Source organism: Mangrovimicrobium sediminis, assembly GCF_004745945.1.
Taxonomy (GTDB): domain Bacteria; phylum Pseudomonadota; class Gammaproteobacteria; order Pseudomonadales; family Halieaceae; genus Mangrovimicrobium; species Mangrovimicrobium sediminis.
Map to the genome: position 1 here is coordinate 57,672 of NZ_SRLE01000008.1, position 56,225 is coordinate 113,896.

The following is a 56,225-nucleotide window of genomic DNA, read 5'->3' on the forward strand; positions in this document are numbered from 1 at the left end:
GGCAGCAGCCGGTCGCGATACTCGCGCAGCCTGCGCATGGCCCGGAATGGCAGGGTGTGTGGACGGGGCTGCGGAAAGATCGGCGTTACGGCATAGCCCGCGGCGCACAGCGCCTGGTAGGCCTTGTTCGGCGTACCGCTCATGGCGTTCGGGTCGAGCACGTCGTGCTGGGAGATCATGCCGATCCTGAGCTGTGGTTTTGCCGCTGAAACCTGTTCGCCTGCCATGTGTCCCCGTTGTGTGTGCGCCGGCCGCAGGTTTCGCGGGCCTGCGCTAGATCATAGGACCGGATCGCGGAACCCGCGCGGACCCACCCGAGCTAATCGCACCGGCGGTATCCCTGGCCCACGAGCCGCAATGCTGATTGCCCGGGGGCCGGATGCCTCAATGCCAATAATCGTAGTGCCCGACTGTTAATGTGAGCGCCGCCACTCCCAGGGTGGCACCGGGTCAGGCGCCTGCCACAGGCCCAGTTGCGCAGCGCGCGCCGCCTGTTGCGCTCGCTCCAGTCTATATTCGTCGTCGGCGTAGCGACGGTACCACCAGGCGGCGCCACTGCGCACCAGTTCCTCGTTGATGAACTTGTTGCCGCGGTAGACCCTGGCCACGGTCCGGCCGTAGTTGTCGATCTCCACCCGCGCGATCTCCACGTTGGCGCCCGCCACCAGGCGTTCGAGGAGGCGTTTGGCCTCCTCGCCATAGGGCTGCCCCCACTCCGGGGCATCGACGCCGTACAGGCGCACCTCCACCGTGCCCTGCTGGTTGCGGACCCGCAGCGAATCGCCGTCCAGTACCTTGACCACCCGGGCGAGGGTCGCGGCTTCCGGCGCGCCTGACCCGCCGGGCGGCGACCCGTTCTCCGGCGTGTCGTACTCGGGCACGCCGACGCTGCCGTCGAGTTTGCGGAAGGCGTCGCGGGCGATCTCCTCCACCTGCCTGAAGACCTCCGCCGGCCAGCTTATTCTGCCGTGGGTGGCATATTGCCAGGCGGAGATGGCCAGCAGGGCGAGCAGCAGGTTGCGAATGAACTTAAGGCGCTGGCGCGCGCGTCGGGAAAGGCCGGAGTTCTGGTCGGATGTCATGGGTCAGTCTCGCGAACGGCGCTTGCCAGATGACTGTTTTTCCAGGTAGTCCGCCACGTCGAAGTCGTGGAAATCCCAGTCGTAGGAAGCCCGCGAAGGGTGCCGGGGGTGGCCGTCCTTGCGCAGCTCGCCGTAGTGAACCCAGCGTCCGGGCAGGGCGTGACGACCCTGCGCCAGGGAGGCCAGCGCGGCAGACAGGTAGTCGCGGAGCACGATATCCCCGCCCCAGGCGGCCCAGAGCACCGGTTCGCATGCGGCACCCACCAGCGCGCGGATGCGTTGCAGGTTACTGCGTTGCAGCGCGCTGTCGGCCTGCCGCGGCAGGTCGCCCGGCAGCGTGTGCCGCGCCGGGTAGAGATTGAGCATGGCGAAACCGTCGAAACCCTGGCGCTGCGCGATGCGCTCGACGCGCGCCACGGTCATGTCCGGCTTGTCCCGGTTGGCGGTGCTCGGGTTGAGGCCGAGCACGCACAGCATGCGCTCGCCGCGGCGGCCCAGCACGTAGCGGGCGCTGTCGTCGCGATTGCACTGGTAGAGGTCGTAGCGATTGGTCATCGCGTGCGCTGCGGCTGTGTCAGCGGGGTCGTGTTAGCCGGATCAGGAGTCACGCAGCGAGGTGGCGAGTTGCATCGGCGGTGTAACTCCCGGAATGGGACTGCGGGGCGCGCCGGAGTGCAACTCCGGCGGCCCCGCCAGGGTCAGGCTTTCAGGCGGCGGTAGCCGGTCCAACCGAGCAGGCCGGCCAGCAGGCCAAGTGCGGTGAACGGCAGCGCCGGGACAGCTTCAACGACCGCGGCGGCTGTTGAGCCCGGGGCGAACACGACCTCCACGTTGGTCGTGCTATCCGAGAACTGGAAGGTGAACTCCTGGACACCCGTGCCGCTGTAGATGCCATTGGTACAACCGAAAAAGTTCATGTCGAAATCGAAGTCGGGGGCAAATTGCAGGTAGGGATCCGGGGTGCAATCGGCCTTGGTGAACGTAACCCCCGAGCCGGCAATGCCGCCGGTCAAGGTGATAGCGTAGTCGATCGTGTTGTCGGCACCGCCCGTGCTGACAGAGTCGCCATTGGCGACGACATTGTCGTCCCAGGTGAACCAGCCTGAACCGGTGATACCGCCAGGCCCTGACAGGGTAAAGTTGTGCTGCAGTATGGTGGCCGAGGCCGGGCCGGCTGCGCACAGCAGCCCCAGCGCGAGCAGGGTGTTTCTGGTTTTCATGGTAGTGTCCCCGGATGAAGTTCGGAATTACGCGGCAGTCGTCGGCACCTCTCAGGGTGTGTGTTGACGACACGTCCTTGCCCCTGGGGGAAGATGCTAACTTGGAACCACGGGTGCCGCCAGTGGAATCGTACCGTTTGCAGAGGCGCTGCTGGCCGATGCGGTTGGCGCGGTCAGGCGCCGCCGCTTGAGCTGGCGGGTCCCGCCGGACCTGACTGCCGGCGGGACCCGCGTGATGGTCAGGCTTTCAGGCGACGGTAGCCGGTCCAGCCGAGCAGGCCGGCGAGCAGGCCCAGGGCTGCGAAGGGCAGCGCCGGGACGTCCGCGGGCTCACCGGCAACCGTAGCGCCGGGGGCGAAGGTGACACTCACGGTGCTGGTAACGCCGTCAGAGAACTCGAAGGTAAAGAAGTCCTCACCGTTCCCGCTGAAACTGCCATTGACGCAGTTGAAGAAGTTGATATCCACCGTGAAATCCGGTGCATTGAACAGGGCGGGCGCCGAGCCGCAGGTGGCCTTGGTGAACGTGACACCCGTGCCGGCAATGCCACCGCTGAGGGTGAACGCGTAGTTGATCGTATTGTCGATATCGCCCGGCCCGTCGCCATTGTTGGCGACCGGGTCGCCATTGGGGACGACGCTGTCATCATAGGTGAAATAGCCCGAACCGGTGATGCCGCCGGGGCCGCTGGCGGTGAAATTGTGTTGTTGCACGGCGGCTGATGCCGGCAAGGCTGCGCACAGCAAGCCGAGTGCGAGCAGTGTGTTCCTGGTTTGCATGGTCTTTCCCCTGGATATTGTCGTTGGAATAACATCGTCTCCACGCGCCGCGGATGGTGCGTGCAAGCAGCAAGCTATTGACTTGGCTGGGAATACTATCGCGATTGCGGGCTGGTCGCCAGCGAAACGCGGTCCGTCTGCCGGCCTCCTGCCCTCCCTCAGCGGGGCCGTCGGGGCGTGGGTTCGGCGGCGTATGTCGAGCCTGTACCAGGGTATCTCGTTGCATGCAGCGATAGGGACCGGCGCCTCGCATTGCGAACGACTCAACCTTCTCCCGGTGTTCGCGTAAGCTGTGGCGCACCATCGTGACCGGTTAAATCCATGCACACACTCGACCGCATCGCCAGGCGGCTGCTGCGCGGTTTCTTCCTGATCTGGCGCAAACTCGGCCTGGCACCCCCGGAGCGGATCTTCCGCCACCTGCACCAGCGCGGACCGTTCCGCCTGGCGTTGCCGGGTGGCGGACACGTCACCCTGATGTCCTGGGGCAACCGCGTCGAGAACGAACTGTTCTGGCGCGGCTGGGCGGGCCACGAAGCCCTGGCCAGGCAGCGCTGGGCGGACATGCTCGCGCGCGGCGGTGACGTGCTGGATATCGGCGCGAATACCGGTACCTTCGCCTTCTTCGCCAAAGCGGTGGCACCGGATTCCCGGGTCATCGCCTTCGAGCCGCTGGCGCGGGTCGCCGGGATGCTCGAGGTGAACCGGGAAGTCTCCGGCCTCGACGTCGAAATCCAGCAGCTGGCCCTGTGGCGGGAAGCCGGCGAGGCGCTGCTGCACGACCCGGGCGGAGAAAACGCCTACAGCGCTTCGCTGGATGCGGATTTCCTGGACGCCGCGACCACCCCGGTGGCAGTGCCTACCCTCAGCATCGACGCCTTCTGCGCACGCGAGCAACTGCGCCCGAGGAGTATCAAGCTGGACGTGGAAGGCGTGGAAGGCGACGTACTGGTGGGGGCGCGCGAACTGCTGTCGCGCGGCGAATGCGTCATTCTCTGTGAGTGGCTGGGTACCTCCGCCGCGCACGGCGAGGCGCTGGCATTGCTGGAGGAGACGGGCTACCGGGCACTCGACCTGCGCGATCTCGCGGCGGTGGACCTCGGGCACTCGAGGCAGTTCGGCGAGCGCAATATCCTGCTCGTACCCGGCCCGCTGGTGGCCGATATCACCGCGAACTGGCCGCGGATCGACCACCCGGCGGATAGCGACTGAACCCGGGCCTCCTGGTCTGTTGTTAATAATTCTCATTTATATTAACGTTGGGCGCTGTTTATCCCGAGGAGTTTCCCATGAAAGCGTTGTTTGCCCTGATCCCCTGCGCCCTGTTCGCCTCCGTGGCCGTGGCCAGTCCCGACTGCCCGAAGTACCCGCAGGAAGAGTGGATGAACGTGCTGGACCTGCAGAAGAAAATCGTCAACGAGTACGGTTTCATCATCAAGCAGTTCAAGATCGACGACGAGTGCTACGAGATCTACGGCTGGGAGCGCGGCGGGGACGGTAAGCTGCGCAAGATCGAGGTCTACTTCGACGCCAAGACCGGCGCCATCGTGGAAAAGGAACTCGACTGACGCGTGGTCTGGGACCGTTTCGTCCGCGTCTTCCACTGGAGCCTGGTGCTGGGCATCGCGCTGAACTACTGGGTGCTCGAGGAGGGCGACCCGCCCCACGAATGGCTGGGCTACGGCCTGGGCGCGCTGGTGCTGGCGCGCATCGCCTGGGGCTTTATCGGACCGCGCAATGCGCGCTTCAGTGACTTTGTCGCCGGTCCGCGGCGGGTATTGCACAGCCTGCGCCACTTTGCCGAGGAGCACCGCGAACATCGCGGCCACACGCCCCCGGCCGGCTGGATGATACTCACCCTGCTCACGCTGGTGCTCGGCTTGGTGGTGACCGGCTGGATGCAGGGCCTGGATGCCTTCTGGGGCGAAGAGTGGCTGGAGGAGACCCACGAGTGGCTCGCCAATGCGCTGATCGGCGCCGCGGCGGTGCATGTGGCGGCGGTGTTCTTTATTCAGCACCGCTACCGCCTGCCGCTGCTGCGCAGCATGCTGTGGCGGCGCGACTGACGCCCGGTTGCTTCTACCGAGCGGTCGCTGTTACCCAACTCCAGGTTTAAAGCGGGAACAGCAGGTCCGTGCGAATAATGTACTTCACCCCGCGGGTGATCGGCTCCGAACTGTGCAGGCAGTGCAGCGGGTGCATACCGTGGGGAAAGCACAGCACGCCGCCGGCGGGTGTGCGCAGGTCGACAATCTTCACCCGGTCGCCGCGGCGCGCGGGCTGGCCCGGGTCGTCGGCGTTGACCAGGAAACGGGTGGCCCCGCCATCGAAATCCTCGTTGAGGAAAATTAGAAAAGTCATGCGGCTATAGCGGTCATCGAAACTGTTGGTCACCAGCTGCCCGTCGATGACCCGGCTGCCCGGCCAGTCGCCGTCGGTATGCGGCTGGAAGTAGTCGCCCTCGCCGTAGCGGTAGAAGCGAAAGCGCTGGTTCACGCCGACCCCGGCGTCGCCCCCGAACAGCCCTTCCTCGTCCCGGCAACAGTCGGCAACCCGCTGCCACAGCAGTGCGTGGGTGGTGTCGTCGGCGATCCACACCACGTTGTCGTTGTGGCGCACGTTGCGCGGCAGGGAGACCGCGGCATCGGGCAGGTAGCCGAGCGTCTCGCTGAGTTCGACCAGCCGCTGGCACTCCGCCGGCGCGAGCACGCCGTGCAACTGGAACGCACCGGGGACACCGGCGACGGGCACCCGCACCACGCTGCCCGGCGCGTGCGCGGCGAGCGCCGCAGGGTTTGCGCCGCGATTGGCCCAGGTCGGCAGCGCCGGGTGTTCGGCGCCGGGTTCGCGGGCGACGACATAGAATTCGCTGGCCGCTGCAGTATCATTGTGCATTGGGGGTCCGTCTGCTGTTGGCTGCCGTGTTGGCTGGAACCGCCGGTGCCACACGCCTGTCATATGCAGGGCTTACCGTGTAGCGGCCGAGCGCACACCTATTTTTGCTGAAAGTTCCCACGAGATGAAGAGACGACAACTGCTTCGCCACTCCCTGATGGCGGCCATCGCCAGCCCGCTGCTGTCCCCTGCACTGGCCGCCGCGAGGCGTGCTACGTCCGCCGCTGCCCTGGCGCCGCTGCTGGATGACACCTGGTTCGACGAAGTGCACCAGGCGGTCCTGCCGCGCGGCGCCTCCCTGCGCATCGTGGCGCGCAGCCGCCACAGCGCTGTGGACGGTGGCGCCTACGCCTGGCACGGCGCGCCGGACGGCGGCGCCTGTTTTGCCACTGAAGACGGTGGCTGGGTGTACGTTTCCAACAGCGAACTGCCCGATGCGCCGGGCGCCCCCGACGGTGGGGCTGGCGCACTGCGCTTTGGTGCGGACGGCAGCCTGGTGGACAGCTACCCGATTCTCGAGGACACAAGGCTCAACTGCGCCGGTGGGCGCACGCCCTGGCAGACCTGGTTGTCCTGCGAGGAGCACGCCACCGGCCTGGTCTACGAGTGCGACCCATTGGGCAAGCGGCCGGCGGTGGCGCGCCCGGCACTGGGCGCGTTCCGTCACGAAGCGGTGGCCATCGACCCGGGTACTGGTCTGGCCTACCTGACCGAGGACGAGCCGGACGGCTGCCTCTACCGCTTTGACCCCAAGCGCCGGGGAGACCTCTCCGCCGGGCTGCTGGAGGTCGCGGTTGCCGACGGCATGCAACTCGGCTGGCAACCGGTGTCCGACGTCGGCGCTGCGCGCAAGCCGCTGCGCTACCAGGTGCCGGAGGCAGCGCGCTTTCGCGGCGGCGAGGGCATCGTCTGGCACGACGGCCATGTCTATTTCACCACCAAGCACGACAACCGGGTCTGGAAGCTGCAGGTGGCCAGTGGCCGGCTCGCGGTCATCTACGACGCCAGCCTGGTGGATGAACCGGTGCTCAGCGGCGTCGACAACATCGAAGTCGCGCCGGGCGGCGAACTGCTGGTGGCGGAGGATGGCGGCGACATGCAGATCGTCGCCCTCACCGCGGACTACCAGCCGGTGCCGCTGCTCACTCTGCAGGGCCAGGACGATTCGGAGATTACCGGGCCCGCCTTCAGCCCCGACGGCAGCCGCCTGTATTTCTCTTCCCAGCGCGGAACCTCGGGCCGTTCCCGTGACGGCCTGACCTATGAATTGACGCTTCCCCCCGCAGTCCGGGCGGGCTGAGCAGCGTGCCCCTGCGCAACGTCGTCCTGCTGGCGTGGTTGTGCATCGCGCTCACCGCCTGTACCCAGGCCGGGATTGATAGCCGGTCCCCCGTCGACCGCCAGGCCACGCAGGACAACCAGCCCTCTACCGATAAGCCGGCGCCAGTCGCAGTGCCGGCGCAGTCTTCCGACGCTTCCGCCGTGCCGGGTTTCGAGTTCGTGGTGCTGGGTGATACCGCCTAAAACGTGCCGGACGACTACCCCGCCTACTACGCCCTGATCGACGCTATCAACGCCCTGCGGCCGGTGTTCAGCATTCACGTGGGCGACACCAAGGGCGGCGGCACCGATTGCGGCGACGCCGCCCAGCAGCGCATTCGCGAGGACTTCCGCCGCTTCAAGCAGCCCCTGGTGTACACACCCGGCGACAACGAGTGGACCGATTGCTGGACCCGCCATGCCGGCGGCTACGACCCGCAGGAGCGCCTGGCCGCAGTGCGCGAACTGTTCTTTACCGGCGACGGCAACCAGGGCGGTGGGCAACTGGCGCTGCAGCGGCAGGAGGACATGCCCGAGAACGCCTTGTGGTGGCGCGCCGGCGTGCTTTTTGCCAGCGCGCACATCGTCGGTTCCAACAATGGGTTGCGACCGGAAGCCGGTGAAGTGCATTTGGCCGCCTTCGCGGACCGTGAGGCAGCGGACGTTGCCTGGCTGCAGCACGCCTTCGCACAGGCAAACCAGCGACAGGCTGCGGCTGTAGTGCTGGCCTTCCACGCCAACATGTTCGTGCCCTCACCAGTGCCGGACGGCTTCGCCCGGCTGCGGCCGTTGATCGGCGAACTGGCGGCGGATTTCGGCGGGCCGGTGTTGTTGCTACAGGGGGATTACCACTTTTACATTCTCGACCGCCCCTATCCGCAGAGCGCGCCCAACGTCCAGCGCCTGCAGACCTATGGCGCGCCGATGCTCAACGCGGTACGCATCAGCGTTCAACCCGGTGCGGCGCAGCCCTTCCGGTTCGCGCCGGTCCTGCCCCTTTCCTGACCCGCACGTACCGCTGCGCGGGTCTCAGCCTGCGAGCACGGTCTTGCCCGGCGCGCCGGCAATCTCGCGCACCAGTTTCGGCACCAGGTAGCCGGGCAGGCGCGCACTCATCTCGCGGTGCAGGGTCCGCGCCTGCGACTCCCCGACCTCGAAGTGGGCCGCACCGCGCACGCGGTCCAGCAGGTGCAGGTAGTACGGCAGGGCGCCGGCGGCAAACAGCGCCTCGGAAAGCTCCACCAGGGCGTCCGCCGTGTCGTTGACGCCGGCCAGCAGGACCGACTGGTTGAGCACGGTAATCCCCGCCTGCCGCAGGCGCGTGTTGGCGGCGGCGACGTCGGCGTCGATCTCCCGGGCGTGGTTGGCGTGGATGACCATCACCGTGTCCAGGCCGGGTCGCGTGATCGCCTGAAGCAGTGCGTCGCTCACCCGGTCGGGAATGACCACGGGCAGCCGGCTGTGTACGCGCAGGCGCCGCACCCCGGGCATGCGCGCAATCGCATCCACCAGTTCGCCCAGCTGCCGGTCACCGGCGACCAGCGGATCGCCGCCGCTGAGGATGATCTCGTGAATATCCGGGTCGCGCGCCAGCGCCGCCAGCGCGTCGTCCCAGTCGCCGCGCGCCACGCGGTTGTCGGCATAGGGGAAATGGCGGCGGAAGCAGTAACGGCAATTGACGGCGCAGCCGCCGCTGACGATGAGCAGCGCGCGGCCGTGATATTTGCTGACCACCCCGGGGCGCTGGTTGGCGGCCCCGGTCTCGCCCACCGGGTCGTCGCCGAAACCGGGTACGGCGAGCATCTCCTCGCCACTGGCCAGTACCTGGCGTAGCAGCGGGTCGCGCGGGTCGCCGCGGCGCATGCGGCGCACGAAGGCGTGCGGCACTTTCAACGGGAAGTCGCGTGCCGCTGCGGTACTCAGGCCCACAGCGTCGGGTTGCAGGTCCAACAGGCGCAGCAGTTCTTCGCCACAGGTGACGACCTCGCGCAACTGGCTCTGCCAGCTGCCGGGGGTGGCGATCACTTGGGTCTGCGGGGTCATGTGCTGTGCGTCGGTGGCGGCGGGGCCGCTATTCTAGCAGTGAAGCCGGGCTCGCGGGATCAGGTCCAATAGCTCGTCGCCTGGGTCAGGCGCGGAAGATTCGCCGCAACAGGCCGTCCTGGTGCTGCAGGCGCTCGCGCTCGACCAGCAGGCGGGCAATCTCGCTCTCGATTTCGTCGGCCACCTGCTGGCGCAGTTTTTTCTGCTGTGCTTTCGCCGGTACCCGGCCCTTGTAGCGGGACAGGTCCAGCGGCTTGCCGAAACTGACCAGGCAGCGCTGCAGCTTGGGGAACAGCGAACTCAGCGCGCCCATGGGCAGGGGCGGCAGCAGGTCCGGCCGGGTGTTGTCGGTGAGAACGCCGAGGCGCCGCAGCAGCGAGCCGAGCTTTGTATCCGGCAGTTCCTCGCCGTCGTAGAGGTAGTCGTAGAATTCGTCCGGTCCGACCATGGCCACCGGCACGATGGTATAGCCGTGTTTCGCCGCCAGGCGGATGAAGCCGTAGCGCTCCTTCCACAGCAGCTGATAGCGGTCGCGCTCCGGCTTGACCGCCTCGTGGGCGCCGCCGGGGTAGAGCAAAATGTCCTGCCCCTCGCGCATCAGCGCCTCGCACACCGCCGGGTGGCCCATCACCAGGCCGCGCTTGAGCAGCGCGTCGCCGACCGGCCCGGCGTTGAAGAACAGCTTGTCCGCCATCGGCCGGGCAAAAATGTTCAGCTCCGCCTGCATCAGCGGCCACAAGACCAGGGTGTCGAGGGCGAACAGGGAATGGTTGCCGATATACAGGGCGGGGCTGGCGGGGAGGTTTTCCGCACCGAAGACCACCGGGCGGAACAGCTTCTTCAGGACCTGGTAGCCGAGTGAGCCGGTCCGGGTCGCGGCAGGCTCAATCGCCAGCGCGGTTTCGATATGTTGTGCCAGCCGGTCGCCGCTCAGCGGCTGGTTGTCTTTATCCAGTAGACCCGCCACCTTGCCTTCTCCATGTTTCAGCCGAGCTTGTCCCTCAGGCTGAAGAATAACATGCCGGCGACCAGGCCGGGCCAGCGCAGCAAGGTGCCGCCGGGGAAGCGCGGGGTGGGCACGCGGGCCATGACGTCGAAGCGCTCGGCGCTGCCGGAGACGGCCTCGGCGAGCAGCTTGCCGGCCAGGGTGGCGGTGGGTACGCCGTGGCCGGAAAAGCCCTGGGCGCAGAACACCTGCTGCGAGAGCCGGGCAAAGTCCGGCATGCGGTTCAGGGTGATCGCCAGGGTGCCGCCCCAGCCGTAGTCGATGCGCGTATCGGCCAGCTCGGGGTAGATGCGCAGCATGCGCTTGCGCACGAAGCTGCCGATGTCGGCGGGGAACTTGCGCGTGTAGGATTCGCCGCCGCCGAACAGCATGCGGTTGTCGGCGGAGAGCTTCCAGTAGTTGATGACGAACAGGCTGTCGGACATCGATACGTCGTCGCGGATCAGCCGTCGCGCCAGGGCCTCGTCCAGGGGCTCGGTGGCCAGCATGAAGTTGTTGATCGGCATGATGCGCCCGGCGGCGCGCGGCTCCAGCGACTCGAGGTAACCGTTGCAGGCCAGCACCAGGTATTGCGCGTCGACCTCGCCGTGCTCGGTGCGCACACTGACCCGTTCGCCCTCGCTGTAGGACAGCACGCGGCTCTCCTCATGCAGTTGCGCCCCGGCCTCTGCCGCCGCCCGGGCCAGGCCCAGTGCATAGTTGAGCGGGTGCAGGTGGCGCGCGCCCATGTCTAGCAGGCCGCCGTGGAAACCCTGGCCCGAGGTCATCTGCGCCAGTTCTTCCGGCGGCACGTAGCGCGCCTGGCTGTAGCCGTAGGTTTTTTCCAGGTGTTCCGCTTCTTCGGCCAGGCCCGCCCGCTCGCTGGCCTTGGCGGCCACGTGCAGGTTGCCCTGCTTGAGTTCGCAGTCTATGGCGTGGCGCTCGATCAGTTCGCAGACCAGCTCGACCGCCTCGAGTCCGAGGTCCCACAGCGCCCTGGCGTGCTCCAGGCCGACCATCTGCTCCAGGCTGGCCTGGTCCACCCGCTGGCCGGTACCCACGTGCCCGCCGTTGCGGCCGGAGGCGCCCCAGCCGATGCGATTGGCCTCCAGCAGGGTGACCTCGTAGCCACGCTGGCGCAGGTGCAGGGCCGCGGAGAGGCCGGTGTAACCGCCGCCGATGACACAGACATCGGTGCGCGCGCGGCCCCGCAGCCGGGGAAACTCCAGCTGCTGGTTGGCCGAGGCCGCGTACCAGGAATTCGGGTGGGTGCTGTCTTGATTGGGCGCTTGCATGGTCGAAATATACCGTTTCGCGCGCTGGCGCGTTCATAACACCAATGGGTTAAGGCGCAGGCGGGGCTCTTGAAGCGGCGCGGATTCGCCGCGATACTCAATCATCGCGGCAACACGAGTACTGTATGAGTACCGACACAAAAATCATCCAGGACTGGCTGAAGAAGCACCAGATCTCCGAAGTGGAGGTGCTGGTGCCGGATATGACGGGCAACGCCCGCGGCAAGTTCATCCCCGCCCACCAGTTCCTGACCATGGGCAAACCGAAACTCCCCGAAAGCATCCTCGTACAGAGCGTCACCGGCGAATACTGCGAAGATCACTGGGAACTGGTCGAGCCCACCGACGCCGACATGCTGCTCGAGCCCGATCCCAGCGCCATGCGCCTGGTGCCCTGGGCTCGCGAACCCACCGCGCAGATCATCCACGACTGCTACACCATGACGGGCGAGGCCCACCCGCTGTCCTGCCGCAACGTGTTGCGCAAGGTGCTGGACCTGTACGCCGAGGATGGCCTGGTACCGGTGATCGCACCGGAGGTCGAGTTTTACCTGGTGGCGCGCAACCTCGACCCGGACTACGTGCTGGAACCGCCCAGCGGTCGCTCCGGCCGCCGCGAGACCTCGCGCCTGTCCTACAGCATCGACGCCGTCGCCGAGTTCGAGGACTTCGTCGAGGACATGTACGACTACGCCGAGGCCCAGGAACTGGCGGTGGACACCCTGATCCACGAAAACGGCGCGGCGCAAATGGAGATCAACTTCGTCCATGGCGACGCGATGTCGCTGGCGGACCAGGTGTTTTCCTTCAAGCGCACGGTGCGCGAGACTGCGCACAAGCACGGCGTGTACGCCACGTTCATGGCCAAGCCGATGCAGAACGACGCGGGCAGCGCGCTGCACATCCACCAGAGTATTGTGCGTGCGGATACCGGCGAGAATATCTTCGCCGACGCCGAGGGCCGTCACACCGAGGCGTTCCTGTCCTATATCGCCGGTCTGCAGCATTACACCCCCGAGCTGATCTCCTTCTACGCGCCCAACGTGAATTCCTACCGCCGCCTGGCGCCGGACATCGCGGCGCCGATCAACGTCAACTGGGGCGTCGGCAACCGCACCACTGCGTTCCGCGTGCCGGAGTCCAGCCCGGCGGCCACCCGGGTGGAGAACCGCTTCCCCGGCGCGGACGCCAACCCCTACCTCGCGATTGCCGCGACCCTCGCCTCCGGCCTGCTCGGCATGCGCCGCGGCCTGCAGCCCAGTGCGCCGCACCAGGGCACCGCCAACGACGACGAGGTCGAGGTGGCGCGCTCCCTGGAGGAGGCCCTGCGCAACCTCGGCAACTCGCCGGAGGTGCGCGAGGTGTTCGGCGGCCTGTTCCTCAAGGCCTACGCGGCGGTCAAGCGCGACGAGTTCGAGAAATTCAACCGCGTGATTTCCTCCTGGGAGCGTGAGCACCTGCTGTTGCAGGTCTGAGCGCAGCCGGGGCGGGAAGGGCATGGTCGGGCAGGACAACTTTCTGGGCAGTGCCGCCCGCTACCGGCTGTTTACCGCGGTCAAATACCTCGTCTACCTGCTGCTGGCGCTCAACGTCTGGCTGTTCCTCGACGAGGAGTTGCGCGCGCTGGAGCACACCTTTGTCGACGGCTTCGCCTGGTCCGAGGCCATCCAGGTGTTCTCGGCGACCATCGACACCGCCGCCTGGCTGGTGCTGCTCATCCTGTTTGAACTGGAGACCTCGGTCCTCGACGACAGCCGCATCCACGGCCCGGTGAAATGGGCTCTGCACGGCATCCGGCTGGTCTGTTACGTGGCCGTGTTCTACGCCTTTACCGGCTACTACGCCGAACTGGCGGACCTGTACCGGGCGACGGCGTTATCCGGCTTCGACGCCTGCGCCCGGGCGGAAGGGTTATCCCTGCTGGTCGACCTGGATGAATACGTGCCGCTGGATGCCAGTAACTGCGCCGCCATCGGCGGCGAGGTCCTGCGCCTCGACGGCTTCCCCATCATCGCCGAACCCGACACCCTGCGCAGCGCGCGCTGGCTGGCCTGGACTGACGTGATCAACTCCGCCGCCTGGCTGCTGGTGGTGATCGTGCTCGAGGTGGAGGTGCGCATGCAGCTGCGCGGAGAGCTCTCCCCGCATACCCTGCGCCTGATGCGCGCGATCAAGTTCGTGGTCTACGCCACGCTGTTCCTGGCCGCCGCCTACTGGGGTGTCGACGGCGACTTCCTCGACTTCTGGGATGCGGCGCTGTGGCTGTTCGCGTTTATCTTCATCGAGATGAACGTGTTTGAATGGCAGTACGAGAGCGAGCACACGCGCGCGGCCGCCGGTCGGGCGCCGGCCTGAACCGGGGGGAAGCGATGGCCAACGACGAGGCACTGGCGAGCCTGCGCTGGAACGTGCGGGACGCCGCGGTGGAGATCATCGACCAGACCCTGCTGCCGCACACCCTGCACTGGCTGCGCCTGCACACCCTTGACGACTACTGCCACGCGATCAGCGCGATGCAGGTGCGCGGGGCGCCATTGATTGGCATTACCGCCGCCTTCGGTCTCGCTCATGCCCTGGCCTGCGACGCCTCGGATGCGGCGCTGGCCAGCGCCCGCGCGACCCTGCTGGCAACCCGGCCCACAGCGGTCAACCTGCGCTGGGCCCTGGATGTGGTGGCGCAGGCGGTTGCCCCGCTGCCGCCGGGGCAGCGTGCCGCGGCCGCGCTGGACAGCGCGATTGCGCTGCGCGAGGCGGAGATTGCCAGTTGCGCGAGCATCGGTGACCACGGCCTGGCCATTCTGCAGGAACTGGCCCGGGTGCTGGGCTGCAGCGCGCAGCGCCCGCTGCAGGTGATGACCCACTGCAACGCCGGCCGCCTCGCCACGGTGCACTGGGGCACGGCACTGGCGCCGGTGTACAAGGCCCATGCGGCGGGCCTGCCGCTGCACGTGTGGGCGTCCGAGACCCGCCCGCGCAACCAGGGCACCCACCTCACCGCATGGGAATTACAGCAGGCCGGCGTGCCGTGCACCGTGGTCGCCGACAACAGCTGCGGCCAGTTGATGCGCGCGGGGCAGGTGGATTGCGTGATCGTCGGCTCCGACCGCACCGCCGCCAACGGCGACGTGTGCAACAAGGTGGGCACCTACCTGAAGGCGCTGGCCGCCGCAGACAACGGCGTGCCGTTTTATGTCGCCCTGCCCGCCTCCACCGTCGACTGGGAGTGTGCCTGCGGTGCGGAAATCCCCATCGAGGAGCGCGATGCGCGCGAGGTGTTGTGGGCCAGCGGCGTGGATGCCAGCGGCGCGAACCAGTCGGTGCGCCTGGCCGCGGAGCCAACCCGCGCCGCCAACCCCGCCTTCGACGTCACCCCTGCACGGCTGGTGCAGGGCCTGATCACCGAGCACGGCGTATTCGCCGCCAGCCCGGAGGGGCTGGCGCGATTGCGTAAGGCGCTGGGGGCCGGGTAAACCCTAGATTTTCTCGTCGATACCGATGTGGTCGATGCGCGGGTAGGGGCGCCACTGGAAGGTCTGCTTGTGGTTGCAGATCATGCAGCTGTGCTCGATGTCCCCGGTTTGCGGGTCCATCGCCCCGGACTGGCTCATCATGCCCTGGCCGCAGGCGTCGCAGACGTAGTTCACTTCGATGGGACGCACTTCGCGTTTGACTTCAGGCATTACTACGGGCTCTCCGCTCGGGGTGTATGGGGAAATTGGGGATGTGCGAAGAGTTTACCGCCGGAATGCCCGGCGGCAACAGGTGAAATGTCGATCAGCTGCGGGACAACTTAAAAATCGCCCAGCTCCAGATCGTAGTAACCCAGCTCCTCGCGGAGCCGTTTTTGCTCCAGCCGCTGTTCGGCGCGACGACGCTTTTCCGCAAGCCGCTGCTTGTCGGAGACAACGGGTGTCATGTCGTCCATGTCCTCGTCGGACATGTCGCTGAAAATGGGCTCAAAGAAGTCGTCGAGATCCGACGATGATTCCTGGCTGCGCTCTCCCATAAATCACCTCCCGATGATTTATATCCAAGATAACCTCAGGCAGAAAATAGGCCTGCCATAGCGCGGAGTAAATCAAATATTGGGGATATTGGCGAATAGTTTTTGGGAGTCAATTTTGCACAAAATTGGGTGGCCCGCCGCCCTCCATGGCCATCCCGAAACGGTGTGCAACATCCGTGTTGCGCCCTTATATAAGGTCTTTGCGGCGGGCCACCCTGGGATGGGAATTGCAATCCGCGTGCCAGCGGGAAATCCTGGCAAATACCGCTTGTGACAGCGAGTTTGCAGATTTGTGACGCAGTTCACTGCGTGTCCGGACGCGTCCGCGGGGTGTTGGACAGCAGCTGCACGATACGCGCGGCGACATCCTCGGGCTGGCCTGAAGCGGCATCCACGGTCACGGTGAGGTCCGCATGGCGCTCGTACAGGGGCGTGCGCTCGGCGAAGACCTCCGCGTAGCCCTGGCCGGTATCGTTGGCGATACCCCGCGGCGGCGCACTGGCAACCCGGGCTTCGAGGGTGTCGAGGTCCGCGCGCAGGTAGACCACCGGACCCAGCGCGTGCAGGCGCGCCATCGCCGCCTCGCTATAGACCACGCTGCCGCCGGTGGCGATCACCGCCTGATTGAGGTCGATCTCCAGCAGCACCGCCTCCTCGACCTGGCGCAGGTAGCGGTAGCCCCTGCCCTGCAGGATGTCCTCCAGGCTTGCCCCCTCGCGCACCTGGATGTCCAGGTCCGTGTCCAGGAAGCGCAGGCCGGTGAGCTTGGCCAGCAGCACGCCGACGCTGCTTTTGCCCGCGCCGGGCATGCCGATCAGGCTGATACTGTCGCTGTACATGGCTTCTCCTCGTGCTTCGCGGCATTATCCGGCAGCCGGCGCGCGGCCGCCAGCGGGCGGGTTGCGGGCGCCGGTACCTGTGGGTAGAGTGGCGCTTTTTCCGCCCCCTGCCCTGGAGCGCCCATGGACCTGCTGACCACGCCCCTGCACGACCTGCACCTGGAACTGGGTGCCAAAATGGTGCCCTTCGCGGGCTACGACATGCCGGTGCAGTACCCCGCGGGAATCATCCGCGAGCACCAGCACACCCGCGAACAGGCGGGCCTGTTCGACGTCTCGCACATGGGCCAGGTGCTGGTGCGCGGTGCGGACGCCGCGGCGGCGCTCGAGCGCCTGGTCCCGGCGGACCTTGAAGGCCTCGGCGAGCACCGCCAGACCTACACCCTGTTTACCAACGAGACCGGCGGCGTGCTCGACGACCTGATCGTCACGCGCTGGTCGGACGACTGCTTCTTCCTCGTGGTCAACGCGGCCTGCAAGGCGCAGGACATCGCCCACCTGCAGGCCGGTCTCACCGGCTGCGAGGTCGAGGTACTGGCCGAGCGCGCATTGCTGGCGCTGCAGGGGCCAGGGGCCCGCGCGGTGATGGCCGAGCTGTGCCCCGCGGCCGCTGAACTGGTGTTCCTGCAGGGCTGCCACACGCGCATCGGCGACAGCGAGGTCTACATCACCTGCTCCGGTTACACCGGCGAGGACGGCTTCGAGATCTCCGCCGCCAATGCCGACGCCGAGGCCATCGCCCGGCGCCTGCTCGCCTGCGACGCCGTCGAACCCATCGGCCTCGGCGCCCGCGACTCCCTGCGCCTGGAGGCGGGCCTGTGTCTTTACGGCCACGAACTTAACACCGAGATCACCCCGGTCGAAGCGGGCCTGACCTGGGCGATCGCGAAATGCCGCCGCCCTGACGGCGCGCGCGCCGGTGGTTTCCCGGGCGCGGATGCGATCTTCGCCCATCTGGCGACGCCGCCCGCCCACCGCCGGGTCGGCCTCGCCGTCGACGGCAAGCGCCCGGTGCGCGAGGGGCAGGCGGTACTCAACGCGGATGGTGAGCGCATCGGCGAGGTCTGCTCCGCGGCCTTTGGCGCCAGCTTCGGCGGGCCTATCGCCATGGCCTATATCGAGCGTGAATTCGGGGGCATCGGCACTGCGCTGAGTGTCGACGTGCGCGGCAAGGCGGTGGCGGTGACTGTCACGAAGATGCCCTTCGTACCGCAGCGCTATTTCCGCGGCTGACCTTCCCGGGGGTCAGAGCCCTTTTTGGGCGCTTTTGATTTCCCTGGGGGACCAGGCGCGGAGGCTTTCGATACCCGCCGTCCGCTGGCGGCGTGCAGGCGCCGGCGAAACGGCCGCAAGCTCCGCCGTGTCAGCGGGCTGCTGCGGAACTCGACCATTTTTCGCTGCGCGAAAAATTGGGACTCGGACAGTCCTCGCAGAAAGCTCCCGCTGACACGGCTCCGCAAAAAGCGGCGGCCTGATTGTTTCGCCAGCGCCTGCACGCCACCAACGGACTCCATCGCGCAATCTCGGTACAGCCTTTCCAGTCGATTGCTCCCCAAACCACCGCGCAGAACCAGTTCGCGAAAACTCTCGTCATCGGCGAAGGTGAAAAGCGCATTCTCGGGGTCAGAGCCCTTTATGGGTGCTTTCGATGCCCGCCGTCCGCTGGCGGCGTGCAGGCGCCGGCGAAACGGCCGCAAGCTCCGCCGTGTCAGCGGGCTGCTGCGGAACTCGACCATTTTTCGCTGCGCGAAAAATTGGGACTCGGACAGTCCTCGCAGAAAGCTCCCGCTGACACGGCTCCGCAAAAAGCGGCGGCCTGATTGTTTCGCCAGCGCCTGCACGCCACCAACGGACTCCATCGCGCAATCTCGGTACAGCCTTTCCAGTCGATTGCTCCCCAAACCACCGCGCAGAACCAGTTCGCGAAAACTCTCGTCTTCCGCGAAGGTGAAAAGTGTCCCCGACCCAAGGCCTGGCTGGCGCCCACCCGCCCCGGTGAAACAATCAGGCCGCCGCTTTTGCGCCGCCGCGTTTTCAGGGGCTTTCTGCGAGGCCTGTCCGAGTCCCAAAAAAATCGCGCAGCGACTTTTGGTCGAGTTCCGCAGCAGCCTGAAAACGCGGCGGCGCATGCGGCCGTTTCACCGGGGCGGGTGGGCGGCAGTCAGGCCGTGCAGCCCACCCTCGTCACCACCTCGGAGCCCGGTAGCGAGGAAAGATCAACGGAGTCAGTGCGCCCAATCCCGCTTGGCGCGAAACTGCCGGGACAGGTACTGCATCTGGTCCGCTAGGATGCGGTCCTTGGCCAGGAAGTGCCACTCGAAGGGGTTGGGGCGGAAGGGCACCGCGAGGAGTGGCATGTGTGCCTCTTCCGGCGTCATGTTGTCCTTGGCCCAGTTGCAGCGGCGACAGGCTGCGACCACGTTTTCCCACTTGTCCGCGCCGCCGCGCGAGGTCGGCACCACGTGGTCGCGGGTCAGTTCACCGCGGGTGTATTGGTCGCCGCAGTACAGGCAGCGGTGGTCGTCGCGGCGGAACAGGGTGCGGTTGCACAGGGGAGGGGAGAAGTCGCAGACGATGCGGCCCGCGGTGGCGATGATCGGTTGCAGGTCGATGCGGGAGCGTTGGCCGGTGAGGCGCTGGGTGCCGCCGAAAATTGGGGGAAGCGTGTCCCCGATGCCATAAACGACATCGCCTTTCGCGTAGGCAGATACTGCCTCCTGAATGGTGATCCAGCCGCGTGGCTGGCCCGCCATATCCAGTCGGAGGATCAAGGCTGGGGACTCCCACTTGCAGGTTCCGCGAATACGCTACTGCAAAACCGTGACGACCACAATCGCCAATTGCAGGCCGCCGGGCGGTGCGGTTCAGCTCCCGGCGTCCGCCACCCAACTGGCCTGTGTCAGTAATTTGCCGCGCTGCAAGACGCGGCCGGTGAAAGTCTCGCCCGGGTTGACCGCGCCGACGCCGGCCGGGGTGCCGGTCATCACGATATCGCCGTCCTCCAGGGTGATGAACCCCGCCAGTTCCTCGAGGATGGTGGCTGGCGAGTACATCATCAGCGAGACGTCGCCGCGCTGGCGCGCCGCGCCATCCACGTCCAGTTCCACCGCGAGTTCCTCGGCGTCGTCGATGGCGGCGAAGGGGCTGAACAGGGCGGCGCCGTCGAAGGCCTTGGCGCGCTCCCAGGGCAGGCCCTTGTCCTTGAGTTTGGACTGCAGGCCGCGCTTGGTCAGGTCCAGACCGAAGCCCGCGGCCACCGCCGCGCCGTTCTCGATGAGCAGCGCGATCTCGCCCTCGTAGTGCAGTGGTTCGCCGCCGAGCGAGGCGTACAGGGTGTCGCCGATCGCCGAGTTGGGTTTGCCGAACACCACCATGGCGTCGGGCACTTCGTTGCCCAGTTCCGCGATGTGGGCGACATAGTTGCGCCCCACGCAGACGATCTTGGAAGGGGTGACCTTGCGGCCATCGACGCTCACGCTGTGCATGTGGTGGTTCTCCGGTTGGGCTTGGCGGTGTGCGGGGCTACTCCTGCATACCGTGGTAGAGCAGGCGCACCAGCAGCCGCGCGCCGTCGTTGTCCTTGAGTTCCGCGTAGCGCGGGCCGTCGCGCTTGCCGATGTCGCGGATGTCCGCCATCAGCTCCGGGTGGAACTGGCAGGTGAACGAGCGACGGATGGCGCGGGTCTCCCAGTCCTTGTAGTAGATGCAGGTGGTGGAGACCTCGGTCCAGTCGTCGCCGCCGACGCAGGTCTGCGACAGGATCTCGATGGCGTAGGGCAGGCTCAGCAGCCAGGCCAGCGGCGTCACCGCCACCTGGTAGCGCACCGGCACCAGGGTGTCGTGCAGCAGTTTGTAGGCCCAACTGGCGAACAGGGCCGCCTCCTCGTTGACCTCGTCGCCGTGGAACATGGAAATGTTCAGTGAGCGCTCGGAGCGCATCATGGTGTCGATCACACCCTCGAGGTCGTCCGCCACCAGCGCATGGGTGTCGTGCAGTTCCGCGGGGATGTGGTCGTTGCGGCCGTGGGCGCCGTAGGGCACCAGTTCGCGCTCGCCGATTTCCGCTTGTTCGTTGGGCGCGACGGCAAAGCAGCGGTCGCCCCAGCCGCGGGCGATTCCCCGCCCGCCCTTGATCACCACCAGGTTCTCGCCCATGTCGCGGATCAGGCTGGCCACGCGCTTGAGATTGGTGAGGATGCGCCCGTTGTTGTCCAGCGGCAGCTGCGCGGTGGCGAGAATCTCACCCACTGCGCGCCGCAACAGGCGGATGTGCGAGGTCGCCGCCAGCTGGTGGCCGAGGCAGATGAAGATGCCCGGGCCGCTGTCGGTGGAGCGGCGCAACAGCAGTTCGTCGACCAGCTCCAGCATATTGTCCAGGCTCGCCTGGGAGCCGGCGAAGCTGTCCGGGTCGTAGGCGGAGGGGTTGCCGCCCTGCACCACGGTGGCGATGCCGGCGCTCATGGTGTGGGCCATGCGGCGCGCGTTGAACACGCCGCTTTGCCACAGCGGGTAGAGGATGCTGTCGGCGTCCGCCACCTGCTGCAGGATGTAGGCGATGTTCTTGGACGCGCGCACCGCCTCGCCCTGCAGGTTGATGCCCACGTTCTGCCACGGCTCGACCACGTGCACGCTCTGCCGGTAGACCTCGGGCAGGCCGAGCAGCAGCTCCAGTTCGTCCGGCCCGTGGATGACTTTTTCCAGCGGCGGGGCCACACCCCAGTCGAACAGGCTGCCGTCCAGCAGCATGTCCCGGCCCGGGTAGGGCGAGGGCGAACCGCGGTCCCCCAGGTAGTAGCCGAGCAGGGCGTGAATGGTCTCTGGGGTCGCCGGGTGGTGGCCGAGAATGCCCGGCGTGGTGCGCCAGGCGAGTGATTCCAGGGTCGGTTTTCGGCGGGGCGGTGACGCGGTCATTGCGGTGACGGGTGGCTCCGTTGGCGGTGGATTGCGGGTGCTGCGGCGGTCTGTCCCGGGGAGGGGCCAGTCCGCGAAGCGGGTGCGGCAGTCGGTCAGTATCCGGTGAAATATCCTTGTGGTCCAGCCGCTGGCGGGCCAGCTTACCTGTTACCGGGACTCGAGCCCCGCCTCGATGCGCGCCAGACGCCGCGCGCGCAACAGGCGATACAGGGTGAGCCCGACGCTCGCCCCCAGCACCAGGCTGACACCGAGGATCTTGCGCGGGGTGAACGGTTCGTCCAGGAACACGGCGCTGCCGATCAGTGCGCCGGGCAGGTACAGGTAGTAGATCATGCTGGAGTACAGCGCCGGCAGCTCGGTGCTGGTCTTCACCCACAGGCCGTGGGCGAACAGCGTGCTGACCACGCCCAGGGTGATCAGCTTGTAGTAGTCCGGCGAGGCCAGATCCGACCAGTTGGCCTCGCCCAGCACCGGCAGGAAGATAATCAGCGCGAAGAAGAACTGACCCCAGGTGCGCTCCAGGGTGCCGACGCCGTGGGCGCGCTGGTGCAGCAGCGGCAGCGCCGCGTAGCACAGGGCGCTGCACAGGCCGATAGCGATGCCCAGGGAGACCTGGTTTTCCAGGCTGAACCCGGGCGATACCACCAGGCAGCCGGTGAAGCACAGGCCGATTGCCAGCCACTCGAAGGGCGCCACGCGCTCGCCGTTGAACAGCCAGGCGAGGATCAGGTACTGCACGCTGTAGGTGGTGATGGTGAGCGCGGCGATCGCCGCGGTGGCCAGCTTGATGCTGAAGAAGTACAGCAGCCAGTGCGCGCCAAAGGTGGCGCCGATGATTACCAGTTGCAGCCACTGCCGCCGGCTCAGCGCCAGCAGTCGCCCGCGCAGCAGTACCAGCGGGGTTATGCCGGCAATCGCCACCGCCAGGCGGAAGCAGCCGATGGCGAACTCGTTGGCCTCGGTGGACTTCACCAGCACCGGCACGGTGGACTGCATCAGCACCGAGATGATGGCGACGCCGAACAGCTGCTGGCGGGTCACGGCGTCAGCCTTCCGCCGGGGCCGCCAGGGCCGCGCGGATGCCGTCCGCGGCCTTCGCCACCGCCTTGCGCAGGGCGGCCTCGTCGATGGTCTGCACCTGGCGGTCGCGCATCAATACCTGCCCGGCGACCACCGTGGTCTGCACGTCGGTGCTGTCCAGCACGTAGACCAGGTGGGAGACGATGTCGTAGCGCGGCTGGTGGCGAGTCTTGCCCAGGTCGACCTGGATCAGGTCCGCCTGCATGCCGGGCTTGAGCTGGCCGATGTACTCGCCGAGGCCGATGGCCGCGGCGCCAGTGCGGGTGGCCATGGCCAGCGCCTCGGGGGCGGGCAGCGCGGTGGGGTCGCCGCTGGCGACCTTGTGCAGCAGCGCGGCGAGGCGGATCTCCTCCCACAGGTCGAGGTCGTTGTTGGAGGCCGCGCCGTCGGTACCCAGGCCCACGTTGATGCCCGCCGCGAGCATCGCCGGCACCGGCGAGATACCCGCGCCCAGCTTCATGTTCGAGGTGGGGTTGTGCACCGCCCCCACCGGTGCCGGTCCGGCCGCCACCAGGGCGATGTCCTCGGCGTCCAGCTGGATCATGTGCGCCCCGATCAGCGGCGTCTCGAACATGCCCAGGCCCTTGACGTGCTTGATCGGAGTGGTCTGGAAGTGCTCACTTACATAGGCGCTCTCCGCGGGCGCCTCGGCCAGGTGCATGGTGATGGGTGCCCCTGCCTTGCGCGCCGCCGCGACCGTGTCTTGCAGGTGCTCCGGCGAGACCGTGTAGGGCGCGTGGGGGGCGAAGGCGGGTGTGATGCGCGGGTCCTTGCCCTGCCAGCGGCCGACGAAGTCCCGCGCCGCGGCGAAGGAGTCGTCCCAGCCCTCGAAGCCCGGGCTGGGGTAATCGATGTGCGGTGCACCGATGACGGCGCGCAGGCCGCAGCGCTGCACCACGCCGGCGATCTCGTCCGGGTAGAAATACATGTCGACGAAGGTGGTGGTGCCGCCGCGGATCATCTCCCAGCAGGCCAGTTCGCTGCCGGTGCGCACGAACTCGGGGGTGACGAAGCGGCCCTCCATGGGGAACACGTACTGCTGCAGCCAGGTCATCAGGTCGAGGTCGTCGACCATGCCGCGGAACAGGGTCATGCTGGTGTGGGTGTGGCCGTTGACCAGGCCGGGCAGGATCACCCGGTCGGCACCGGGGATGCTGCGCGGCGCGCTGTATTCGGCGTCGATATCGGTGCGTGCACCGACAGCGACGATGCTGTCGCCGCGGATGGCGATAGCGGCATCTTCAAGCACCGCCTCGCCGGGCACCATGCTCAGCAGGTAGTCGCCGTAGACGATGAGGTCGACGTCGGCGGCGCGGGCCGATGCACCAAAACAGGTCGCCAGCACCAATAGAAGCACTCGATGGAATCGCAAGGGGGAATCTCCGCAGGAAGGCAATCCGGCCTAGCTTAGCACCGGCCGCCCTCCGGAATGAATTCCGGTAATTTTTGCCTTGCCGGGGTCGCAGGGGTTGGATTGGCACGGCGTGTGCCTATCCTTGGCATTTCCATACTTTTCCAACACTTTCCGCGTATCCCAGTACTGCAGAGCAGGGAGATTCCATGCAGCCCATTACCACCCCACGTCTCGTCATCGCCGCCGCCCTCGGTTCACTGCTGGGCACCGCCGTTCCGGCCCACGCCCAGCTCGAGGAAGTCATCGTTACCGCGCAGAAGCGCGAGCAGGGGCTGCTCGACGTGCCGATCTCCGTCGCCACCCTGTCGGGCGAGAACTTCACTCCGCTGTTCGAAGGTGGCGCCGACGTGCGCGCACTCTCCGCGCGGGTGCCAGGCCTGTACATCGAATCCTCCAATGGTCGCGTGGCGCCGCGTTTCTACATTCGCGGCCTGGGCAACATCGACTTCGACCTGGCCGCCTCGCAGCCGGTGTCCGTGGTCATGGACGAGGTGGTCAAGGAAAACGTGGTGCTGAAGAGCTTCCCGCTGTTCGACATCAAGCAGGTGGAAGTCCTGCGCGGCCCGCAGGGCTCACTGTTCGGCCGCAACACCACCGCGGGTATCGTCAAGTTTGATTCCAACCTGCCCACCTACGAGACCGAGGGCTACGCGCGTGTCGACGTCGGTACTCTGGGCACCACCAACTTCGAAGGCGCCATCGGCGGCGGCCTGGGAGAGAAGGTCGCCGGGCGCATCGCGGTGTTCTCGCAAAACCGCGAGGATTTCATCGACAACGATTTCACCGGCGAGAGCGACGCCACCGGCGGCTTCAACGAGAACGCGGTGAAAGGCTGGTTGCTGTTCGATCCCACCGACAGCCTGAGCATCCTGGCCGGCGCCCACTACCGCGACCTGGACGGCACCTCCGCCCTGTTCCGCGCCAATATCTTCGACCCGGGCAGCAACGACCTCAACCAGAACTACGACCGCGAGACGGTGTACTTCGACGAGGGCGACAACAACCCGCAGGAGTACGAGAACACCGGTTACAGCCTGCAGCTCGACTACGACTTCGGCGGCGTGACCCTGACCTCCATCACCGCCTACGAAGAGGCCGATGGCTACAGCCTGGGCGACATCGACGGCGGCTTCGGCGCCGTCTACCTGCCCTACATGGGACCGGGCTTCATCCCGTTCAACTCGCAGACCCAGGACTCCGCCGACGTCGAGCAGTTCACCCAGGAAGTGCGCCTGGCCAACAACGGCGGTGCCACCTTCAACTGGCAGGTGGGCGCGTTCTACTTCGATTCCACCCTGGACGTGGAGACCAACCCGTTCTTCGCCCCGGCGACCACGGTGACCCACGACAACACCAGCTGGGCGGTATTCGGCCAGGGTGATTACGCCCTCACCGATGCGCTGACCCTGACCGCCGGCCTGCGCTACACCGACGACGACAAGGACTTCACCGCGCCGGGCTACGACGAGGAGGCCTCCGACGAGCAGGTCAGCGGTGACATCGCCCTGTCCTACGCCTTCACCGACAGCTCACTGGCCTGGATCAAGGGCGGCTCCGGCTTCCGCGCCCCGACCATCCAGGGCCGCGACGTGGCCTTCGGTTCGCCGCCCTCCATCGCCGATTCCGAGACCATCACCTCCATCGAGGTGGGCTACAAGGCGCAGCTCGCCTCCAGCCTGCGCTACAACGCGGCGCTGTTCTACTACGAAGTGGAGGACATGCAGTTCACCGCGGTCGGCGGTACCAGCAACTCGATCCAGCTGATCAACGCCGACACCGGCATCGGCATGGGCGTGGAACTGGACGTCGAGTGGTCGCCCACCGAGAACCTGGTGCTGACCTTCGGCGCCTCCTACGCCGACACCGAGATCGACGACGACACCCTGCGCGTCGGCGGCTGCGGCAGCGGCGCCTGCACCATCACCAACCCGGTGGATGCGGACGGTTTCGTGCTGATCGACGGCAACCCGTTCCCCAACGCGCCGGAGACCACCTTCAACTTCACCCTGAGCTACACCCAGCCGATCAACGCGGAGAACGAGCTGTTCTTCTTCACCGACTGGGCCTATCAGGGTGAAACCCAGATCTTCCTCTACGAGGCCAAGGAGTTCGTCACCGACGACCAGTACGAGGGCGGCCTGCGCATGGGCTGGCGGCGTATCGACCTCGGGCTTGAAGTGGCGCTGTTCGGGCGTAACATCACCGATGAGGAAAATGTGCAGGGTGCCATCGACTTCAACAACCTGACCGGCTTCACCAACGAGCCGCGCGTCTACGGTATGTCGATCGGCATCCAGTTCTGATCCGGGGCCGGGCCATCGCCCGGCCACACCGAACGGGAAGACTGCCGATGAGACTATCCGCACTGGGGGCCGTGGTGGCCCTCGCCTTCGGCCTGGCGGCCTGCGCCGCCGGACCGCAAACCGGTTCCAGTGTCACTGCGACCGCCCCGGCCTCGCCGATGGAGGTCAAGGTGGTGGTGGTCACCATGTTCGAGACCGGCGAGGACACCGGCGACAAGGCCGGCGAGTTCCAGCGCTGGAAAGAGCGCCAGGACCTGGACACGGTGTACCCGGCGCCGCATATGCACCACGATATCCTGGCCAACCCGGACACCGGGGTGATCGGTATCGTCACCGGCATGGGCACCGCCAACGCCGCGGCCAGCGTCATGGCCCTGGGCCTGGACCCGCGCTTCGACCTGAGTCGCGCCTACTGGCTGGTGGCCGGCATCTCCGGCTTCGACCCGGCGGACGCCTCCCTCGGCTCGGTAGCCTGGGCGCGCTTCCTGGTGGACGGCGACCTGTCCCACGAGATCGACGCCCGGGAAAAACCCGCGGACTGGCCCGACGGCTACTTCCCGCTGTTCAGCCAGGGCCCGGATGATCCCGCGCGCCTGGAGTACAGCCTCGGTGAGGCCTTCGAACTCAATCCCGCACTGGTCGACTGGGCCTACCGCCTGACCGCGGACATGGACCTGCCCGACCACCCCTCCCTGGCCGCCACCCGCGACCTCTACGTCGATTACCCGGTGGCCCAGCGCGAACCTTTCGTGCTGGTCGGCGACCAGCTCGCGGCCATGACCTTCTGGCACGGCGAGATGCTCAACGACTGGGCCAATCGCTGGGTGGACTACTGGACCCGCGGTGAGGGCGAGTTCGTGAGTTCCGCGATGGAGGACACCGGCACCTACCAGTCGCTCACCTACCTGGACGCGGCGGGCAAGGTCGACAAGGATCGCGTGCTGGTGCTGCGCACTGCCTCCAACTTCACCCTGCCCCCGCCCGGGGTTACCGCCGCAGACTACCTGCGCCAGGAACAGCACGACAGCTACGCCGGCCTCGACGCCGCGCTGGAGAACGCCTACCTCGTCGGCAGCAAGGTGGTACAGGTTATCCTCGACAACTGGGACACCTACCGCGAGCAGACGCCGCAGCCGGCCCCCTGACATCGCAGCTTCATAAAACAGTCACATCTGGTTCATTTCTTGCTGCGATAAATGTGAGAGCTGCGCTCGCTTCCCCCGGGGGGCGGGTTTCGCACATCCAGCATTTTATGGAGATTCCCAGATGAAACGAGCTACCGGGCTGTTTGCCGCCGGTTTGATGGGGCTTAGCGTCACTGCGCTGGCCGACGATCCGCTGCATATCCAGATCCTGCACATCAACGACCACCACTCGCACCTCGCTGCCGAGAGCTTCGACTTCGACGTCAGTGCACTGGACTTGCGCACTGAGCTCGCTGATGGTTCGCCGATCCAGGAAGTGGAGGTAACCTACGGCGGCTTCCCCCTGCTGGTCAGCCTGTTCGATCGCTACGACACGCCGTTCAGCAACACGCTGAAACTGCATGCCGGCGACGCCATCACCGGCACCCTGTACTACAGCCTGTTCAAGGGCGAGGCGGATGCGGTGATGATGAACCAGATCTGCTTCGACGCCTTCGAGCTCGGCAACCACGAATTCGACGACGGCGACGCCGGCCTGGCCAACTTCCTCGACTACCTCGGCGGCAGCTCCAACTGCGACACCGCGGTACTCGGCGCCAACGTCGTGCCCGGCCCGGAATCGCCTATCCAGGGCATGATCGAGCCGTACACCATCGTCGAGCGCGACGGCCAGAAGATCGGCATCATCGGTATCGAGATCGCGCAGAAGACCAAGGTCTCCTCGCAGCCGGACCCGGATACCGAGTTCCTCGACGAGATGACCACCGCGCAACTGTACATCGATGAACTGGAAGAGCAGGGCATCAACAAGATCATCCTGCTCACCCACTACCAGTACGGCAACGACCTGTCACTGGCCGCCCAGCTGTCCGGTGTCGACGTGATCATCGACGGCGACTCCCACACCCTGCTCGACGGCGAAGCACTGGACGACATCGGCTTCCCGGTTGCCGGTCCCTACCCGACCCAGGTAACCAACGCCGACGGCGACATGGTGTGTATCGGCCAGGCCTGGGAATACGCCCACCTGCTCGGCCGCATGGAAGTGTTCTTCGACGGTGAGGGCAAGGTGCGCAGCTGCCGCGGCACCCCGGTCGCCCCGATCGACCGCGACTTCGTCTACGAGGACAGCGACGGCAGCAGCAAATCGCTGAGCGGCTTCGACCGCTTCCAGGTGCAGGTCGCCCTGGCCAAGAACTTCGAGTTCGCCGTGGTCAACGAGGACAGCGCCACCGCCGCCCTGCTCGACGGCTTCAACGCGCAGGTGGAAGTACTCGAGCAGACCGTGATCGGCAGCGTCGCCGAGGACCTGTGCCTGGAGCGTTTCCCCGGCCAGCAGCGCAGCACCATCTGTGACCCGTCCGCGACCTATGCCAACGGTTCCGACATCTCCAACATCGTCGCCAAGGCCTTCATGCAGGTCACCCCGACCGCCGACTTCGCCATCCAGAATGGCGGCGGCGTGCGCGTGGACGTCGCCGAGGGCGATTTCACCATCGCCGATGCCTTCACCCTGCTGCCGTTCTCCAACACCCTGGTCACCCTGGAGATGACCGGCCAGGAGATTGTCGACGTGCTGGAGGACGCGCTGTCCAACGCGCTGGATGTGGAAGGTGGTTCCACCGGCTCCTACCCCTACGCCTCGGGTATCCGCTACGACGTGGACGCCAGCATGAGCAAGGGTGCCCGGGTGAGCAACGTGGAAGTGAACCCGCGTGTCGCCGGTACCTGGACGTCGATTGATCCCGGTGCGACCTACACCGTGGTGACCAACGACTTCATCGCCTCAGGCCAGGACGGCTATGCCACCTTCGGCGAGATCTTCAATGCGGGTGACTACGTGGATACGCTGACCGAGTACGCCCAGGGCTTCATCGACTACGTGGAGGCGCTGACCGAACTCGGCCTGCCGCTGACCAAGTTGCCGCTTGATGAGTACAGCACGAAGAGCTACGTCGGCACCGACGGCTGCGACCACGCTACCAGCAGCGACTGCGTCGGCTTCTGAGTCAGGGCCGGTCCTGGATCAGGCCGCGCAATCCTCGCGCGCCTGATCCAGCAACTGGCGCAACTCAGGGATACACGAACCGCACTGGGTACCGCAGCGCAAGGCTGCGCCCAGTGTTTCCACCGAATCCGCACCGGCCTCGATGGCGCGCGCGATCTGCGTTTCACCCACCTCCCAGCAACTGCACACCAGCTTGCCCGCGGACTCACGTTCGGCGCTGAAGCCGGCCAGTAACTGGTGCCATTCGCCCGCAGCCGGGGTTTCGCTGCCCAGGCCGGTCATCCACCCGCGCTCCGGCAGGGCGTCGCGGGAGCGATTCAAGAACAACGCGTAGTGCAGCGTGTCGCCGCGCCGGCCGACTTCGCGCCAGTCGCCGCCCACGCTGTCCTCGTAACCGGCGCGCTCGCAATCCGCGCCCAGCTCGCGCGCCAGTTGCGCATAGACCGTTGCCGGCGCCGCGGTATCCGCCAGCAGGGTCAGGTAGCCGCCGCTCACCGCGATGCGCGACCAGTAGGCCAGCTCCATGACCAGCGGCTCGCGGCTGAACAACAGCCCCCAGCTGGCCACCGCGCAGGGCGCGATACTGGCGTGGGCGAACTTCGACTGCGGCTGGCCCGAGTATGGGTCGGTGATTGCCGGGATCAGGTTGCTGGCGCCGCCGGCGGCGGTGAACTGGCCGCTCCAGTGGATGGGTACGAAGCTCTGGCCGCGGGCGATGCCCGGGTCCAGCGTGGCCAGCCCGCGCACGACACCCTGGGCGTTGCCCACTTCCACCAGGTCGCCCTCCGCCAGGCCCAGCTGCGCAGCGTCTGATGGGTTCAGGGAAATGCTGAAGAAGTCGCGGTGCTGGGACAGGCGCGGCACACGGCCGGTGCGCGTCATGGTGTGCCACTGGTCGCGGAAGCGGCCGGTGTTGATGGTCATGCCCTCGCCCGGCGCCGGCGCCTGCGGTTGCACGGCCACGATGCGGGCGCGGCCGTCGGCGGTGAAGAAGCGTCCGTCGCAGAACGGTTCGATCGCCGGCCCGGAAGCGGGGAGCGGCCAGCGCACTGGTGCCAGCGCCGCGTACTGGGCGTCGTCCAGCTGCGCCAGGGCGCCGATGTCGAAGGCGCGGCTGCCGTTGTTCTCGAACGCGGAGAGCGCCGCGTGCTCGCGGAAAATCGCCTCCGGGCCGCGGTAGTCGAAGTGTTCGCCCAGGCCCAGGGCGCGCGCTACCTGGGTGACGATCAGCCAGTCCGGGCGCGCCTCGCCCAGCGCGGGCACCAGCTGGCGCTGGCGCGAGATGACCCGCTCGGAGTTGGTCACGGTGCCGTCCTTCTCGCCCCAGGGCGCCGCCGGCAGCAGCAGGTCGGCAAAGGCCGCGGTGTCGGTCTGTGCAGTGCAGTCGGAGACCACCACGAACTCGCAGCGCGCCAGGGCGCGGCGCACCAGGGCGCTGTCCGGCAGGCTCACCGCCGGGTTGGTGGCCATGATCCAGAGGAACTTGATGTGCCCGTCGGCGGCGGCCTGGAACAGGTCGACTGCTTTCAGGCCAGGGCCGGCGGCCATGTCGGTGGCGCCCCAGAAGCGCGCCACGCGGTCGACGTCGGCGGGGTCGTAGTCCATGTGCGCGGCGAGCTGGTTGGACAGGCCGCCGACTTCGCGTCCGCCCATCGCGTTGGGCTGGCCGGTGATCGAGAACGGTCCCATGCCGGGCCGGCCGATGCGTCCGGTCGCCAGGTGGCAGTTGATGACGGCGTTGCACTTGTCGGTGCCGGTGGCGGATTGCTTCACACCCTGGGAGAACATCGACACGGTGCGCTCGGTGGCGGTGAACCAGTCGTAGAAGGTCGCCACCTCCTGTGCATCGAGGCCGGTGACCTGGGCCACGCCGGCTGCGTCGAGGTTGCCGGCGGCATCCAGTGCGGCGTCGAGACCGCTGGTGTGGGCGTCGATAAACGCGCGGTCCAGTGCGCCGTTGTTCGCCAGGTGGCGCAGCAGGCCGGCGAACAGGAAAGCGTCCGTGCCCGGCAGCAATTGCAGGTGCAGGTCGGCGAGGTCGCAACTGGCGGTGCGCCGCGGGTCGATCACCACGATGCGCTTGCCCGGGTTGGCCTGCTTCGCCGCCTCGATGCGCTGGTAGACCACCGGGTGGGTCCAGGCGGCGTTGGAGCCGACCATCACCAGCAGGTCGCAGTCCTCGACGTCCGCGTAGGTGCAGGGCACCACGTCCTCACCGAAGGCGCGCTTGTGCGCGGCCACCGCGGAGGACATGCACAGCCGCGAGTTGGTATCGACGTTGCCGCTGCCGAGGAAGCCTTTCATCAGCTTGTTGGCGACGTAGTAGTCCTCGGTGAGCAGCTGCCCGGACAGGTAGAACGCGATGGCGTCGGGGCCGTGCCGTTCGCGCGCCTCCTGCAGCTTGCTGCCGAGCGCGGCGATGGCCGCCTGCCAGGACACCCGGTGCCCTGCCAGAACGGGGTGGAGGAGCCGGCCCTCGTCGCCGAGTGTTTCAGCCAGTGCAGTCCCCTTTACGCACAGGCGGCCGGCGTTTGCCGGGTGGTCCCCGTCCCCCAAGACACCGCTGACCTGTCCCCCGGCAAGCTGCGCGGTGACGCCGCAGCCGACGCCGCAGTAGGGGCAGGTTGTATTGCAGTTGGGCATATCGTTGGTTCTCAGGCCGCCGCCAGCGCTTCGCTGACATCGCGGCCGAAGATCAGGCCGGCGCGCAGGGCGCCGATCTCGCCACCGCCGCTGATCAGCTCGCTGTACCAGGTGCCGCCGCGCTTGTCGCCCACCAGCACCGCGCCGACCAGGCGGTTGTCGCGCAGCACCAGGCGGCGGTAGACACCGTTCCCGCGCAGCACCAGTTGTTCGGCAGCGTCATCGAGTTCGCCGGCGCGGTAGATCTCGACGCCGGAAATCTTCAGTTGCGTCGGGTAGTCCTGCAGGCAAAACGGCGGGTGTTGGACGCCGGCGAGCTGCGCGGCGAGCACCGCCGCCTGTTCGCGGATCGGCGCCACCAGGCCGAAGCAGTGTTCGCCGAACTGCGAGCACTCGCCCAGGGCGTAGACCCCCGGTGCCGAGGTGCGCAGGCGCTCGTCCACCCGAATGCCGCGCGCCGTGGCGATGCCCGCCTGTGCCGCGAGTTCGATGTTGGGTGTGATGCCGGTGGCGAACAGCAGCAGGTCCGCGGGCAGGCGCTCGCCGTTGTCCAGGGTGACACCGCACAGGCGGCCGTTGTCATCGGCAGCGACGCCGGCGATCTGCACGCCGAGGTCGAAGTGAATACCGCGCGCCTCGAGGTCGCGCTGTAACTGGGCGCCGCCCTCGGTGTCGAGCTGCCGGTTCATGATCACCGGGTTGCGGTGCAGGACCCGGGTGTCGAAGCCCAGTTCGTTGAGCCCGTGCGCGGCCTCCAGGCCGAGCAGGCCGGCACCCACAACCAGCGCCCGGCGACCGCGCGCCGGCAGGGCGCGCAGCTCGCGCGCATCGCGCAGGGTGCGGAACACTTCGACACCAATGATGCCGCTGCAATCCACCCCCGGGCGGGCCACGCCGGCGCCGGTGGCGAAGACCAGGGCGTCGAAGGGATGTTCGCTGCCATCCGCGCAGCGGGCGGTACGCGCGTCGGTATCGATCGCGCTGACCCGGGTGCCGGTGACGAACTGCACGGTCCCGGGACTATCTGTCTCGGGACTGTCTGTCTCGGGCATGGCGGGCTCGAGCATCGCCGGTTCAAGCATGGCGAGGTCGGCCTCGCTGTTCTCGCCAGCCAGCACGTTGGACAGCAATACGCGGTTGTAGCAGGCCTCGGTCTCGTCGCCGATCACCGTGACGTCGAGGTCGTGCTCCAGCTGTGCCAGCTCCTGCAGCACATAGGCCGCAGCCATACCCGCACCGACGATGACCAGTTTGCGCCGCATGTCGCCAGTCTCAGGCCGCCTGGGTATCCGCGCCGCCGGAGGGGCTGTCGTCGTCCGGGGCCGGTGCCGAGGCATCGCGCAGGGGCGCCGGTTTGGCCTCGCCGCGGGCCTTGGTGTCCGGGTTCACGTGTTTGGCATAGAGGAACTCCAGCACCTGCTGGCGCAGGTGGACGAAATCCGGGTCCTCGGCGAGTTCCAGGCGGTCGCGCGGGCGCGGCAGGTCGATCTGCAGGATCTCGCCGATGGTGGCCGCCGGGCCGTTGGTCATCATCACGATGCGATCGGACAGCAATACGGCTTCGTCCACATCGTGGGTAATCATGATCACGGTGTTGCCGAGCTCCGCCTGGATGCGCATCAGCGAATCCTGCAGCTGCGCCCGGGTCAGCGCGTCCAGCGCGCCGAAGGGTTCGTCCATCAGCAGCACCTTGGGCTGCATGGCCAGGCAGCGGGCGATGCCCACGCGCTGTTTCATGCCGCCGGAGATCTCGCCGGGCAGCTTGTTCATGGCGTGGTCCATGTTGACCAGCTTGAGGTTGTGCTCGATCCACTCGCGGCGTTCGGCGCGGCTCTTGGTCTTGCGAAACACCTGGTTGACCGCCAGCTCGACGTTCTCGTACACGGTGAGCCAGGGCATCAGCGAGTGGTTCTGGAATACCACCGCGCGGTCCGGGCCGGGCTCGTCCACTTCCCTGCCCTCCAGCGCCACGCCGCCCTCGGTGGCGCGCAGCAGGCCGGCGACAATATTCAGCACGGTAGACTTGCCGCAGCCGGAGTGGCCGATCAGCGAGACGAACTCGCCTTTTTCCATTTTCAGGTTTACGTTCTGCAGCGCGCGGAACTTGGTGCCGCCGGTGTTGAATTCGATGCCGACGCCGGTGATGTCGAGATACTTGCCTGCCATTGTCTGTACTCCTCGCTAGCTCTGTGTCGCGTTACCGCAGTACGGCGTTCTTGTCCCAGGTCACCCGCTTCTGCAGGGTGAGCATGAGCTTGTCCAGGGCGAAACCGATAAAGCCGATCACCAGCACCGCGACCATGATGCGGCCCAGGGAATCGGAGCTGCCGTTCTGGAATTCGTCCCAGACGAACTTGCCCAGGCCCGGGTTCTGCGCCAGCATCTCCGCGGCGATCAGCACCATCCAGCCGGTGGCCAGGGACAGGCGCAGGCCGGTGAAGATCATCGGGATCGCCGCCGGGATGACGATTTTGCGAATGTGCGTGAACCAGGGCAGCGCCATTACGCGGCTGACGTTGACCAGGTCGCGGTCGATGCCGGCCACGCCCACGGTGGTGTTAATGAGCGTCGGCCACAGGCAGCACAGGGACACGGTGATTGCCGAATTGAGGAAGGACTTGTCGAACATCGGGTCCTCCGTGGTGTAGGAGGCGCTCACCACCATGGTCACCAGCGGCAGCCAGGCCAGCGGCGACACCGGCTTGAACACCTGGATGATCGGGTTCATCGCCTTGTACATGCCGGCGGACAGGCCGCAGACGATACCCAGCGGGATGGCGATCAGGTTGGCGATGAGGAAGCCCGCCGCCACCGTCCACAGGCTGGTGCGGATCTGGTCGATGAAAGTCGGCTTGCCGGTATAGTCCCGCCACTTGATTTCGGCGTCGGGGTTTTTCTCGAGTTTTTTCGCGTTGCGCTCTTCCTGGCGCTGGTTGAATTCCGTTTCTTTTTGCCGTTCGCGCTGGTGTTCATCCGCCAGGTTCTGCACCTGTTCCCACACCTGTACCGGGCCGGGAAACTGGCCCAGCGAGGTGTCGATCCGGTTGGCGGCAAACTGCCACAGCATCAGGAAGGCGAAAATCCCGATAGCCGGCAGCACCAGGCCCTCGAGGAAGGTCTTGGAGCTGATACCGCTGATCATCTGCCGGTAGCGGTCGTCGGGGCGGAGTGCTGCTGCGTCTGACATGGTGTACATCCTGCGCTGTATGCGTTGCGCCGCCCGCGTGGGGCGGCGCGGTCTTTCGGGTTAGATGGTCTCGTTGCCCTTGAGGCCGATCGGGAACTGCTCCAGATAGGCGTTGGGCTTGGTGCCGTCGTAGACCTTGCCGTCGATGAACTCGGTCTGCGGTGCACGGTAGCCGCTCTCGGTGGCGAACTCGGGGAAGTCGGAGGCATCCATTTCGCCGTCCTCGATCAGCGCCTCGGCGGCGGCCTGGTAGATGTCCGGGCGGTAGACACTCTTCGCCACTTCGTCGTACCAGCTGTCGGCCTTGGGCTCGGCGATCTGGCCCCAGCGGCGCATCTGGGTGAGGTACCAGACGGCGTCGGAGTAGTAGGGGAAGGTCGCGTTGTAGCGGAAGAACACGTTGAAGTCCGGTACCTCGCGCTTGTCGCCTTTCTCGTATTCGAAGGTGCCGGTCATGGAGTTGGCGATCACGTCGTAGTCGGCGCCCACGTACTCGGGACGGGACAGGATCTTCACCGCCTCCGGACGGTTGGCGTTGTCGTTCTCATCCAGCCATTTCGCCGCGCGCAGTAGCGCTTTGACCACGCGGATAGAGGTGTTCGGGTACTTCTCGGTGAACTCCTTGGTCATGCCGAAGACTTTTTCCGGGTTGTTCTTCCAGATCTCGTAGTCGGTGATGACCGGCACGCCGATGCCCTTGAATACCGCCTGCTGGTTCCAGGGCTCGCCCACGCAGTAGCCGTAGATGGTGCCGGCTTCCAGGGTGGCGGGCATCTGCGGCGGCGGGGTGACGGAGAGCAGTGCGTCGGCGCTGAGCTGGCCGGAGATGTCGCCCTTGTGCGGCGCGTAGTAGCCGGGGTGGATGCCGCCGGCGGCCAGCCAGTAGCGCAGCTCGTAGTTGTGGGTGGAAACCGGGAATACCATGCCCATGTTGAAGGGCTTGCCCGCGGCCTTGTATTTCTCGACCACCGGCTTCAGGGCATCGGCCTTGATCGGGTGTACCGGCTTGCCGTCTTCATCGTGGGGGATGTTTTTCTTCATCTCTTCCCACACGGCGTTGGACACGGTGATGCCGTTGCCGTTGAGGTCCATGGAGAAGGGGGTGACGATGTGCGCCTTGGTGCCGAAGCCGATGGTCGCCGCCAGCGGCTGGCCGGCGAGCATGTGGGCGCCGTCCAGCTGGCCGTCGATGACGCCGTCGAGCAGTACCTTCCAGTTGGCCTGGGCCTCGAGGGTCACGTACAGGCCCTCGTCCTCGAAGTAATGGTTCTCATAGGCCACGGCCAGCGGGGCCATGTCGGTCAGCTTGATGAAGCCGAACTTGAGTTCGTCCTTTTCCGGCTCGCCCAGCTCGGCGCTGGCGGACAGCGGCAGGGCAGCTGCGAACAGCGAACCCAGGGCGAAGGCGCCTAGCTGGCGGCGGGTGAGAGAGAGAAATCCTTTGCGAGTCATCATGTACCCCTTGAGTCTCAGTAGTTGAACTAACGAACACTCCCCTCGGGCAGTGCCAGTCGAGGGAGAGCGTCGGTGCTCAGAGGGGAGGATCGCGATGTGGTGTAGCTGTAGCTCTTGTCTAAGTCTTTACAAATACAAAACGTGGGCCAGAAAACCAATAATTCAACAATAACAAATGCTTAATTGAATAACGCCTCGTCCGGGGGTGGCCGCCGACGCGGGATCGTGCACCAAATTCGCTCGTCCGGGCACGCGCCTGCCACCTCTCAGGGCGTGAGCATGAGGTCCGGCCCCAGTTCGATACCCGGCTCGATCTCCCAGACGTCGGCGTGGCGATTCAGCGGCTTGTAGTCCTGGCTCGGGCAGGGCATGCCCAGGTGGCGGGCCGCCTCGCGGTACAGGTCGGTGCGTAGGGTGCGCTGGGCCAGCGCCTTGATATCGGCCGGGTCGAAGCCCTTGCCGAGCAATTCGCCGATGTGTTCCAGCAGCCAGGTGCCGTCGGAGCGCCAGGGGAAGCCGGCCTGGAAGCGGCCGAACACGTGGAAGTGCGGTCGCTCCACCACCGGCCCGCCCTTGCTGAAGGTGAAATGGCCGGTGATCGAGGGGCGCAGCACTTCCTGCGGCAGGTCCAGGTAGCCGGGCTGCGCGAGCACGGCCACGGTCTCCTCGCGGTTGACCGGGTCGGACAGCCAGGCGCAGGCCTCCATCAGCGCCAGGCGCAGGCGCAGGTGTGAACCGGGGTGGCTCTGGTGCCAGTTCTCGGTGACACCGAGCACTTTCTCCACGCCGTTGTTCCAGATCTGGTAGCCGGTGGCCTGCACTGCGCCGATGCCGTATTGCACCGCCATGCTGTTCCAGGGCTCGCCGACGCAGAAACCGTCGATGATGCCGCGCGCCAGGCTGTCGACCATCTGCTCCGGCGGCAGGACGATGATGCGCACGTCGCGCTCCGGGTCGATGGCGCCGCTGCGCAGCCAGCTGCGCAACTGCAGGGTGTGGCAGGAGAAGGTGTGGGCGGTGGCCAGCGTAACCTGGCAGCCGCTCTCGCGCAGGTGCTGGGCGAAGGCCGCGGCGGTGTGCTGGGCGCCGAGCATCGGGTCGCCGCCGTGCGCGGCAATCGCCTGGGACAGGCCCTGGCTCAGGGTGATGGCGTTGCCGTTGAGTGACAGCGCCAGGCCGGTGATCACGTCGGCGCGCATGCCGCCCACGCCCAGCGAGGTCGCCAGCGGCAGCGGCGCCAGCATCTGCGCCGCGTCGAGCACGCCGGCCACCAGCTTGTCGCGCAGGTTGGCCCAGGACACCTCGCGCTGCAGGCTGATGTCCAGCCCGTACTTGCTGTAATAGCCCAGTTCCTGCGCCATGATCAGCGGGGCGCTGTCGGTGAGGCGGATAAAACCCAGGTTGAGTTCGCGCTTCTCCGCCGGAGGCAGGCGCTGTATATCGCTCATCGTTGCCTTCCTTTCGGTTTGCTTCGCTCCAGGATGGAGATCACCTCGCGGGCGGTCTCCCCCAGGGTGCGGTTCTTGTCCATCGCCAGTTTACGCAGGGTGGCGAAGGCTTCCTCCTCCTCCACCTTGTGCAGTGACATGAGCAGGCCCTTGGCCTTTTCCACCAGCTTGCGTTCCTCGAGCTGGCGGCGGGTCTCGTCCAGTTCCTCGCGCAGGTTGTTGAAGGCGGAGAACTGGGCGACCGCAATGTCGATGGCGGCGCGCACCCGGGTGGGATTGATGTCCTCGGCCTGGTAGGCCGTGACCCCGGCGCGGATGGCGTCGGTGATGAAACCCTGGTCCCCGGCCTCGGAGAACATGACCACCGGGCGCGGGTTGTGGGTGGAGGCGATCGCCAGGCTCTCCAGCACGTCGCGGTCCGGGGAGTCCAGGGCGATGATCACCACGTCCGGTTCCTGCTGCGCCATCTGGAACAGCAGGCCGGAGGCGGTGGGAATGACCGACAGCACCTCGAAGCCGACCTCGCGCAGGCGCGCTTCGACGGCGGTGGCACGCGAGAGATCGTCATCCACCAGGATGACGCGCAACACCTTGTTAGCGGGTGAATTCGGCACGGAATACCAGGGCCGGCGGCTCACAGGACGCCGCCGGCACAGCAGACAACGGGATCAGATCTTGAATTGTACCGTCATCCATACCTTGTCGACATCAACATACGCATCGCTGTCGGCGGAGAATCCTGCATATTTCAGCTGCAGGCTGAGGTTGCTGTTCACCGGGTAGGTGGCCACCAGGTCCAGTTCCGTGCCGTAGTCGCCACCGGAGGCGTCGGCGGCGAAGTCGTGGTAGAAGCCAGCCAGCTTCACCGGGCCGATGGCGCCGGCCAGGCCGAAGTAGATGTCCTCGATGCCGTCGCCGGGGGTGACCAGGAACTGGTCGGCCCAGCCCTGGAACTTGTGCAGGGTGGCGAACGGGGTCTTGAAGCCCACGCCGTTGTCCGAGCCAAGCAGTTCGTAGCCCAGGGTGGCGGTGACCGGCCCCAGCGTGAGGCCGCCCTCGGCCATGTAGTAATCGGCGTCGTAGGACAGCGGCGAGTCGCCGGCCTCGGATTGGGTGGCGTAGGCGGCCTTCAGGCTGACCGGGCCGATGGCGCCGGCGTATTCCACGCCGTAGGTGTCGGTGGAGTTACCCACGGAGCGGCCACCCGGGTAGCCGGCGGCCTCGTTGATATCCAGCAGGTAGGCGAAGCCGGTGATGGTGTGCTTCTCGGCGAAGGTGAAGTCACCGCGCAGGAAATGGTTCTCGCCGTGCAGGTTGGCCGGCTGCACCGGGCCGTCGTCCGGGCCGAAGATGCGGTTGACGTTGTACACGTAGGCGTAGTCCAGGGTCAGGCCGCCGCCGCTGTACATGGCGCGGAAACCGTCGTAGGTCTGCTCGTTCTGGCGCCAGCCCACACCGCCGACGAAGCGCTGGCTGCCGTGCAGGATGCGCTGGCGGCCGTAGGTGCCGGAGGCGCCGCTGGCGGCGTACTTGACCCAGGCCTGGTTGACCTCGGTGCCCTCGGGGTCGGCCACCACCGGGTACTCGGTGTTGCCGTTGGAGGTGGAGTTGTAGTTGTCGTCGCCGATGGCGGTGACGTCATCGAACTCGGCGAGGAAGGAAAAACCCTTGTAGGCGGCGGAGGCGAAGGTCAGCCGGCTGCGCAGGGTGGAGGCCTCGGCCTCCTTGTCGATGTTTTCCTGCTCGACGTACTCGAAGCGATAGCGGAAATCGAGTGAGGCCTTGCCCAGGGTGAACATCTCGGTGAAGGTGGTGGGGCTGGGTGCCGCGTCTTCGGCAAAGGCCGGGGAGGCCAGTGCGCCGAGCACTGCGGTTGCCAGGAGGGTGCGTCGCTGGATGGATGCTGCCATTTTTTTGTACTCCTCAAAAACGCAAAAAGCCCGCTCGCGGCACCCGGGTTGGTGGGTGTGCGAACAGGCTTCATTGCCGTGAAACGGATTGTTGGGGACGTCGGCGCCTCTGCAAGTGTCGGGCCAGAACCGACTAAGCTGTTGTTATCCAAGCAATTGATGGTTTTTCCGCTGCGCTGGAGTTCGCTGCGGATTGCCCGGAAATTGTGATTTCGCACAGAAATGGGCACTCGTATGCACCTGTATCGCCCAGCAACCCGGCATACAGGCGTTGTGATGAACGCCCCGGGAAGGGTTGATTCGGGCCCGTCCGCGCGCCTGGGTGTCGGGCCGGAGAGGTGTTTGGAGAGGTGGTTGGAGAGGTGGTTGGAGAGGTGGCAGGAGAGGTGGCAGGAGAGGTGGCAGGAGAGGTGGCAGGAGAGGTGGCAGGAGAGGTGGCAGGAGCGCTACTCGTTGCGGCCGCCTGATAACTGGCACGAGAGTTGCTGTTACATTCCCATAGGCCCGGTTTTCAGCCGTTTTTGCACTAGCGAAGTGCAAATCCCAGCGGTTTCCAGAATCCGGTGCACCAATTTCAGGAATCGACTCCAATGGTGGATGCGCAATTGCGATGCGTTGTCACCGGAGTTGCATGCATTTTCGGCGAATCCCGCCGCCCCATCCTCCCTTGAAGTCCCGCCGTTCCAGGCATTCCTGGCGATATGACGTATCAGGAGATGGGTTATGAGCAAGCGCGAGATAGTAGTTGTCGGCAACGGCATGGTCGGGCACCACTTCGTCAACACCCTGGTGGAGGCCGCCACCGGTGACCGCATCACCATTCTCGGCGGCGAACCGCGCCCCGCCTACGATCGTGTCCACCTGTCGGATGTGTTCGCCGGCCGTTCGCCGGAAGACCTCGCCCTGGCCACCCGCGACACCTATAAAGAGTGGGGCGTCGAGGCGGTGTTCGGCGACCCGGTCGCCGCCATCGAGCGCGACAAGAAAGAGGTAGTCACCGAAGGCGGCCGCCGCTTCGCCTACGACAAGCTCGTGCTCGCCACCGGCTCCTACCCCTTCGTACCGCCGGTGCCCGGCCACGAGCACGAGCGCTGCCTGACCTACCGCACCATCGACGACCTCGGCGAGATCCGCGCCAAGGCGAAGGACAGCAAGATTGGCGTGGTGGTCGGCGGCGGCCTGCTCGGCCTGGAGTGCGCCAACGCGCTGCAGAACCTCGGACTGCAAACCCACGTGGTGGAATTCGCGCCGGGCCTGATGGGTGTGCAGCTGGACGACGGCGGCTCGGCCATGCTGCGGCGCAAGATCGAGGAACTCGGCGTCAACGTGCACACCGGCAAGAACACCCAGCGCATCGTCGATGGCGACGACTGCGCGTTGCGCATGGAGTTCGCCGACGAGTCAGTACTGGAGACGGACATGATCGTGTTCTCCGCCGGCATCCGTCCCTGGGACCAGCTGGCGCGGGACTGCGAGCTGGCGGTGGGTGAGCGCGGCGGCATCGTGGTCGACACCAAGTGCAAGACCTCGGACAGCGACATCTACGCCGTCGGCGAATGCGCGCTGTTCGGCGGGCGCATCTTCGGCCTGGTGGCGCCGGGTTACCGCATGGCGGAAACCGCGGCGGCGAGCGTGGCGGGTACCGACGGGGTGCTGTTCCAGGGCGCCGACATGAGCACCAAGCTGAAGCTGCTCGGCGTGGACGTGGGTTCCATCGGCGATGCCCACGGCCGCACCCCGGGCGCCATGTCCTTCGTGTTCAGCGACCAGCGCGAGAACATCTACAAGCGCCTGGTGACCAGCGGCGACGGCAAGAGCCTGCTCGGCGCGGTGCTGGTCGGCGACTGCGGCGAGTACGACACCCTGCTGCAATACCACCTCAACGACATCGAGCTGCCCGCCGACCCGCAGGCGCTGATCCTGCCAAACGTGGGCGGTGCCCCGGTGGGCCTGGGCGTGGCCGCCCTGCCCGCCACGGCGACCATCTGTTCCTGCCACAACGTGTCCAAGGGAGATATCGTCGGCGTGATCGACGCCGGCTGCTGCTCGCTGGGAGAGGTCAAGGCCGAGACCAAGGCCAGCACCGGCTGCGGCGGCTGCGCCGCGATGCTCAAGAACCTGGTCGACGACGAACTCGCCGCCCGCGGCGTGGCGGTGGATAAAAGCATCTGCGAACACTTCGCCTTCACCCGCCAGGACCTGTACAACATTGTCCGCGTGGAAAACATCCGCAGCTTCGATGCGCTGCTGGACAAACACGGCAAGGGCATGGGCTGCGATATCTGCAAGCCGGCGGTGGCCTCCATCCTGGCCAGCTGCTGGAACGACTACGTGCTGGAGCAGCCGCACGCGCCGCTGCAGGACACCAACGACCGCTTCCTCGCCAACCTGCAGAAGGACGGCACCTACTCGGTGGTGCCGCGCGTGCCCGGCGGCGAGATCACCCCGGACAAACTCATTGCCCTGGGCTACGTGGCCAAGAAGTACGACCTCTACACCAAGATCACCGGCGGCCAGCGGGTGGACCTGTTCGGCGCGCGCATGGAGCAGCTGCCGGATATCTGGGGCGAGCTGATCCAGGCCGGCTTCGAGACCGGCCACGCCTACGGCAAGGCCCTGCGCACGGTGAAATCCTGTGTCGGTTCCACCTGGTGCCGCTACGGCGTGCAGGACTCCGTGGGCATGGCGATCCTGCTCGAGGAGCGCTACAAGGGCCTGCGTTCGCCGCACAAACTGAAAATGGCAGTGTCCGGCTGCACCCGCGAATGCGCCGAGGCGCAGGGCAAGGATGTCGGCGTGATCGCCACCGAGAAGGGCTGGAACCTCTACGTGTGCGGCAACGGCGGTATGAAGCCGCGCCACGCGGACCTGTTCGCCACCGACCTCGACGACGAGACCCTGATCCGCTACATCGACCGCTTCTTCATGTTCTACTGCCGCACCGCGGACCGCCTGCAGCGCACCTCGGTGTGGATGGAAAACATGGAGGGCGGCCTGGAGTACCTGCAGCAGGTGATCATCGAGGATAGCCTGGGTCTCGGCGCCGAACTGGAGGCGCAGATGGCCGCGGTGATCGGTGCCTACCAGTGCGAGTGGAAGACCACCGTCGAGGACCCGGAGAAGGTCGCGCAGTTCAAGTTCTTCGTCAACGCGGACGCCACCGACGAGAACGTGGTGTTCGTGCGCGAGCGCAAACAGGTGCGCCCGGCCACCGAGGAAGAGCGCGCGGCGATGTCCGCGGACATCCTCGCCACCGCTTCCTGACCCACGCGACTACAACTGGAGATTACCGATGAGCCAATGGAACGACATCTGCAGCGTCGCTGACATCCTTCCCAACAGCGGGCGCTGTGCCCTGCTCGGTGGCGACCAGGTCGCCATCTTCCGCGTCGCCGGCGGCGACGGCGACACCTTTTATGCGCTGGCCAATCACGACCCGTTTTCCGGCGCCAACGTCATCAGCCGCGGTATCGTCGGCAGTCTCGGCGAGCGCCTGGTGGTGGCTTCCCCGGTGTACAAGCAGCATTTCTGCCTGGACAGCGGCGAGTGCGTGGAAGATGGCGAAGTGAAGCTGCGTACCTGGCCGGTGCGGGTCGAGGGCGATCGGGTGTTGCTGGCGAGTTGAGCGCTTGCCGGGCCGGGCTTATCCCGGGTCGGACCAGTGCCGGGCCGAACTGTTTATTGCCGGGCCTGAACTGTGTGTTTCCAGGCTGAACTATTTGCTTCCAGGCTGACCTACTGCCGGGTCGAACTGGGCCCCGGCGGTTCGCCGGCGAACGCCTGGCTCATGGCGAAGGGGCTGCTGCGTAATGCGGGTGCGGAGGGCGGCTCGCTCTTGCGCCCTTCGACTGCCTGGCGCGGGGCCTGCTGGGCCTCTTCGCGGTTTTCGCGAGCGGACTGCAGCATGACCGAGGCCAGGGTATCGAATGCGCATCCCCAGGCCTCCCGCTCGGCGTCGGCGAAACGCTGGCCCAGAGCCTGTTCCAGGGTCCACAGCAGCGCCGAGCGCGTGGTGTGGTAGTCCCGTTCGGTCATGCCGAGTTCGGCATAGCGTGCGCCCATCGCCTGCAGCGCGGGGCGCAGGTTGTCCATCAGGTCCAGGGTGGCGATGATGGTATCGAGCAGCGAGGCCATCTGCCGGCTCTGCTCGGAATCTTCCGGAAAGTGGCGGCGCAACTTCGGATCGAGTTTCTGGATACGCTCGTAAAAGAGGGCGGTGAACTGATCCGCCGCGGGCGCGAGCAGGGCCCACGTGTCGGCGATCAATGCAATTTGCTGTGGCGTCACCCAGATCCCTCTTATTAGCGCCCCCGGGAAAAATACGCCCCGCACCTGCTTCCTGCGAAGCTGGAGCGGGGCGCCATTGCCCTGGATGGTGTCAAAGCCGGCCCTCGTCGTCAGGCCCGGGCCGCAAGTGCGGCGACACAGGATTCATAGCAGGAAGCGTGCCACCTACATTAATTCAATAAAAACAGTGGGTTATGTATCTGCCTTGCGGTAGTGCATGATTGATACGGGGTTGCCGGGGGCGCACTTGCACCAAAATGGCCCCCGTGAGGGCGGGGTCACTGCGCGCAGTTTGCCGGCCGCAACTGCGGGTTGCGCACCTGCAGTGTGCCATCGGCCTGGTGCAGGATGCCCAGGCGCAGCTGGTTGATCTGCCGCGGCAGGGTGGCGCGAATAGCCACCCGCTGCCAGTCGCTGGTGCCGATATGGGGTTCGTGCTCGAGTACCGAATTCACCGCGTTGCGCCCGCCCACCAGCGCGGTGAGCACCAGCCCGCCGCCGTCCTTGAAGCCGTGGGGTATGCTCGGCGGCTGCAGGTCGAGGCGGATCTCCGCGCTGTACTCCACCTCCTGGCCCGCCAACGATGTGTAGTCCTGGACGATCTGGGTGAGCAGGAACCAGGGCTCTTTGCCGGTCTTGCGAATGGTCAGTACGCCATCCTCGACGCCGTAGGCGAAGGAGGGCTCCGAGGCGTGCTGGGAGGCGGACCAGCGGCGTTGCGAGCGCGGCCCGCCGAGGGTGGTGAAGCCCGGGTCCTCGAGGATGTCGGCGGCCGCGCAGGCGGCGTCTTTATTCTCCGCGGTGCAGGCGGTGAGCAGGCAGCCCAGGGTCAGTCCGAAGGTCCAGCGGCCGAGCAAAGCAAGCACAGATAATCTCCCGTCAGTGGCCGCGCCGGGCGGCGCGGTCCGCGCACTTTAGCATACCGCTGCGGCGCACCCGCGGGCGTTGCGCGCACCCGCCCGCTGGGCGAGGATGTACGCCCCTGGCGGCGCGGCGGACGAGGTGATGACGCAGTACAAGAACGACAGGCGCGGGCGGCTCGCCGTGGTGGAGGGCCTGCGCGGGCTGGCCGAGCACGGCCTCAACCGGGGCACTGCGGGCAATGTCTCGGTGCGCACCGCCGGCGGCATGTTGATTACCCCGACCGGCCTGTCCCCGGCGGAGCTCTCACCGGGCCACATCGTGCACATGGCGCTGGACGGCAGCGTCGACGCGGAGCAGTTGGCGCCCTCCAGCGAGTGGCGTATCCACGCCGATATCTACCGCGGGCATCCCGGCGTGCACGCGGTGGTGCACTGTCACTCGGCCTACGCGACGATACTGGCCTGTGCGCGCCGCGCGATTCCGGCCGTGCACTACATGGTCGCCGCCGCCGGTGCGCGGGAGATCCCGCTGGCGGACTACGCCACCTTCGGCACCGCGGAACTGTCGCGGGCGGCGGTTGCAGTACTGGCGGACAGCGCCGCCTGCCTGCTCGCCAACCACGGCCAGATCGCCACCGCGGAACACCTGCCTGGGGCGCTGAAACTGGCCGCGCTGGTCGAGGAACTGGCCCAGTGCTACTGGGGCACCCTGGCCATCGGCGGGCCGGTGATCCTCGACGCGGCGCAGATGGACGAGGTGATGGCCGCCTTCGCCAACTACGGGCAGCAGCCGCGTCACGCCGGGGACTGACTGTTGTGTCCAGGATCGCCTTGCACGGCCCGCCTCCCCGGCAGGCCGCCGGTGCAATGGTCGCGCAACCTGTTTGCGGATACCGGCATCCGCGGCGCTCGTGATAACGTAACCAGCTTATGAAACTTTCCCGCGAGATTATCGACAACACCTACACGCTGCTGGCCGAGGACGAGGACGCGCGAGTGTGCAAGGGCATCCCTGAAAGTGCCTGCAGCGAACAGCCCCGGGCCTTCGTCGCCCAGCTGGCGGCGCAGACCCTGACCAAGTTCGGCGACGCCCTGGTCAGCAGCCGCCTGGTGCTGGCCTGGATGCTGACCTCCATCGGCTCGCCCGCGGCGCTGATCGCCCTGCTGGTGCCCCTGCGCGAATCCCTCGCCCTGCTGCCGCAATTGTTTGTCGCCCAGTTCATCCGCGAGCACGCCGTGCGCAAATGGTTCTGGGTGGGCGGCAGCATCGGCCAGGCGCTGGCCCTGCTGGGGATGATCGTCGCCCTGCTTTCCCTGCCTGGCCCCACCGCCAGCGTGGTGATCGTGGCCCTGCTGGCCGTGTTCAGTCTGGCCCGCGGGGTGAGTTCGGTGGCGGCCAAGGACGTGCTCGGCAAGACGGTGTCGAAGTCGCGCCGCGGCCGCCTCACCGGCCTCGCCGCCTCCGCCGCCGGGCTGGCGACCCTGGCGACAGCCGCGGTGCTGTGGCTGCTGCCCGGTGCTGGCAGTGGCGACGGGCACGTCGGTATGTTCGCCGCGATCCTCGGGCTCGCCGCGACCCTGTGGTTGCTGGCCGCCTGGGTGTATGCCGGCGTGCCGGAGGTGCCCGGTGCCACCGAGGGCGGTGGCAATGCCTTCACCGAGGCCCTGCGCAGCCTGTCCCTGTTCTGGACCGACGTCCAGCTGCGCGGGTTTATCGTCGCGCGCATGCTGCTGGTGGCCAGCGCCTTTGCCATTCCCTACATCGTTGTCCTGGTGCAGCGCGCCGGCAACGGCGGGGTCGGCGACCTCGCGCTGATGCTGTTCGCGGAAGGTGCCGCGGGGCTGTTGTCCGGCCCCTTCTGGGGGCGCTGGTCGGACCGCGCCGCGCAGCACGTGATGGCCGCGGCGGCGGCGATCACCGCGCTGATCATCATCGCTACCCTGGCGCTGGATGGCCTCGCCCCCGACTGGCTGGCGCTGCCGCTGACCGGCCCGCTGCTGCTGTTCGTGGCGGCGGTGGCGCACCACGGCGCACGCGTCGGCCGCAAGACCTACCTGGTGGACATGGCGGACGGCGACAATCGTGCCGAGTACACCGCGGTGAGCAACTCCATCATGGGCATCTTCCTGCTCGCCGGCGGCGCCCTCGGCCTGCTCGATGCCGCCTTCGGCACCGCGTCGGTGCTGGTGCTGCTGCTGGCGGTCGCGGTCGGCGCGGTGCTGCGCGCGCTGGCCCTGCCGCGGGTGGACTGACGCCGGTCACAAAATAAATCACTTGATTTAAATTATCCTGGGGCGTTAGCATGCCGCCGGGATGCAGGCGTTCGCCCTGCTGCAACACTTACGGCCATCGTCGCAGCCATCGCTGTGGGCAGGGTCACGGTAAGGGTCACGACAGGGGTTGCGGCAAAGATCACGGAAAGGCACAGCGGCGCAGCGTATGGACAGCAAACACAAGCCAGCGAGACAGGACTCGCGCAGCGAAGCCACGCGGCAGGCGATCGTCGAGGCCGCGGAGAGCCTGTTTGCGCAGGAGGGGATCGACGCCGTTTCCCTGCGTCGCATCGGCGCCCAGATCGGCGCCGGCAATACCGCGGTGGTGGCCTATCACTTCGGCGACAAGGCGTCGCTGATCACCGCCATCCTGCACCACCGGCTGCCGGAGTTCGAGGCGCGCCGCGCGCAGCTGCTGGCCGGTCTGGACGCCGACACGGCGGACCTGCTCGCGGTACTGCGCGCCCTGTGGCTGCCCGTGTTCGAGCAGCGCGACGCGCGCGGTAAGCACAGCTACGCGGCCTTCCTCGCCAGTCTCGGCCGCTCGCAGTGGGGCTGGCTGTGGTCCGGTGCCGAGCCCATCGTGCCGGTGACCCTGCAACTCGGGCGCATGCTCGAAGCGCGGGTGCCGGAGGCGGCACGGCCACTTTTCAGCGAGCGCACCATGGCCTGCACCGCCCTGATCACCACCATGCTGGATACCCTCGACCGGGACGAGGGTGTCTCCGCGCGGCGCGAACAGGCCCTGTTCGAGGACGCGCTGCGCATGGCCGCGGCTGCCCTGGCGGCGCCCGGCGAATAAAAAACCCGGAATAACAATAACCAGGCAAAGGTCTACAGGACCTGCGGAGGACTCTATGAACAGTGTTGGCAAGCCCGGCACCGGTGCATCTGGCGGAAAACAGGGACTGGAGGTGGCCCGGGTGGCGGGCAGCATCGGCGCGCAAGTGCGCGGCCTGCGCCTGTCCGGCGAGCTCGATGCGGCGACCGTCGCCGCCCTGCGCGCGAGCCTGCTCGAGCACAAGGTGCTGTTCTTCCGCGACCAGCAGCACCTCGACGACGCTGCCCAGGAAGCCTTCGCAGCGCATTTCGGCGAGCTGCAGAAGCATCCCATGGTGGCGGCGGCCGGCGGTTCCGCCGCGCTGCTGGAACTCACCGAAGGCTACTCCGCCTCCGTGTGGCACACCGACCTCACCTTTGTTACCGAGCCCTCGGCTTTTGCCATCCTGCGGCCAGTGGAGCTGCCGCCCTGCGGCGGCGATACCCTGTGGGCGAACGCCGCCGCGGCCTACCAGCGGCTGCCCGCGCCGCTGCGGGTACTCGCCGACGAACTGTGGGCCATCCACGCCACGGACTTCGACTTCGACGGCAATTTCAGCGACGCCTACAAGGCGAAGATGAAAAACTACGGGGCGAACACGGCGAAACACGTCGACCAGGTCGAGCACCCGGTGGTGCACGTGCATCCGGAGACCGGTGAGCGCTCGCTGATCCTCGGCTCCTGGGTGAAGCGCTTCGTCGGCCTCAACAATGCCGAGTCGGCGAAGATCTTCGAGATTCTGCAGTCCTACATCACCATGCCGGAGAACACCGTGCGCTGGCACTGGCAGCTGGGCGACGTCGCCATGTGGGACAACCGGGCGACGCAGCACCGCGCGGTGCCGGACTACGGCGACGCACCCCGCGTGCTGCGCCGGGCCACGGTGCTCGGTTCGGTGCCGGTGGCGATCGACGGGCGCGGCAGTCACCGCCGGGTCGCCTGAGGTGGCTGTCCCCACGGATACCCTGCTCCTGCGCTGACGTGCCCGCCGCCGATTTCCGCGCCGAGCTGCGCCGCAGCTGGCGAGCGCTGCTGGCCACCTCCCTGGGCCTGGGTTCGGGGATGGCCCTGCATCCCTTTGTTCTCAACGTACTGGCCCCGCACCTGGTGGAGGGCATGGGCTGGTCGCGGGCGGATTTCGCCCTGGCCGGCATGGCCGCGGGCCTGGCCGTGTTCTCCTACCCGCTGGTGGGGCGGCTGGCCGATCGCTTCGGCGTGCGGCGCATCGGCAGTATCGGGGTCGCGGCAACGGTGTGCAGTTACCTGGCCATCGCCGCGCTCAACGGCCCGCTCGGCTGGTACGTGGGTATCCTCGCCCTGCAACTCACCCTGGGGGCGATGACCACCGGTCCGGTGTTCCTGCGCCTGGTGGTGCGCAACTTCGATCGCAGCCGGGGTCTCGCCCTGGCCATCGCCGTCTCGACCCCGGCGGTGGTCGCGGCGCTGGGCAGTCCGTTGCTGGCGGCGCTGATCGAAGCGGCGGACTGGCGCACTGGCAGTGTCGCAGTCGCCATCTACTGTGGTGTCACCGGCTGTGCGGCGCTGCTGCTGGTGCCGGACCCTGCACCGGTCGCGGAAGGCGCGCCGGCGGCGGCCGACGAGGCCGCGGTCGATACCGGTGGTTTTCGCGCACTGCTCGTGGACCCACGTTACCGCAGGCTGTTGCTGGTCACCGTGCTGGTGAGCATGCCGCTGGTGCTGACCAGTTCCCAGCTGGCACTGGTGCTGGTGGACAACGGCATGGGCATGGCGCTGGCCGGCAGCGTGGCCGGGCTGTTCCCCGCCGGCACCATCGCCGGGCGGCTGCTTGCGGGGCTGGCCCTGGACCGCTATTCCGCCCGCGTGGTCGGGGCGGTGGGCCTGGCGCTGCCCGCGCTGGGTATGTTGCTGATCGTCTCGCCCCTGGACTCGGTAGCCGCACTGTCCACGGCGGTGCTGCTGATGGGCCTGGCCTTCGGCGCGGAGGGGGACATCCTCGCCTACATCACCTCGCGCTATTTCGACCTCGACAACTACGGCACCGCCCTCGGCACCCTGTTCGCCGCGGTCGGTGCATCGGCCATGCTCAGCGCCCCGCTGCTGAGCCTGAGCCTTGGCCAGGGTGCGGGCTACACCGGCTTCCTGCTGGTCGCCTCCTGCAGTGTGCTGGTGGGTAGTGCCGTATTGCTCGGCCTGCGCGGCGAGGTGCGGCGCTGAGGCCGCTCAGTTGCCGATCGCTTCCGGGGTGGCCATGCCGAGTTCCGCCAGCGCGTCCCACAACTGGGTCGGCACCTGCGCGCGCAGCCCGTCGAGGTTGCGCTGCAGGCTGCTCATGGTGCCCACCCCGAGCAGCACGCTGGCCACCGCCGGGTGGGACAGCGGAAACTGCAGTGCTGCCGTGGCCAGCTCGACACCGTACTCGCCGCACAGTGCCTGCATGCGCGCGACCACCTCGCACACCTCGCCGGAGGCCTCGCCGTAGTTGTAGTGCGCGCCGGGCACCGGGCCGGTGGCCAGAATACCCGAGTTGAACACGCCGCCGGCGACGATCGACACCTCGCGGTGCAGGCACTTGTCCAGCAGCGGCAGCGCGGCGCGCTGCTCCAGCAAGGTAAAGCGGCCGGCCAGCAGGAAGGCATCCGGGGCGGCGTAGTCCAGGCACTGCAGGCAGGTCTCCACCTGGTTCACGCCCAGGCCATAGGCGGAGATCACCTGCGCGCCGCGCAGTTCCTCCAGGGCGCGGATGCCGCCCTCGCGCAGGTCGCGCAGGCGTGCGGCGTGCTCCTCGCCGTGGATCATCTGGTCGATGTCGTGCACGTAGAGAATGTCCACGCGATCCAGCCCCAGGCGCTGCAGGCTGTGCTCGTGGGAGCGCATGATGCCGTCGTAGGTATAGTCGTAGACCACGTTGAACGGCGCCGGGTCGAGGAAGATGCCGTCCTCCTCGACCGCGCCGCGCGCCGGTTCCATGATCCGCCCGACCTTGGTCGACACGATAAACTCGTCGCGCGGCAGCTCGCCGAGGAAGGCGCCGAGCCGGCGTTCGCTGCGCCCGCGGCCGTACACCGGGGCGGTATCGAAGTAGCGGATGCCCCCCGCCCAGGCTGCCTCGAGAATGGCAGCGGCCTCGGCGTTGCTCATGCGGCGGAAGAAATTGCCGAGGCTGCCGCCGCCGTAGCTGGCGACGCTTACCTCGAGTCCGCTGGCGCCCAGCGGGCGCCGTGTGGATGGGTCCATGCAGGGTTTCCCTAGAAGTTGAAGCGCACGGTGGCGCCGTAGGTGCGCGGTGCCGCCGGGGTCATGTACACGCCAGTGTTGCCGGTGGAGACCAACTGGATGTACTCCTCGTCGCCGGCGTTGTCCACGAACAGGCCGAACTCGTAGGCCCCGGAGGGCGAGCGCAGGTTCGCTGTCAGGTTGACCAGGGTGAGGTCGTCCTGGGCGCTGGCGCGCAGCTCGCCGCCGGCGCCGGCGGTGAAGTCGTAGGAGGACGAGTAGCGCATGGCCGCGGTGGCGTCGCCCTCCCAACCGCCGAAGCCGTAGAACCAGGTGGCGCTGGCGGTGAAGGTGTCGTCCGGTGCGAAGGGCACCTGGCGATCCTCGAGGTCCTCGGCGGTGGCGGTGAGCGCACCGTCGATCAGGTTGTACACCGCGGCCTGCGGGAACTCGGTGAAGCGCGCGTGGGAGTAGGCGTAACCGGCGCGCAGCACCAGCGCATCGAGGGGTGCCCAGTCGACGTTGAATTCGGCGCCGTAGTTCTCCGCGCCCGCCGCGTTCTGCTGCAGGATGCCGGAGCCGCCGCCAGTGATGAAGGCCACCTGCATATCGGTCCAGTCGTAGAAGTAGGCGGCGCCGGACAGGCTCAGGCGGCCGTCCTCGGAGCGGTACTTGGCGCCGATTTCATAGGCGTCGATCTCCTCCGGGTCGAGCACCGGGTCGACGGTGAACGAGGGGCTGTTGAATCCGCCGGACTTGAAGCCCTGGGCGTAGCTGGCGTAGAAGTTGGTCTGCCCCGGGCTCCAGGACAGCACCACGCGCGGCGAGACGTTGTCGAAGTCGGCGCTGTCGTTGTTGCGGCGCGGGATAGTGCCGCCGAACAGGGCCAGGGCGTCGTCGTCGTTGACCACCGAGTGGTCCTTGTCCTCGTAGGTATAGCGCAGGCCGCCGGAGAGCTTGAGGTTCTCGGTGATGTCCCAGGACGCGTCGAAGTAGGCCGAGTAGGCGGTGAGGTCGTCGCGGTTGTCGAAGGTCGGCAGCAGGTCGCCGAAGAAGGCGCCGCCGATGCGGCCGACGAAGCGCGCCTCGTTCTCTTCATAGAACAGGCCGGCGACGATGTTGAACGGACCGTCGAAGTTGGAGGTCAGGCGCAGTTCGTCGGTGAGCGTGTTGTCCTCCTTGCCGTCGGCGCCGCCCGGGTTGGGGCTCTTGCTGGACACGGTGCAGAAGTACAGCAGTTCGTCCACCACGCCGTCGTTATCGGTGCAGCCGTAGGCGCGGGTCTCGCGGTAGGCCAGGGTGTTGGTCAGGGTCCAGTCGCCGAAGGTCCAGTCCAGGCGTAGCGAGGCCATGCTGGACTCGGTGTCGTCGCCGCCGCCGCCCTCGCGGTTGGGCGACTGCGTGGTCTTGTAAAAGCCCAGTCCGGTGGGTGAGCCGTCGCCGTTGTAGCGCAGGCTGTGAATGGCGCCGTTGCCGTTGCGCCGGTCGTGGGACAGCTTGCCGACCAGGCGCAGGTCCTCGTTCGGCTGCCACAGGGCCTTGGCGCGCCAGGCGTAGGTCTCGCCGGCGCCGACGCCGCTGTCTTCGAAGTTGGGCACGGCGATGTTTTCCACGTAGCCGTCGCGCTCCTCGTAGAAGCCGACCAGGCGCAGGGCGAAGGTGTCGCCCATGGGCACGTTGACCACCGCCTCGCCGCGCATCCAGTCGAGGTTGCCGTAGCCGCCTTTCACGTAGCCCTCGACTTCCTCGAGCGTGGGGTCGCGGGTCTCGATGAGGATCGCGCCGCCGGTGGCATTCCTGCCCCACAGGGTGCCCTGCGGGCCCTTCAGTACCTGCACCTGGGCGACATCGAGGGTGGCCTGGTAGGAGGAGGTCTGGGTCTGCAGGTAGACGTCGTCGAGGTACACCGCGACGCTGCCCTCCAGGCCCGGGCCGGAATAGCCGGTGCCGACGCCGCGGATGTAGATCGCGGAGATGCCGTCGCCGGCGGTCGAAGTGTTGACGATGCCCGGCGTGCCCATCTGCAACTGGTCGGTGGACTCGATGCGCAGGTTGTTGAGCGCGGACTGGTCGAAGGCCGAGAGGGAAATCGGCACGTCCTCGATGCGCTCGGCGCGGCGCTGGGCGGTAACTACCACCTCTTCCAGGGCCGGATTGCCCTGGGCCTGGGCGAGGCCGGGCACGCCGAGGGCGACAGCGCCCAGGGTGGCGGCGTGCACGGCGTGGCGCAGCCGGCGCAGGGCGGGTGATTGTCGATGAATTGCGGGTATAGTTAAGGCGTAGGGGTGCATTTTTGCTTATCTCCCGATCGTTGTTGTTATGGTCGCGAGGCAGGCGCGCAGGACTGTCTCGCTTGTCGGTGCAAAGCAAAGTTTAGTATTTGTCCGGACGATACGGAAGCGCCGCCGGCGGCGGTGCGAAATATTGCCAGTGTTCGCTCGCCGGGCCGGTGTCCCGGACCGGGACGCGGCGAGGGGTCAGTCGCGGCTGGCGTCGAGCGCGCTGGCGTAGGCGGAGGTGTCGTCGTCCACCGCCGGGTGGCGGTCGAGGTTGCCGACGTCGAGCACCGGGGAGGCGTCGATGTGCTGGGCGTCCATCATGTGCGCCACGCGCTGCAGCGCGGCGATGATCATGGTCTGCTCCCACTCGTGGAGGTCGGAAAACTGGCGGGCGAACTGGTCCTGCAGGGGCATCGGCGCTTCCTGTAATACCTGCAGCCCCTGGTCGGTGAGGCAGGCGTGGACCTTGCGCCGGTCCTGCTGGGAGCGCTCGCGGAAGACATAGCCGCGGCGCTCCAGGCGATCGATGATATTGGTCACCGTGGCCTGGCTCAGGCTGACTTCGCCGGCGAGGTCGCCGATCGTGGTATTGCCCTCGCTGTTGCGGATTGCCTGCATCAGGAGGATCTGCGGCGCGGTCAGGCCCGTGGTCTTGGACAGGTGTTTCGAGTGCAGGTCGGTGGCGCGGATGACGCGCCGCAGCGCAATCAGCACTTCTTCTATTCGATCCAACTCGGCACGCTCCTCCTCTCCCGGGTTGCCCATTATACGCAGGGCACTCGCCGGATGGGCGGGGCGTTGGCGTTCGCTGGCGGCACGGCGCACGGTGTCAGCGGCCTTGAAATTTTGAGATCTGATACAAATTCCCTCCGTTGCTTGAGGGGAATAGTAACAAATATTTAGTCATATAATCATAAATATTGTGAATGATGACAATATAGCATTGATTTATTGAGATAAATAATCTCGTTCTGTATAGTTCGACCTCCTTTTCCATAGAGATCTAAATATTAGATATGGATGTTAATTCTGCGAAGCACACGGTAGTACTTCGTCAGCCCCGGCCCGAGGACGGCGCCGCGCTGCACGCGCTGATTGCCGCCTGTCCCCCGCTGGACGAAAACTCCATGTACTGCAACCTGTTGCAGTGCACCCATTTTGCCGCCACCACTGTAGTCGCAGAGCGCGACGGCGAGCTGGTGGGTGCCATTTCCGGCTACCTGCCGCCGGCGTCGCCAGACACCCTCTTTATATGGCAGGTCGCAGTCAGCGCCCAGGCCCGCGGCGAGGGCCTGGCGCGGCGCATGCTCAATCACATCGTCGAGCGCGAGAGCTGCGCCGGCGTGCGCTTTATGGAGACCACGGTCACCGACGACAACGCAGCCTCTTGGGCGCTGTTCGAGAGCTTTGCCCACCACTGGCACGCACCCCTGCAGCGCAGCGTGATGTTCGAGCGCTCCGCGCATTTTGGCGATTCCCACGACACCGAATTCCTGGCGCGCATCGGGCCGCTCCAGAGGCCGGCAACAGGCTGGTCAGATTCCGCCCGAACCGATGAGAAAACGAGGAAGACAGCATGAAAATTTTTGACGAAATCGAATCCGAAGTGCAGAGCTACGCGCGCTCTTTCCCGCGCGTATTCCATCGGGCCCAGGGCGAATTCCTTTACGACGAGGAAGGCAACGAGTACCTCGACTTCCTCGCTGGCGCCGGCACCCTGAACTACGGGCACAACAACCCGCTGTTCAAGCTGAAGCTGCTCGAGTACATCGAGAACGACGGCATCAGCCACGGCCTGGACCTGCACACCCGCGCCAAGGGCGAGTTCCTCGAGGCCTTCAACGAGAAGATCCTCAAGCCGCGCGACATGAACTACATGGTGCAGTTCACCGGCCCCACCGGCACCAACTCGGTGGAAGCGGCGCTGAAGCTGGCGCGCAACGTCACCGGCCGCCACAACGTGATCGCCTTTACCAACGGCTTCCACGGCGTCAGCCTGGGCGCCCTGGCCACCACCGGTAACTCCCACCACCGCGGCGCCGCGGGCATTCCGCTGGGCGGCTGCACCCGGGTGCCCTTCGACGGCTACCTGGGCGAGGACATCGATACCACCGGCTACCTGGACAAGGTGCTGTCCGACTCCAGCAGCGGCGTCGACAAGCCCGCGGCGGTGATCGTCGAGACGGTACAGGGCGAGGGCGGCATCAACGCCGCGTCCATGGAGTGGCTGAAGAACCTGGACAAGGTGTGCAAGAAGCACAACGTGCTGCTGATTGTCGACGACATCCAGGCCGGCTGCGGCCGCACCGGCACCTTCTTCTCCTTCGAGGAAGCGGGCATCAAGCCGGACATCATCACCCTGTCCAAGTCGCTCAGCGGCTATGGCCTGCCCTTCGCGGTCGTGCTGATCAGCCCGGAGCTGGACCACTGGAAGCCCGGCGAACACAACGGCACCTTCCGCGGCAACAACCTGGCCTTTGTCACCGCCAAGGCGGCCATCGACCACTACTGGTCCAACGACCACTTCGCCGCCGAC

General features: G+C 66.8%; 53 protein-coding genes (2 of these 53 cut by a window edge). 22 read left to right on the forward strand and 31 right to left on the reverse strand.

Features of this window, described 5'->3' with window-relative positions:
- From E4634_RS11860 to E4634_RS11880, 5 genes are all read right to left on the reverse strand, one after another.
- A protein-coding gene (locus E4634_RS11860) for a glycosyltransferase family 4 protein (RefSeq protein WP_167854878.1) crosses the window boundary here: on the reverse strand, window positions 1-179 show its beginning. 982 nt of this gene lie to the left of the window's left edge; the window shows 179 of its 1,161 coding nt (coding positions 1-179); the start codon lies at window positions 177-179; its stop codon lies beyond the left edge, outside the window.
- A gap of 234 nt (window positions 180-413) precedes the next feature.
- Window positions 414-1,082 (reverse strand): thermonuclease family protein, encoded by a 669-nt coding sequence (locus tag E4634_RS11865; RefSeq protein WP_135444149.1) that lies wholly within the window; start codon window positions 1,080-1,082, stop codon window positions 414-416.
- Window positions 1,083-1,085: 3 nt separating this feature from the next.
- The gene (locus tag E4634_RS11870) at window positions 1,086-1,637 is read right to left on the reverse strand and encodes a DUF1643 domain-containing protein (RefSeq protein WP_135444151.1); all 552 of its coding nucleotides are present in this window, start codon (window positions 1,635-1,637) and stop codon (window positions 1,086-1,088) included.
- Between the two features lie 143 nt (window positions 1,638-1,780).
- Window positions 1,781-2,302 (reverse strand): hypothetical protein, encoded by a 522-nt coding sequence (locus E4634_RS11875; protein ID WP_135444153.1) that lies wholly within the window; start codon window positions 2,300-2,302, stop codon window positions 1,781-1,783.
- 239 nt (window positions 2,303-2,541) lie between these two features.
- Entirely contained in the window at window positions 2,542-3,081 is a 540-nt protein-coding gene (locus E4634_RS11880; RefSeq protein ID WP_135444155.1) for a hypothetical protein, read from the reverse strand.
- 321 nt (window positions 3,082-3,402) lie between these two features.
- Between E4634_RS11880 and E4634_RS11885 the strand changes: the two genes are divergently transcribed.
- The 3 genes from E4634_RS11885 to E4634_RS11895 all read left to right on the forward strand — a co-directional run bounded on the left by E4634_RS11885 (window position 3,403) and on the right by E4634_RS11895 (window position 5,147).
- Complete coding sequence (locus tag E4634_RS11885) at window positions 3,403-4,293, forward strand: FkbM family methyltransferase (RefSeq protein ID WP_135444157.1); 891 nt, start codon at window positions 3,403-3,405, stop codon at window positions 4,291-4,293.
- Window positions 4,294-4,370: 77 nt separating this feature from the next.
- Window positions 4,371-4,649 (forward strand): PepSY domain-containing protein, encoded by a 279-nt coding sequence (locus tag E4634_RS11890; protein WP_135444159.1) that lies wholly within the window; start codon window positions 4,371-4,373, stop codon window positions 4,647-4,649.
- A gap of 3 nt (window positions 4,650-4,652) precedes the next feature.
- Window positions 4,653-5,147: a cytochrome b/b6 domain-containing protein gene (locus tag E4634_RS11895; protein ID WP_135444161.1), complete on the forward strand. Its 495-nt coding sequence runs from the start codon at window positions 4,653-4,655 to the stop codon at window positions 5,145-5,147.
- Between the two features lie 46 nt (window positions 5,148-5,193).
- On the opposite strand, the gene E4634_RS11900 is transcribed toward E4634_RS11895, so the two are convergent.
- Window positions 5,194-5,976: a prolyl hydroxylase family protein gene (locus E4634_RS11900; RefSeq protein WP_135444163.1), complete on the reverse strand. Its 783-nt coding sequence runs from the start codon at window positions 5,974-5,976 to the stop codon at window positions 5,194-5,196.
- Window positions 5,977-6,100: 124 nt separating this feature from the next.
- Between E4634_RS11900 and E4634_RS11905 the strand changes: the two genes are divergently transcribed.
- From E4634_RS11905 to E4634_RS11915, 3 genes are read left to right on the forward strand one after another with little or no spacing between them, the layout of a single operon-like run.
- Entirely contained in the window at window positions 6,101-7,276 is a 1,176-nt protein-coding gene (locus E4634_RS11905) for an alkaline phosphatase PhoX (RefSeq protein ID WP_135444165.1), read from the forward strand.
- A gap of 5 nt (window positions 7,277-7,281) precedes the next feature.
- A complete protein-coding gene (locus E4634_RS11910) occupies window positions 7,282-7,500 on the forward strand; it encodes a hypothetical protein (protein ID WP_135444167.1) in 219 nt (72 codons plus the stop codon).
- A 3-nt stretch (window positions 7,501-7,503) separates the two neighbouring features.
- Window positions 7,504-8,301 carry a hypothetical protein gene (locus tag E4634_RS11915; RefSeq protein WP_135444169.1) on the forward strand — a complete coding sequence of 266 codons (798 nt, stop codon included), beginning with the start codon at window positions 7,504-7,506 and terminating at the stop codon, window positions 8,299-8,301.
- A 24-nt stretch (window positions 8,302-8,325) separates the two neighbouring features.
- Here E4634_RS11915 and epmB read toward each other — a convergent pair whose 3' ends face one another.
- The 3 genes from epmB to E4634_RS11930 form a co-directional block, all read right to left on the reverse strand.
- Window positions 8,326-9,339, reverse strand: a complete 1,014-nt coding sequence (gene epmB / locus E4634_RS11920) for an EF-P beta-lysylation protein EpmB (RefSeq protein WP_135444171.1) — start codon at window positions 9,337-9,339, stop codon at window positions 8,326-8,328.
- A gap of 85 nt (window positions 9,340-9,424) precedes the next feature.
- Window positions 9,425-10,306 carry a lysophospholipid acyltransferase family protein gene (locus E4634_RS11925; RefSeq protein WP_135444173.1) on the reverse strand — a complete coding sequence of 294 codons (882 nt, stop codon included), beginning with the start codon at window positions 10,304-10,306 and terminating at the stop codon, window positions 9,425-9,427.
- A gap of 17 nt (window positions 10,307-10,323) precedes the next feature.
- Window positions 10,324-11,619, reverse strand: a complete 1,296-nt coding sequence (locus E4634_RS11930) for an NAD(P)/FAD-dependent oxidoreductase (protein WP_135444175.1) — start codon at window positions 11,617-11,619, stop codon at window positions 10,324-10,326.
- A gap of 125 nt (window positions 11,620-11,744) precedes the next feature.
- On the opposite strand from E4634_RS11930, the gene E4634_RS11935 reads away from it, so the two are divergent.
- The 3 genes from E4634_RS11935 to mtnA are packed head-to-tail and all read left to right on the forward strand — an operon-like array spanning window position 11,745 to window position 15,089.
- On the forward strand, window positions 11,745-13,094 hold the full coding sequence (locus E4634_RS11935; RefSeq protein ID WP_135444177.1) for a glutamine synthetase family protein: 1,350 nt from the start codon (window positions 11,745-11,747) through the stop codon (window positions 13,092-13,094).
- A 22-nt stretch (window positions 13,095-13,116) separates the two neighbouring features.
- On the forward strand, window positions 13,117-13,974 hold the full coding sequence (locus tag E4634_RS11940; RefSeq protein WP_135444179.1) for a hypothetical protein: 858 nt from the start codon (window positions 13,117-13,119) through the stop codon (window positions 13,972-13,974).
- A 14-nt stretch (window positions 13,975-13,988) separates the two neighbouring features.
- Entirely contained in the window at window positions 13,989-15,089 is a 1,101-nt protein-coding gene (gene mtnA, locus E4634_RS11945) for an S-methyl-5-thioribose-1-phosphate isomerase (protein ID WP_135444181.1), read from the forward strand.
- A 3-nt stretch (window positions 15,090-15,092) separates the two neighbouring features.
- Here the strand turns inward: mtnA and E4634_RS11950 are convergent, their stop codons facing one another.
- The 3 genes from E4634_RS11950 to E4634_RS11960 form a co-directional block, all read right to left on the reverse strand.
- Entirely contained in the window at window positions 15,093-15,299 is a 207-nt protein-coding gene (locus E4634_RS11950) for a type II citrate synthase (RefSeq protein WP_135444183.1), read from the reverse strand.
- 110 nt (window positions 15,300-15,409) lie between these two features.
- On the reverse strand, window positions 15,410-15,625 hold the full coding sequence (locus E4634_RS11955) for a PA3496 family putative envelope integrity protein (protein WP_135444185.1): 216 nt from the start codon (window positions 15,623-15,625) through the stop codon (window positions 15,410-15,412).
- A gap of 302 nt (window positions 15,626-15,927) precedes the next feature.
- Complete coding sequence (locus E4634_RS11960) at window positions 15,928-16,464, reverse strand: shikimate kinase (protein WP_135444187.1); 537 nt, start codon at window positions 16,462-16,464, stop codon at window positions 15,928-15,930.
- Window positions 16,465-16,587: 123 nt separating this feature from the next.
- On the opposite strand from E4634_RS11960, the gene gcvT reads away from it, so the two are divergent.
- Window positions 16,588-17,697 carry a glycine cleavage system aminomethyltransferase GcvT gene (gene gcvT / locus E4634_RS11965; RefSeq protein ID WP_135444189.1) on the forward strand — a complete coding sequence of 370 codons (1,110 nt, stop codon included), beginning with the start codon at window positions 16,588-16,590 and terminating at the stop codon, window positions 17,695-17,697.
- Here the strand turns inward: gcvT and E4634_RS11970 are convergent.
- From E4634_RS11970 to E4634_RS11995, 6 genes are all read right to left on the reverse strand, one after another.
- Entirely contained in the window at window positions 17,682-18,593 is a 912-nt protein-coding gene (locus tag E4634_RS11970) for a hypothetical protein (RefSeq protein WP_135444191.1), read from the reverse strand. The two genes, gcvT and E4634_RS11970, sit on opposite strands and share 16 nt — an antisense overlap.
- Window positions 18,594-18,689: 96 nt before the next feature.
- A complete protein-coding gene (locus E4634_RS11975; RefSeq protein WP_135444522.1) occupies window positions 18,690-19,217 on the reverse strand; it encodes an HNH endonuclease in 528 nt (175 codons plus the stop codon).
- 111 nt (window positions 19,218-19,328) lie between these two features.
- The gene (locus E4634_RS11980; RefSeq protein WP_135444193.1) at window positions 19,329-19,949 is read right to left on the reverse strand and encodes a fumarylacetoacetate hydrolase family protein; all 621 of its coding nucleotides are present in this window, start codon (window positions 19,947-19,949) and stop codon (window positions 19,329-19,331) included.
- 37 nt (window positions 19,950-19,986) lie between these two features.
- Window positions 19,987-21,375: a hypothetical protein gene (locus E4634_RS11985; RefSeq protein WP_135444195.1), complete on the reverse strand. Its 1,389-nt coding sequence runs from the start codon at window positions 21,373-21,375 to the stop codon at window positions 19,987-19,989.
- A 150-nt stretch (window positions 21,376-21,525) separates the two neighbouring features.
- The gene (locus E4634_RS11990; protein WP_135444197.1) at window positions 21,526-22,419 is read right to left on the reverse strand and encodes a DMT family transporter; all 894 of its coding nucleotides are present in this window, start codon (window positions 22,417-22,419) and stop codon (window positions 21,526-21,528) included.
- Between the two features lie 4 nt (window positions 22,420-22,423).
- Window positions 22,424-23,830: an amidohydrolase family protein gene (locus tag E4634_RS11995; RefSeq protein WP_135444198.1), complete on the reverse strand. Its 1,407-nt coding sequence runs from the start codon at window positions 23,828-23,830 to the stop codon at window positions 22,424-22,426.
- A gap of 188 nt (window positions 23,831-24,018) precedes the next feature.
- On the opposite strand from E4634_RS11995, the gene E4634_RS12000 reads away from it, so the two are divergent.
- The 3 genes from E4634_RS12000 (at window position 24,019) to E4634_RS12010 (ending at window position 29,328) form a co-directional block, all read left to right on the forward strand.
- Entirely contained in the window at window positions 24,019-26,175 is a 2,157-nt protein-coding gene (locus tag E4634_RS12000) for a TonB-dependent receptor (protein WP_135444200.1), read from the forward strand.
- A 47-nt stretch (window positions 26,176-26,222) separates the two neighbouring features.
- Window positions 26,223-27,320 (forward strand): purine nucleoside permease, encoded by a 1,098-nt coding sequence (locus tag E4634_RS12005; RefSeq protein ID WP_135444202.1) that lies wholly within the window; start codon window positions 26,223-26,225, stop codon window positions 27,318-27,320.
- A gap of 121 nt (window positions 27,321-27,441) precedes the next feature.
- Window positions 27,442-29,328 carry a 5'-nucleotidase C-terminal domain-containing protein gene (locus E4634_RS12010; RefSeq protein WP_135444204.1) on the forward strand — a complete coding sequence of 629 codons (1,887 nt, stop codon included), beginning with the start codon at window positions 27,442-27,444 and terminating at the stop codon, window positions 29,326-29,328.
- Between the two features lie 18 nt (window positions 29,329-29,346).
- Here the strand turns inward: E4634_RS12010 and E4634_RS12015 are convergent, their stop codons facing one another.
- The 8 genes from E4634_RS12015 to E4634_RS12050 form a co-directional block, all read right to left on the reverse strand.
- Window positions 29,347-31,971, reverse strand: coding sequence for a nitrate reductase (locus E4634_RS12015; protein ID WP_135444206.1), 2,625 nt, complete (start codon window positions 31,969-31,971; stop codon window positions 29,347-29,349).
- An 11-nt stretch (window positions 31,972-31,982) separates the two neighbouring features.
- On the reverse strand, window positions 31,983-33,233 hold the full coding sequence (locus E4634_RS12020) for an NAD(P)/FAD-dependent oxidoreductase (RefSeq protein ID WP_167854879.1): 1,251 nt from the start codon (window positions 33,231-33,233) through the stop codon (window positions 31,983-31,985).
- A 10-nt stretch (window positions 33,234-33,243) separates the two neighbouring features.
- Complete coding sequence (locus E4634_RS12025) at window positions 33,244-34,137, reverse strand: ABC transporter ATP-binding protein (protein WP_135444210.1); 894 nt, start codon at window positions 34,135-34,137, stop codon at window positions 33,244-33,246.
- 31 nt (window positions 34,138-34,168) lie between these two features.
- Complete coding sequence (locus E4634_RS12030; protein WP_434783504.1) at window positions 34,169-35,113, reverse strand: ABC transporter permease; 945 nt, start codon at window positions 35,111-35,113, stop codon at window positions 34,169-34,171.
- A gap of 105 nt (window positions 35,114-35,218) precedes the next feature.
- Complete coding sequence (locus E4634_RS12035; protein WP_135444213.1) at window positions 35,219-36,610, reverse strand: CmpA/NrtA family ABC transporter substrate-binding protein; 1,392 nt, start codon at window positions 36,608-36,610, stop codon at window positions 35,219-35,221.
- A 269-nt stretch (window positions 36,611-36,879) separates the two neighbouring features.
- Window positions 36,880-38,061 (reverse strand): CmpA/NrtA family ABC transporter substrate-binding protein, encoded by a 1,182-nt coding sequence (locus tag E4634_RS12040; protein WP_135444215.1) that lies wholly within the window; start codon window positions 38,059-38,061, stop codon window positions 36,880-36,882.
- Complete coding sequence (locus E4634_RS12045; protein WP_240725164.1) at window positions 38,058-38,675, reverse strand: ANTAR domain-containing response regulator; 618 nt, start codon at window positions 38,673-38,675, stop codon at window positions 38,058-38,060. Before E4634_RS12045 ends, E4634_RS12040 begins: the two co-directional genes overlap by 4 nt.
- Before the next feature lie 54 nt (window positions 38,676-38,729).
- Window positions 38,730-39,971: an alginate export family protein gene (locus tag E4634_RS12050; protein ID WP_135444217.1), complete on the reverse strand. Its 1,242-nt coding sequence runs from the start codon at window positions 39,969-39,971 to the stop codon at window positions 38,730-38,732.
- 723 nt (window positions 39,972-40,694) lie between these two features.
- Between E4634_RS12050 and nirB the strand changes: the two genes are divergently transcribed.
- Window positions 40,695-43,235 (forward strand): nitrite reductase large subunit NirB, encoded by a 2,541-nt coding sequence (gene nirB, locus E4634_RS12060; protein ID WP_135444220.1) that lies wholly within the window; start codon window positions 40,695-40,697, stop codon window positions 43,233-43,235.
- Between the two features lie 28 nt (window positions 43,236-43,263).
- A complete protein-coding gene (nirD, locus tag E4634_RS12065) occupies window positions 43,264-43,596 on the forward strand; it encodes a nitrite reductase small subunit NirD (protein ID WP_135444222.1) in 333 nt (110 codons plus the stop codon).
- 110 nt (window positions 43,597-43,706) lie between these two features.
- Here the strand turns inward: nirD and E4634_RS12070 are convergent, their stop codons facing one another.
- Together E4634_RS12070 and E4634_RS12075 are read right to left on the reverse strand one after the other, a co-directional pair.
- The gene (locus tag E4634_RS12070) at window positions 43,707-44,237 is read right to left on the reverse strand and encodes a globin domain-containing protein (protein WP_167854880.1); all 531 of its coding nucleotides are present in this window, start codon (window positions 44,235-44,237) and stop codon (window positions 43,707-43,709) included.
- 299 nt (window positions 44,238-44,536) lie between these two features.
- A complete protein-coding gene (locus tag E4634_RS12075; RefSeq protein WP_135444225.1) occupies window positions 44,537-45,124 on the reverse strand; it encodes a hypothetical protein in 588 nt (195 codons plus the stop codon).
- A gap of 106 nt (window positions 45,125-45,230) precedes the next feature.
- On the opposite strand from E4634_RS12075, the gene E4634_RS12080 reads away from it, so the two are divergent.
- The 5 genes from E4634_RS12080 (at window position 45,231) to E4634_RS12100 (ending at window position 50,411) form a co-directional block, all read left to right on the forward strand.
- Entirely contained in the window at window positions 45,231-45,932 is a 702-nt protein-coding gene (locus tag E4634_RS12080; protein ID WP_135444227.1) for a class II aldolase/adducin family protein, read from the forward strand.
- A gap of 119 nt (window positions 45,933-46,051) precedes the next feature.
- Window positions 46,052-47,374 carry an MFS transporter permease gene (locus tag E4634_RS12085; RefSeq protein ID WP_135444229.1) on the forward strand — a complete coding sequence of 441 codons (1,323 nt, stop codon included), beginning with the start codon at window positions 46,052-46,054 and terminating at the stop codon, window positions 47,372-47,374.
- Window positions 47,375-47,561: 187 nt separating this feature from the next.
- Window positions 47,562-48,197 (forward strand): TetR/AcrR family transcriptional regulator, encoded by a 636-nt coding sequence (locus E4634_RS12090; protein WP_135444231.1) that lies wholly within the window; start codon window positions 47,562-47,564, stop codon window positions 48,195-48,197.
- A gap of 55 nt (window positions 48,198-48,252) precedes the next feature.
- Window positions 48,253-49,158 carry a TauD/TfdA dioxygenase family protein gene (locus tag E4634_RS12095; RefSeq protein WP_135444233.1) on the forward strand — a complete coding sequence of 302 codons (906 nt, stop codon included), beginning with the start codon at window positions 48,253-48,255 and terminating at the stop codon, window positions 49,156-49,158.
- Window positions 49,159-49,196: 38 nt separating this feature from the next.
- Window positions 49,197-50,411 carry an MFS transporter gene (locus E4634_RS12100; protein ID WP_135444235.1) on the forward strand — a complete coding sequence of 405 codons (1,215 nt, stop codon included), beginning with the start codon at window positions 49,197-49,199 and terminating at the stop codon, window positions 50,409-50,411.
- A gap of 6 nt (window positions 50,412-50,417) precedes the next feature.
- Here E4634_RS12100 and E4634_RS12105 read toward each other — a convergent pair whose 3' ends face one another.
- The 3 genes from E4634_RS12105 to E4634_RS12115 form a co-directional block, all read right to left on the reverse strand.
- Window positions 50,418-51,431: an aldo/keto reductase gene (locus tag E4634_RS12105; protein WP_135444237.1), complete on the reverse strand. Its 1,014-nt coding sequence runs from the start codon at window positions 51,429-51,431 to the stop codon at window positions 50,418-50,420.
- Window positions 51,432-51,442: 11 nt separating this feature from the next.
- Window positions 51,443-53,701 carry a TonB-dependent receptor gene (locus tag E4634_RS12110; RefSeq protein WP_135444239.1) on the reverse strand — a complete coding sequence of 753 codons (2,259 nt, stop codon included), beginning with the start codon at window positions 53,699-53,701 and terminating at the stop codon, window positions 51,443-51,445.
- 186 nt (window positions 53,702-53,887) lie between these two features.
- Entirely contained in the window at window positions 53,888-54,454 is a 567-nt protein-coding gene (locus E4634_RS12115) for a MarR family winged helix-turn-helix transcriptional regulator (RefSeq protein WP_135444241.1), read from the reverse strand.
- Between the two features lie 251 nt (window positions 54,455-54,705).
- Here E4634_RS12115 and ectA point away from each other — a divergent pair, with 251 nt between their 5' ends.
- On the forward strand, window positions 54,706-55,269 hold the full coding sequence (gene ectA / locus E4634_RS12120) for a diaminobutyrate acetyltransferase (RefSeq protein WP_135444243.1): 564 nt from the start codon (window positions 54,706-54,708) through the stop codon (window positions 55,267-55,269).
- Window positions 55,266-56,225 carry the 5' portion of a diaminobutyrate--2-oxoglutarate transaminase gene (gene ectB / locus E4634_RS12125; protein WP_135444245.1) on the forward strand. It continues 348 nt past the right edge of the window, so 960 of the gene's 1,308 nt are visible here — the first part of the coding sequence; the start codon lies at window positions 55,266-55,268; the stop codon falls past the right edge of the window. Before ectA ends, ectB begins: the two co-directional genes overlap by 4 nt.

Excerpts from the sequence above, each read along its gene's own strand:
- E4634_RS11980 (WP_135444193.1), bottom strand. The coding sequence starts at position 19,949 with ATGCACAGCGTGAGCGTCGATGGCCGCAAGGTCACCCCTTCCAAGATC.
- E4634_RS12105 (WP_135444237.1), bottom strand. The coding sequence starts at position 51,431 with ATGGACCCATCCACACGGCGCCCGCTGGGCGCCAGCGGACTCGAGGTA.
- E4634_RS11875 (WP_135444153.1), bottom strand. The coding sequence starts at position 2,302 with ATGAAAACCAGAAACACCCTGCTCGCGCTGGGGCTGCTGTGCGCAGCC.
- nirB (WP_135444220.1), top strand. The coding sequence starts at position 40,695 with ATGAGCAAGCGCGAGATAGTAGTTGTCGGCAACGGCATGGTCGGGCAC.
- E4634_RS11865 (WP_135444149.1), bottom strand. The coding sequence starts at position 1,082 with ATGACATCCGACCAGAACTCCGGCCTTTCCCGACGCGCGCGCCAGCGC.
- E4634_RS11955 (WP_135444185.1), bottom strand. The coding sequence starts at position 15,625 with ATGGGAGAGCGCAGCCAGGAATCATCGTCGGATCTCGACGACTTCTTT.
- E4634_RS11985 (WP_135444195.1), bottom strand. The coding sequence starts at position 21,375 with ATGACCGCGTCACCGCCCCGCCGAAAACCGACCCTGGAATCACTCGCC.
- E4634_RS11930 (WP_135444175.1), bottom strand. The coding sequence starts at position 11,619 with ATGCAAGCGCCCAATCAAGACAGCACCCACCCGAATTCCTGGTACGCG.
- E4634_RS12000 (WP_135444200.1), top strand. The coding sequence starts at position 24,019 with ATGCAGCCCATTACCACCCCACGTCTCGTCATCGCCGCCGCCCTCGGT.
- E4634_RS11885 (WP_135444157.1), top strand. The coding sequence starts at position 3,403 with ATGCACACACTCGACCGCATCGCCAGGCGGCTGCTGCGCGGTTTCTTC.
- E4634_RS12005 (WP_135444202.1), top strand. The coding sequence starts at position 26,223 with ATGAGACTATCCGCACTGGGGGCCGTGGTGGCCCTCGCCTTCGGCCTG.
- E4634_RS11935 (WP_135444177.1), top strand. The coding sequence starts at position 11,745 with ATGAGTACCGACACAAAAATCATCCAGGACTGGCTGAAGAAGCACCAG.
- E4634_RS12115 (WP_135444241.1), bottom strand. The coding sequence starts at position 54,454 with ATGGGCAACCCGGGAGAGGAGGAGCGTGCCGAGTTGGATCGAATAGAA.
- E4634_RS12090 (WP_135444231.1), top strand. The coding sequence starts at position 47,562 with ATGGACAGCAAACACAAGCCAGCGAGACAGGACTCGCGCAGCGAAGCC.
- E4634_RS12085 (WP_135444229.1), top strand. The coding sequence starts at position 46,052 with ATGAAACTTTCCCGCGAGATTATCGACAACACCTACACGCTGCTGGCC.
- E4634_RS12010 (WP_135444204.1), top strand. The coding sequence starts at position 27,442 with ATGAAACGAGCTACCGGGCTGTTTGCCGCCGGTTTGATGGGGCTTAGC.
- E4634_RS12015 (WP_135444206.1), bottom strand. The coding sequence starts at position 31,971 with ATGCCCAACTGCAATACAACCTGCCCCTACTGCGGCGTCGGCTGCGGC.
- epmB (WP_135444171.1), bottom strand. The coding sequence starts at position 9,339 with ATGACCCCGCAGACCCAAGTGATCGCCACCCCCGGCAGCTGGCAGAGC.
- E4634_RS11940 (WP_135444179.1), top strand. The coding sequence starts at position 13,117 with ATGGTCGGGCAGGACAACTTTCTGGGCAGTGCCGCCCGCTACCGGCTG.
- nirD (WP_135444222.1), top strand. The coding sequence starts at position 43,264 with ATGAGCCAATGGAACGACATCTGCAGCGTCGCTGACATCCTTCCCAAC.
- E4634_RS12080 (WP_135444227.1), top strand. The coding sequence starts at position 45,231 with ATGTACGCCCCTGGCGGCGCGGCGGACGAGGTGATGACGCAGTACAAG.
- E4634_RS11905 (WP_135444165.1), top strand. The coding sequence starts at position 6,101 with ATGAAGAGACGACAACTGCTTCGCCACTCCCTGATGGCGGCCATCGCC.
- E4634_RS11960 (WP_135444187.1), bottom strand. The coding sequence starts at position 16,464 with ATGTACAGCGACAGTATCAGCCTGATCGGCATGCCCGGCGCGGGCAAA.
- E4634_RS11950 (WP_135444183.1), bottom strand. The coding sequence starts at position 15,299 with ATGCCTGAAGTCAAACGCGAAGTGCGTCCCATCGAAGTGAACTACGTC.
- E4634_RS12040 (WP_135444215.1), bottom strand. The coding sequence starts at position 38,061 with ATGAGCGATATACAGCGCCTGCCTCCGGCGGAGAAGCGCGAACTCAAC.
- E4634_RS11880 (WP_135444155.1), bottom strand. The coding sequence starts at position 3,081 with ATGCAAACCAGGAACACACTGCTCGCACTCGGCTTGCTGTGCGCAGCC.
- E4634_RS12020 (WP_167854879.1), bottom strand. The coding sequence starts at position 33,233 with ATGCGGCGCAAACTGGTCATCGTCGGTGCGGGTATGGCTGCGGCCTAT.
- mtnA (WP_135444181.1), top strand. The coding sequence starts at position 13,989 with ATGGCCAACGACGAGGCACTGGCGAGCCTGCGCTGGAACGTGCGGGAC.
- E4634_RS12095 (WP_135444233.1), top strand. The coding sequence starts at position 48,253 with ATGAACAGTGTTGGCAAGCCCGGCACCGGTGCATCTGGCGGAAAACAG.
- E4634_RS11970 (WP_135444191.1), bottom strand. The coding sequence starts at position 18,593 with ATGCGCCGCCGCGTTTTCAGGCTGCTGCGGAACTCGACCAAAAGTCGC.
- E4634_RS11975 (WP_135444522.1), bottom strand. The coding sequence starts at position 19,217 with ATGGCGGGCCAGCCACGCGGCTGGATCACCATTCAGGAGGCAGTATCT.
- ectA (WP_135444243.1), top strand. The coding sequence starts at position 54,706 with ATGGATGTTAATTCTGCGAAGCACACGGTAGTACTTCGTCAGCCCCGG.
- E4634_RS12050 (WP_135444217.1), bottom strand. The coding sequence starts at position 39,971 with ATGGCAGCATCCATCCAGCGACGCACCCTCCTGGCAACCGCAGTGCTC.
- E4634_RS12110 (WP_135444239.1), bottom strand. The coding sequence starts at position 53,701 with ATGCACCCCTACGCCTTAACTATACCCGCAATTCATCGACAATCACCC.
- gcvT (WP_135444189.1), top strand. The coding sequence starts at position 16,588 with ATGGACCTGCTGACCACGCCCCTGCACGACCTGCACCTGGAACTGGGT.
- E4634_RS12025 (WP_135444210.1), bottom strand. The coding sequence starts at position 34,137 with ATGGCAGGCAAGTATCTCGACATCACCGGCGTCGGCATCGAATTCAAC.
- E4634_RS11890 (WP_135444159.1), top strand. The coding sequence starts at position 4,371 with ATGAAAGCGTTGTTTGCCCTGATCCCCTGCGCCCTGTTCGCCTCCGTG.
- E4634_RS11900 (WP_135444163.1), bottom strand. The coding sequence starts at position 5,976 with ATGCACAATGATACTGCAGCGGCCAGCGAATTCTATGTCGTCGCCCGC.
- E4634_RS12030 (WP_434783504.1), bottom strand. The coding sequence starts at position 35,113 with ATGATCAGCGGTATCAGCTCCAAGACCTTCCTCGAGGGCCTGGTGCTG.
- E4634_RS11870 (WP_135444151.1), bottom strand. The coding sequence starts at position 1,637 with ATGACCAATCGCTACGACCTCTACCAGTGCAATCGCGACGACAGCGCC.
- E4634_RS12035 (WP_135444213.1), bottom strand. The coding sequence starts at position 36,610 with ATGACTCGCAAAGGATTTCTCTCTCTCACCCGCCGCCAGCTAGGCGCC.